This is a genomic window from Pseudomonas sp. GW821-FHT09D08 (assembly GCF_059416305.1).
On the sequence record NZ_JBWKOX010000005.1, the window covers coordinates 1 to 55,936 of the forward strand.

The following is a 55,936-nucleotide window of genomic DNA, read 5'->3' on the forward strand; positions in this document are numbered from 1 at the left end:
GGCAATGCATGGGCAGCCCTGGGGAGATGGCCTTTTATTGCTGGTGGACAACGGGTGTGGATTATCTGCAGCAGTGCAGGAGTCGCCGACCTGTATGTGCTCAATGGCGTGGCGATCACGGATACCGAAGCGGCGTACGGGTTGACGAATAAAACAGTGGTGCGCAGTTGGCTGGAGTCCGTGCCCAATAACCAACAGATCCATGTGAGGAGCCAGGTGACGCTCAATGGCAGCTTGAGCCCTGGCGATGTGATTACTTTACTGACTACGACTTACACCTTGGTGCAGCGAACCAAGTTGTCGCTTACCTGGGACTTTAATGACAATACCTTTCAGGGGTGGGTGCCACAGGGAGATTATGCTAAAGGGCAGTTAGCCGTGGGTGGTGGAGTGGTGAGTACCTATACCGGTGCAGGTCATGATTTTTACGGACTGGTCATGACGCATGTTATTCCCGTCATTGCTGGTCGTACCTATGACGTGGGTTTTTCGGTAACAGCTATTAGTAATACAGGAACCTATGGAACATATTTGCAACTCGTAGTCAATGGATCTGCTATTGGTGATACGGTAAGCACAGAAAATCAAGTTGTCTGGCGAACAGGCAGCGGTGTTTACACAGCCGTCACAACAGGGAACGTGACGTTGGGTATTTTCAATTACGTTGGTTCTCCTAGAGGAAATGATTTTGCAATGGATAACATTTGGGTAAGAGAACGATAGGTAACTGAATCCTGAACTGAGGCTGCTTGATAACCAGACGTTTTGGATTTAGAAAGCATGGCCGTCTCATTTACTGAGTCGGCCATGCTTTATTACCGCTACCTTACTCAAATCCTCCAGCGCTTCGCACTCTTCGCCAACCGCCCCCGCATCGCATCCACATTCGCCGCCAGTTGCACCGTCAACAACCGATACCCATCCAATGCGCTGTACACCGGTGCATCCAGTGAAGGCTCGCCGCCGCTGACAGTGCTGGGCCGCTCCAGCCGCTCCGTAACCCCGGACTTCAATGCCCGCGCCATGCCCACCAACTGCACGCGAATCTGCCGATGCTCGGCTTTCAACATCACTTGCATGCGCGCCATCGCCTGTTCGTCCCGCGGGTCCGGGCGGGTGTTGCCGAGAATCTCCAGGGTGCTGATGCACATGCGCAGGTGACGTTGGATCGTGTCCAGCTCGGTCATGGAGATGCGCACTTCCTTGGACACCGACGGCATCAGCGAGCGCAATTGCAGCATCGCCGCATTCAGGCGGTTGAGCAGCTTCAGGTGTTCATCGTCGGTGACCGACTGGCCATTGATGATCCGGCTGTAGATCTGGGCGCAGTCACGCAGGGCGCTGGCCAGGTTGTAGCGCCAGGAATATACGGCATACAGCGGCAGTGCGAATGAAAACGCCAACGCCAAGGCAATGCCGATCAGGATATCCACGGTGCGCCACAGCCCGTCCGACAACGGGTTGTCCCCGTGCCCCGCGACGATAAACACCGTGATCGCGGACAACAGCGCCGTGTACCCGCCCTTGCCGATGGCGTGATAGGAAAAGAACCCGCACACCACCGACATCAGCAGGTAGGTGAGCAACGGCTGGCCGACATACGCCTCCTGCACCACCAGCAGCAGACCGACGCTGGCACCGATCAGCGTGCCATAGGCACGCTCAACGGCTTTCTTGCCGATATTGCCGTGGTGTTGCAAACCGCCGATCACCACCAGCATGGTCACCGATGCCCATTCACCATGGGGCAGGTTGATACCGGTGGTCAGCAGGATCGTCGCCAGCAAGCCGATGGACACGCGCACGGCGTGGATCAGCTTGGCGTGGCGATAGCGGCGGTAGGGGTCGAGCAATGGGCGCAGCAGGCGCCGGGCGAAGAGTGGCAGGTTCATCGGTAATTAAAGTGGCCTCGGTTTTGGATATGTACACAATCCAAATGTGGGAGGGGGGCGGTCCCCTCCCACCTTGAGATCGGCATTGTGCTTAGAAGATATAGTCGGTGGTCAGGAAGCTTGAGTCACGGTTGCGCAGGATGTCGCTGACCAGCGCCTTGTTGCTCTCCTGGAATTTGGTCGCCACCAGGGTGCGGATCGAAAATACGCGCAGCGCGTCATGTACCGACAGCGTGCCCTCGGCCGAGTTCTTGCGCCCGTTGAACGGGAAGGTGTCCGGCCCGCGCTGGCACTGGGCGTTGATATTGATGCGGCCGACCTGGTTGGCGAAGGTGTCCACCAGGCGTCCGACTGCCACGGCGTTGGTGCCGAAAATACTCAATTGCTGGCCGAAGTCCGAGTCGAGTACGTACTCGATCACCGTCTCCAGATCACGGTAGGGCACGATGGGCACCACCGGGCCGAATTGTTCCTCGTGGTACACGCGCATCTGCGAGGTCACCGGGTACAGCACCGCCGGGTAGAAGAACGAACCACGGCTGACACCGCCATTGGCATTCACCACCTGGGCGCCGTGTTGTTGCGCATCGGCCACCAGCTCGTTGAGGTAATCGACTTTGCCGACTTCCGGCAGCGGCGTCAGTGAAACCCCGTCTTCCCAGGGCATGCCGGGCTTGAGGGTTTCCAGTTTGCGGTTGAATTTCTCAATGAAACTGTCGACCACGTCTTCATGCACAAACAGGATTTTCAGCGCGGTGCAACGCTGGCCGTTGAAGGACAACGAGCCGGTGACCGCTTCGCTCACTGCATTGTCCAGGTCCACCTCGGGCAACACGATGCCGGGGTTTTTCGCATCCAGGCCCAGCGCCGCACGCAAGCGGTGCGGCTTGGGGTGCAGCTTTTTCAAGTCACTGGCGGCCTTGTTGGTGCCGATAAAGGCAAAGATGTCGATCTTGCCGCTGGCCATCAACGCACTGACGGTTTCGCGGCCGCTGCCGTAGATCACGTTGATCACCCCGGCCGGGAAACTGTCGCGGAACGCCTCCAGCAACGGACGGATCAGCAGCACACCGAGTTTGGCCGGCTTGAACACCACGGTATTGCCCATGATCAGCGCCGGGATCAGCGTGGTAAACGTCTCGTTGAGCGGGTAGTTGTAGGGGCCCATGCACAGCGCCACGCCCAGGGGCACGCGGCGGATCTGCCCGAGGGTGTCCTGTTCCAACTCGAAGCGGCTGCTGCGGCGGTCGAGTTCCTTGAGGGCATTGATGGTGTCGGTGATGTAGTCGCAGGTGCGGTCGAACTCTTTCTGCGAGTCCTTGAGGTTCTTGCCGATCTCCCACATCAGCAGGGTGACCACTGCGTCGCGCTGTTCGCGCATACGTCGCAAAAACGCCTCGACGTGCTGGATACGCTCCACCACGCGCATCGTCGGCCATTCACCCTGGCCGCGATCATAAGCGCGCACGGCGGCATCGAGGGCGGTAAGGGCGGTGTCGGCGTCCAGCAACGGCGTGCTGCCGATCACCACGCGGCGGTCGCTCAATTGCACCGGGCTCTGTACCTGGGCCAAGGGGCCGTTCCACACCTGCAACTGGCCATCCACCAGGTAGTCACGCTGTTCGATGGGCGCCGCCAGGCGGTATTGCTCGGGAATATCGACGACGCTGGTGGGAAACAGCTGGGCGAGCAGGTTGCTGGTGGTCATGGCACTACCCCTGAAATAGTTGCAAAACATGACTAGAGAGTCACCCAACACAGGGCTCCATGGCAAGGCTTGTGCGCGTTGCACTGCACACCGGGGCGTGTCGCCTGCTCTTCGAGATAGTAGACTGCGCGCCTTTCTTGAAGGAGTTCACATGAGTCAGTACCAGCCGGGCATTCTTGCCGCACCGGTGCCTTTGCAGGCACGCCATCTGTTTTTTGCCGTGGACACCCTGGCAGCCGTGCCCGCTGCGCTGGACGCGCTGGTGCAGTTGACCGATTCGGCGGCAGTGGTCGGATTTGGCGAGCCGCTGGTCAACGCGCTGGGTGCAACAGTTGATGGTTTGCGCAGCTTTCCTGCCGTGAGCGCGCCGGGCGCGCACAACCCGTCCACCCAGCAGGCACTGTGGGTGTGGCTGCATGGCGTCGATCGCGGTGAGTTGCTGCTGCGCAGTCGCGCTTTCGAGAAGGCCCTGGCCCCGGCGTTTCGCCTGGTGCAGTCGACCGAAGGCTTCCGCTACAAGACCGGCTTCGACCTCACCGACTACGAAGACGGCACTGAAAACCCCCACGACGACGCCGCGGTTGAAGCCGCCTTGACCGACAGCGGTGCCAGCTTCGCCGCGATCCAGCAATGGCAGCACGACCTCGATGGCTTCGCCGCGTTGCCCGCCCAGGAGCGCGACCACATCATCGGCCGCCGCCATGGCGACAACGAAGAGTTGGAAGACGCTCCCGAATCCGCTCACACCAAACGTACCGCCCAGGAAAGCTTCACCCCGGAAGCCTTCGTGGTGCGCCGCTCCATGCCCTGGGCCGAAAATGGCCAGGCCGGGTTGATGTTCCTCGCATTCGGCCATTCCTTCGATGCGTTCGAAGCGCAACTGCGCCGCATGAGCGGGTTGGAGGACGGGATTGTCGATGGCCTGTATCGCATCAGCACGCCGTTGACCGGTGGTTACTACTGGTGTCCGCCGACCCTCGGTGGGCGCCTGGACCTGAGTGCACTGGCAGGCTGATCGCCTTTACCTGTGGCGCGTGGCTGAACATGAAAATTCGGACAGCCACGCAATCCCCCACTGAAAAAATCCCCGGCTGCCCGTAATCTAGACACCTTTGCCACTGTGCGGATTGTTCATGTCTTCTGTTGCCGATGGGCTGCCCCTCAATAAACGCCTGCCGGCCGTGATCGCGATCTCCCTGGGGATCGGCATGGCGACCCTCGACACGGCCATCGTCAATACGGCCTTGCCGACCCTGGCCGAAGGGATTGGCACCGATTCCGCCTCGGTGATCTGGGTGGTCAATGCCTACCAGTTGGCGATTATCGCCACGGTGCTGCCGTTTGCGTCCCTCAGTGATGTGCTCGGTCACCGCCGTGTGTATCTCGGCGGGTTGCTGCTGTTTATCGTCTCGTCGCTGTTTTGTGGGCTGGCCGGCTCGCTGGTGACCCTGACCGCCGCCCGTGTGGTGCAGGGGCTGGGGGCGGCGGCGATCATGAGCGTCAACACGGCGTTGCTGCGGCATATCTACCCGTCAAAAATGCTCGGGCGTGGCCTGGGCTATAACTCGCTGGTGGTGGGGCTGGCGTTTACCCTGGGGCCCACGGCGGCGTCGGCGATTCTGTCGGTGGCGACCTGGCACTGGCTGTACCTGATCAATGTGCCGTTGGGGCTGTTGGCGCTAGGATTGGGCCTGCGTTCATTGCCGACCCTGCCGATGGCCGGGCATGCCTTCGACCGCCTCGCGGCCGCGCTGTGTGCCGGGTTGTTCGCCTTGCTGGTACTGGGGCTGGGCACGGCGGTGCACGGTGCGCAGGGGGCGTTGACCCTGGGCTTGATTGCGGTGGCGCTGCTGTGTGGCGCGTTGCTGCTGCGTCGGCAGGCCGGTCACCCGGCGCCGATGCTGGCGTTGGATCTGTTCAAGCGGCCGGTGTTTGCCTTGTCTTCCCTGACGGCGATCTGCGCCTTCAGCGCCCAAGGCCTGGCCTTTGTGTCGCTGCCCTTTCTGTTGCAGGCGGTGCTGGGGCATAGCCAGGTGGAAACCGGGTTCCTGATGACGCCGTGGCCGGCGGTCGTGGCGGTGATGGCCCTGGTCGCCGGGCGCCTGGCTGACCGTGTGTCCCTGGGCCTGCTGTGCGGTATCGGGCTGTTGATGTTGAGTGTGGGCATGGCCGCGTTGGCGACCTTGGGCCACGGCGCGTCGGCTTTCGATATTGGCTGGCGCATGGCGTTGTGCGGTGCCGGTTTCGGCTTCTTCCAGTCGCCCAACCTCAAGGCCTTGATGACCAGTGCGCCGTTGGCGCGCAGTGGTGGGGCCAGCGGCATCGTGGCGATTTCGCGGTTGCTGGGGCAGACGCTGGGGGCGTCGTTGGTGGCGCTGTGTTTCCACCTGTCCCTGGGCAATGGCCCGCTGTATGCGCTGTGGCTGGGTTGCGTGTTTGCGCTGGTGGGCGCCGTGGCCAGTGGCCTGCGTTTGCTGCCCTACGGGAAAAAGCCGTTGTAAAACCAGCGGCGGGAGGGCTACCGTGGCGACCTGAATATTTCGGGATGTTTCAGATTTATGTCCAGCCTGGCCCTCCGCACTGCCGATACCCATTCCCGCCGCGCTGCGTTGACCCTGGCCTTATGCCTGCCCAGTGATGTGTTGCTCTATCTGCTGCTGCCCATGGAGTCCCAGGCCTTTGGCATCACGCTCGCCCAGGCCGGTGTATTGCTGGCGGCCAACCGGCTGGTGCGGATTTTCGGTTACCGCCATGTGCTGAATTTCTACGCGCGCAACGGCGATCGCCTGACCTGCATGATCGCCGCCGGGGCCGCAACGCTGTGCGCCCTGGGTAATTCGGTGCTGTCGGGCTTTGCTGCGTTGTTGGGGCTGCGGCTGGTATGGGGCCTGTGTTTCGCTGCGTTGAACCTGTCGACCCAGGTATTGGCCACCTCCGAGCCGGAGGGCGCCGCGCGCCGGGCCGGGCGTTCGCGGGCCCTGATCGCCTGGGGGCCGATGCTGGCGTTGCCGTTCGGTGGCTGGTTGACGCTGTGGGTCGGGCCACGTCCGATCTTCGTGATCCTCGCCGGCTGTTGCCTGGTGGGGCTGTGGATGGCGCGCGGCCTGCCCAGTGCCGGGCATGATTTGCACAGCACCCCGGGGCGCCGTTTCAAGTGGCCCGACAGCGTGGCGTTGTGGTCGTTTATCGAAGGCGTGGCGCTGGACGGACTGTTTATTTTCGGCCTGTCGATCCAGGCGCAGAAGCTGCTCGGTGGTAATGCGGTGTTGATCGCCGGCGGCTTGATGGCCCTGCGTTATGTCTCGGAAATGCTCCTGAGCCCCCTGGGAGGCCACGCAGCCCAGCGCTTTGGCGCCACCTCGATGTTGTTGCTGTTTTCGTTCCTGAGTGCCTTGGCCCTGACGGCGTTCGGCAGCTATTGGGTGATTGTCGGCGCGGCGGCGGTGTTGGTGCTGCGCGCGTTGCAACTGCCCCTGGTGACCACCCTGGTCGCCGAGCGCAACCCCGGTTCGCTGCGGGTGTCGGCCCTGGCGTCGAATGCGGTATGGCGTGACATCGGTGCGGGCCTCGGGCCACTGCTGGCAGGCCTGCTGTTGCCGGTGGCCTCGGCCCCCCTGGTGTTTGGCGTGGCGGGTGCGGCGATTGCGGTGAGTGCGTTGTTCTGCTGGCGCACCCGTGTGGCAGCAGACTGACTTACGTGCGTTTCAATCCTTCCAGCCAAGCGGGATCAAAGCGGGTTTGTTCGGTGTCGATCCCCAGTGCCTGCATCGTGTTCTTATGCGCGTCCATTTCACCGACCAACTGCGCCTGTGCACTGGAGTTGGCGTCCAGGGCGTGCATCTGCGTCAGCCCCAGGTGATAGAAGCGCAGGATCTTCATGGCCGTCGGATCATTCGCCTGCACACGCTCGGTGACGGTGTGCATCACGTTGGTCACGCGCATTAGCGTGCGCTTGAGCTGCCAGCCATACACGGCCGGTGCCAGCCACGGCTGGGTGCGGAACGGGCCGCGCAGCAGGGCGACCGTTATCAACACCCCGGCGAATACGCCACCGACATTAAAGCGGAAGTTGTCACCGCCGGGTTCGCCGAACAGCATCACCGCCAGGCTCGACAGCAGCATGGCCAGGGCCATGAACAGCACGGCCACGATCAGCGTGCTGCGGCGCGTCTGTTGGCGGTAGATGACAGGGTCGCAGGGTTTGAGCTCGAACATCCGGTCCAGGTCTCCAGGGCGGGTAGGGGAAGGCATCTTCTCATGGTCAGCGGTCAGTGGTGGGGCAATCAAGTTGAACCATGATCTGGGGCAGTTTCTCTAAACCGGTGTAGTCCCTTTGAGGTCAACCACCATGCCCGAATACAAGCAGCCACCGCCCGGTACCCCCGACCCCGATCGCACGCCCGGTGAAGAGGAGCGCGACAACGATGCCTTGCGCCCCAATGACCCGAAAGAGCGTGACGCCCAGGATGATGTGGAGCGCGTCGAAGAAGACCTGGAAAACCTCCACGACAACGCTCGCCCGCTCTAACAGGAGATCATGATGAACAAGCGCTCGGATGGACCGTCCTCCAACGAACACGCCAGCGGCAAGGATGAGCTGGGATTTGACCCGGACTCGCCCGATGTGGCTGATCCGCAGGTTGATCCCATCGGTCCGGCCATCGCCCCGCTGGATAAAAAGGCCAAGGACGACGGGAAAAAAAAGCCGCCCTACGATCCGTTGGGCGACTTGAAGAAATGAACTGAGCCCCGCCACTGAGCGGGGCTTTTTATTTATCTGGGCGGCATCCAGGTGACGTCGGTAATGCCGTACTTCTCGGCCCATGGGCGCGTGGTTTTTTTCACTTGCTCATGGCCGACCCGGCCGATACGACTGACATGCGCAATGTCAGCGTCAACGGCTGCCCAGTGCCAGGCCTCGGCGTTGTTCATCACTTCGGCACGCACCACAAAGGACTTCGGTTGACCGTGCAGTTGATAGTGGATGGTGTAGATTTTTGCGGTACTCATGTTGCCTCCCTGTCTTGTTATAGATGGAGAGGGAACGGTTTAAAAAGGTTCATTCAAAATGACAATCTGCATGCTTGCGCGGCATAGTGACGCATTGCTCCCACGCCCAAGGATCGCGCCATGACCCTCCTGAACCACAGCCGCCTGTACCTGCAACGCCTGGGTTACGATGCGCCGCCACCGCCCACCCTGCAGACCCTGCGGGATTTGCAACTGCGTCATGTGTGCACCTTCGCCTTCGAAAGCCTATCGACCCTGCTGCGCCTGCCGGTGCCGATCGACTTGCCCAGCGTCGAGCAGAAAGTCCTGTTCGATGGGCGGGGTGGGTATTGCTATGAGTTGAACCAGATGTTCCTGGCGCTGTTGCAGGAACTGGGCTTCGAGGCCCGCGGTATTACCGGGCGGGTGGTGATGGGCGGGCCCCCGGATGCACGTACGGCGCGTACCCATCGCCTGAGCCTGGTGACCCTGGACGGCGTGCGCTACATCACCGACGTCGGCTTTGGTGGCATGGTGCCCAGCAGTCCGTTGCAGTTGGACACGCAGGCCGTGCAGGCCACGGCCCATGAGCCGTATCGCCTGACTCTCAATGAACAGGAGGGCAGCTACACCTTGTGGGCCGAGGTCGCGGGGGAGTGGCGTGGCTTGTATGTCTTCGACCTGCAAGTGCAGGCCGACATCGACTACGAAATCGGTAACTGGTACGTCTCGACCCATCCGGGATCGCCGTTCCTGGGTCAATTGAAAGTCGCACGCCTGGCAGCGGGCGAACGCCACACCTTGAACAACGCCCATTATGCGATCCACTACCTGGATCGGCCGAGTGACAAGCGTGTGATCCAGAGTACCGACGAACTGCTTGACGTACTGGGCACTACCTTTGGGATTCGTGTGCCGGTCCACCCTCAGCTTGATTCAACCCTTGATGGCTTGGTAATGGCTGTACGCCAGGAGTATTGATCCAGAGCGATCGCTGAACCGTTTTACCTCCAGATGGGGGCAAATTTTTCGAACCTTTGGTGCCAATCTGGGTTCGAAGCGTTTCCTGGATAATTTGCCCACCAGACAAGGAGATGTAAACGATGTCCAAACTATTCGGAAGCTTCCTCAAAAATTCCTCACTGCTGGCGCTGGTCGCCGCGCCAGCCGTGGTGTTCGCCGCACCGTCCACTGACCCGATTTCTACCTTTGGGATCCTGGGCAGCTACAACGACTTCAAGCTCGAAGGCGGTAGTGAAAGTGATAAGGACCACATGCCCGAAGCCGGTCTTTTCTACAACTTCGGCAATAAGCTCACCGCCGAGTCGGGCTTTATCTACCAGGCAGGTGTGGAAGCCAAGTACGGTAAAAAGAGTGATAACAAACTCAAGGAAGGCCAGGCCGACTTGGATCTCGGCTGGCGTGCCGCGCTGGATGCGCGCAACTTCGTCGATGTGATCGTAGGTGGCGGTTACAGCTGGACTCGCTATGAGCTGGACTCGAACGACTACGACATGGAACTCACCAACAAGTCGCCGTTCGCCAAGGCAGCCCTGGGCTACAACCATCAGTTCGATGACATGACGCTGCGTTTCGAAGCCGGTGCGCGTCGCACCATTGACGCTCGTACGAAGCTCAAGGTGGACGGCGTGGGCAGCGACACCGTAGACCTCAAGGACCGCACCAACCCTTACGCCGAAGTCAGCCTGCTGATGAACCAGAAGGGCGACCTGCCGGTGATGGCGGGCCTTTACTACACCCGCACCGAATACAAGCTCGACGGTGATTCCGAAGTGGCCGATAACACTCGTCTCAAGCGGGATGAGTACGGGGTCAAGGTCGGTATCGCGTTCTGACGCGGTTGCAATGTAAAACGCCCCGAACATTCGGGGCGTTTTTTTTGGGCTGTTGCAGGTCAGCCCAGAACGCAAAAACGGCGCCCGAAGGCGCCGTTTCTGTTGGTTCACATACCGCTAAGGGATCAAACCCCCAGCACCGCGTGCTGCACCAGGGTGAGCAACGGTTGTGGGTACACGCCGAGGAAGAAGGCGAGCAGGGCGATAGCCAGCAGCATCACGCCACCGGCTTTCTGTTCCCAGTGCAGCTCGGCATCCACACGGCGCAGGTTTGGCTCGATCAGGTACAGGGTGACCATCACGCGCAGGTAGTAGAACACGCCGATGGCACTGCCCAGTACCAGGGACGCAACCAGCCACCACTCGTGGGCTTCGACACCGGTCGCGACGATGTAGAACTTGCCGATAAAGCCCGCGGTCAGCGGGATACCGGCCAGGGACAGCATCATCACGGTGAGTACGGCGGTCAGGTACGGACGGCGCCAGAACAGGCCGCGGTATTCGTACAGGGCGTCGGCGTCACGGCCCTTGTAAGGCGAGGACATCAGGGTGATCACGCCGAACGCGCCGAGGCTGGTGATCACGTAGGTGACCAGGTACACGCCGATGGCTTCCACGGCCAGGCCTTTGCTCGCCACCAGGGCGATCAGCAGGTAGCCGAAGTGAGCGATGGACGAGTAACCCAGCAGACGCTTGAGGTTGTTCTGGGTCAGCGCCAGCAGGTTGCCGAACAGGATCGACGCGATGGCGATCACGGTCAGTACGTGGCTCAGCACGCCGGTGTTGGCGGCAGGCGAGATCTGGAACAGACGCACCATCACCGCAAACACAGCGACCTTGGACGCGGTCGCCAGGAACGCCGCCACCGGCGCCGGGGCGCCTTCGTACACGTCCGGGGTCCACAGGTGGAACGGCACCAGCGACAGCTTGAACGCCAGGCCGATCAGCATCATCGCCAGGCCCAGTTGGGCGATCGGCGCGGGGCTGTTGGTGGCGGCCAGGGCGTGACCGATACCGGTGAAGCTCAGGCTGCCGGCTTCGGCGTAGAGCAGGGCCATGCCGAACAACAGGAACGCGGAACCGGCGGCCGACAGCACCATGTACTTGATGCCGGCTTCCAGGGAGCGCTTGTTGAAGAAGGCGTAGGCCACCAGGCCGTAGGTCGGGATCGACAGCAGTTCCAGGCCGATGAACAAGCCGGCCAGGTGCTGCGCGCTGACCAGCACGATACCGCCGGCCGCAGCCAGCAGGATCAGCAGGTACAGCTCTTCGCGGTTGCCCGGGTAGCCGGTGCCGCCTTCGCCGAGGTAGGCGTGGGCGAGGGTGACGCAGGCGAGGGTGGCGACGAGGATCAGCGCGATATACAGCAGCGCGAAGTCATCGACCATCATCAGCGGGGTCACCGCCAGTGGCGCGACCTTGAGTGCCGGGATAATCGACAGCAAGGCCAGGTTCAGACCGGCGCAGGACAGCAGGAACGTTTGTGAATGATTGCGGCGCCAGGCGATCGCCAGCATCACCACCACGATGGTGAGGCTGGTGATCAGCAGCGGCGCAAGCGCGATAAAGTGTTGGATCGTGAATTCCATAGCGCTCTTACCGGGCCGAAGCGAGTTGAGAGAAGGCGGTGCCGAACCACTGCTGCACGCCATGCATCGTCGCGGCAGAAGTGTCCAGGAACGGTTGCGGGTACACGCCGATGTAGATCAGCAATACCGCAAGGCCGAGCACCATGATCAGTTCGCGAGCATCCATCCCCTTGAGGACGGTGTCGGACTTGGCCGGGCCGAAGTAGGCGCGGTGGATCATGATCAGCGAGTAGACCGAACCGAATACCAGGCCGGAGGTAGCAATGGCGCTGATCCACGGCGTTTGCACGAAGGCCCCCATCAGGATCAGGAACTCGCCGATGAAGTTACCGGTACCCGGCAAGCCCAGGGACGCGGCAGCGAAGAACAGGCTGATCGCCGGCAGGTACGCAATGCGCGACCACACGCCGCCCATCTCGCGCATGTCACGGGTGTGCAGACGCTCGTACAGCTGGCCACTCAGGATAAAGAGTGCGGCGGCCGAGACACCGTGGGCCAACATCTGGATCACTGCACCTTGCAACGCCAGCTGGCTGCCGGAGTAGATGCCGATCAGTACGAAGCCCATGTGGGAAACGGACGAGAAGGCAATCAGACGCTTGATGTCGGTTTGCGCGAACGCCAGGAACGCACCGTAGAAGATCCCGATCAGACCGAGGGTCATGGCAATCGGCGCGAACTCGGCCGAGGCGTTCGGGAACAGCGGCAGGGCGAAACGCAGCAGGCCGTAGGCCGCCGTCTTCAGCAGGATACCGGCCAGGTCCACGGAACCGGCGGTCGGCGCCTGGGCGTGAGCGTCAGGCAGCCAGGAATGGAACGGCACCACCGGCAGCTTCACCGCGAAGGCGATGAAGAAGCCCAGCATCAGGATGTACTCGGTGGTCAGGGACATCTTGGTTTTCAACAGGTCGGCGTAGTTGAAGGTAATCACGCCAGTCGAGTTGAAGTTGACCAGTACCAGGCCCAGGATCGCCACCAACATGATCAGGCCGGAAGCCTGGGTGAAGATGAAGAACTTGGTCGCCGCGTAGATCCGGGTTTTCTTGCCGTCCGAAGAACTGTGACCCCAGAGCGCGATGAGGAAGTACATCGGCACCAGCATCATTTCCCAGAAGAAGAAGAACATGAACAGGTCGAGGGCGAGGAACACGCCGACGACACCGCCCAGGATCCACATCAGGTTCAGGTGGAAGAAGCCCACGTGACGCTGGATCTCTTTCCAGGAGCAGAGTACCGAGAGGATACCCAGCAGGCCGGTCAGCAGGATCATCAACAGCGACAGGCCGTCGAGGGCCAGGTGCACGTTGATGCCGAAGCGCTGGATCCACACGTGCTTGAATTCAAGCGCGAACGTCGGATCGACACCCGGTGCCGGAGCGAATGAATAGTCGCCATGGGCCCACAGCCAGAGGCCGAGTGCGAGTTCCAGGGACATGGTCAGCAACGCAATCCAGCGGGGGAGGGTGGCGCCGAAGCGTTCACCCATCCAGCAGAGCAGGCCGCCGATAAAGGGGATCAGGATTAGCCAGGGCAGAATCATGACGGGCTCGTTTCCTTTCGCAAGTTCGCAAAGTTCATATCAGACCGCTACCACAACGATGGCGCCGATCACCAGCACGGCACCGGCCGCCATGGAAGCCGCATACCAACGCAACTGGCCGGTCTCGGTACGGCTCAGGGCGGTGTGACCGCCTTTGGCCGCGCGCGGGATCAAACCGATGGTCTGGTCGAGCGGGTCTTTACGCAGTACATGACTGATGGCCAGGTAGGGCTTGACGAACAGTTTGTCGTAGAGCCAGTCGAAGCCCCAGGCGGCGAACCACCAGGCCGAGAGGAAACGGCCGATGCCACTGTTGGCCACGGCGGTCACGAAGCGACGCTTGCCGAGGAACAGCAGGGCCGCCAGCAGGATACCGGCAATGGCAATGGCACCCGAGGCGATTTCCAGGCTGTGCTTGGCGGCGCCGCCGGCATGACCGGCGCTTTCCGGCAGCACACCGGCCAGTGGCGGGGTGATCAGCGCGCCGATGAAGGTCGACAGGATGATCAGCACCGACAGTGGCAGCCAGTGGGAGATGCCATGGCCTGCGTGGGCTTCGGTCTTGGCTTCACCGTGGAAGGTGATGAAGATCAGGCGGAAGGTGTACAGCGAGGTCATGAACGCACCCACCAGGCCTGCGTACAGCAGGTTCTGGTTACCGCTGGCAAAGGCTTCCCAGAGGATTTCGTCCTTGGAGTAGAAACCGGCGGTCACCAGCGGCAGGGCGGCCAGGGCGGCACCACCGACGATGAAGCTGGCGTAGGCCAGTGGCAGTTTCTTCCACAGGCCGCCCATCTTGAAGATGTTCTGCTCGTGGTGGCAGGCCACGATCACCGCACCGGAGGCCAGGAACAGCAGGGCCTTGAAGAAGGCGTGGGTCATCAGGTGGAAGATCGCCGCGTCCCAGGCGCCGACGCCCAGGGCCAGGAACATGTAGCCGATCTGGCTCATGGTCGAGTAGGCGAGGATCCGCTTGATGTCGGTCTGCACCAGCGCGGCGAAGCCGGCCAGTACCAGGGTCACGCCGCCGACGATGCCCACCAGGTGCAGGATGTCCGGCGCCAGGGTGAACAGGCCGTGGGTACGGGCGATCAGGTAGACACCGGCGGTCACCATGGTTGCGGCGTGGATCAGTGCCGACACCGGGGTAGGACCGGCCATCGCATCCGCCAGCCAGGTCTGCAGCGGCAGTTGCGCGGATTTACCCACGGCGCCGCCCAGCAGCATCAGGGTCGCCAGGGTGATCCAGAAGTCGCCGACCTGGAATTTCTGCGGTGCCAGCACCAGCAGTTCCTGGATGTTCAGCGTGCCCACCTGTTGGAACAGGATGAACAGGCCGATGGCCATGAACACGTCGCCGATGCGGGTGACGATAAATGCCTTGAGTGCCGCGTTACCGTTGTTGCGGTTGCTGTAGTAGAAACCGATCAACAGGTACGAGCACAGGCCCACGCCTTCCCAACCGAAGTACAGGAACAACAGGTTATCGCCGAGCACCAGGAACAGCATGCTGGCGATAAACAGGTTGGTGTACGAGAAGAAGCGCGAGTAGCCCGCTTCACCGCGCATGTACCAGGACGCGAACAGGTGGATCAGGAAGCCCACGCCCACCACCACGCCGAGCATGGTGATCGACAGGCCATCGACGTAGAGGGCGAAGTTGGGCTTGAAGCCCTCCACCGACATCCACTGCCACAGCACCAGGGTGTAGTGGCCGCCTTCCGGCGGTGCCACGTTGAATTGCCAGATGACGTAGGCGGCAACGATAGCCGACAGGCCAATGGAGCCCACACCGATCAGGGCCGAAAGGTTTTCCGACCAGCGTCCGCGAGAGAACGACAGCAGCAGGAAACCGATCAGGGGAAATACGAAAGTCAGAAAGATCATGTTCATCCGCGCATCTCACTGGCAGCGTCGATATCAAGCGTGTGGAAGCGACGATACAGTTGCAGCAGGATCGCCAGGCCGATACTGGCCTCGGCGGCTGCCAGGCTGATCACCAGGATGAACATGACTTGTCCATCCGGCTGGCCCCAACGTGCACCTGCAACGATGAACGCCAGTGCCGCAGCGTTCATCATGATTTCCAGGCTCATCAACACGAACAGAATGTTACGGCGAACCATCAGGCCGACCAGGCCAAGGCAGAACAGGATGCCGGCGACCGCCAGACCATGCTCCAAAGGGATAGCAGGCATCGTCATTGCTCCTTGGCTTCGTTGCGGCCCAAGTGGAAGGCAGTGATGGCTGCGGCGAGCAGCAGCATCGACGCCAGTTCGACCACCAGCAGGTACGGGCCGAACAGGCTGATGCCCACGGCTTTCGCGTCCACGGTGGTATGGCCGATGGCCTGGCCGCTCTGGTGAGCGAACAGCACATACAGCAGTTCACCCAGCAGCAGCGCTGCGAGGACAACCGGGCCGAGCCAGATGCCGGGCTTGAGCCAGACGCGTTCCTGGGCGACCGAGGCCGGCCCGAGATTGAGCATCATCACCACAAACACGAACAGCACCATGATGGCACCGGCGTAGGCGATCACTTCCAGCACACCGGCGAACGGTGCCCCGAGGCTGAAGAAGGTCATGGCCACGGCGATCAGCGAAATGATCAGGTAGAGCAGGGCGTGCACGGGGTTGGTGTTGGTGATCACGCGAAGCGTGGACACAACCGCGATACCCGATGCGAAATAGAAAGCGAATTCCATCTTTCTTCCTTAAGGCAGCAAGCTCTTCACGTTGATCGGCTCGGCTTCGTTTTGTGCGGCGCCTTTCGGCTTACCGGCAACGGCCATACCTGCAACACGATAGAAGTTGTAATCAGGGTTTTTACCGGGACCAGAGATCAGCAGATCTTCTTTCTCGTACACCAGGTCCTGACGTTTGAACTCGGCCATCTCGAAATCCGGTGTGAGCTGGATCGCGGTGGTCGGGCAAGCTTCCTCGCAGAGGCCGCAGAAAATGCAGCGCGAGAAGTTGATGCGGAAGAAGTCCGGGTACCAGCGACCGTCTTCGGTTTCAGCTTTCTGCAGGGAGATACAACCCACCGGGCACGCCACGGCGCACAGGTTGCAGGCCACGCAACGCTCTTCGCCATCGGGGTCGCGGGTCAGCACGATGCGGCCGCGATAGCGCGGCGGCAGGTACACCGCTTCTTCCGGGTATTGCAGGGTGTCGCGTTTGCGAAAGCCATGGCCGAAAACCATCACCAGGCTTCGCAACTGGGTACCGGTACCCTTAACGATGTCGCCAATATATTTGAACATGGGTCAAATCCTCACTGAACCGCGCCCGCTGGCGTGTTCAACAACACAACGGCAGCAGTCACCAGCAAATTGATCAGGGTCAGCGGCAGGCAGAAGCGCCAGCTGAAATCCATCACCTGGTCGTATCGTGGACGCGGAATGGAAGCGCGCAGCAGGATAAACAGCATGATGAAGAACGCGGTCTTCAGGAAGAACCAGAAGAACGCCAGCTGCGGCAGGATGCCGAACGGACCGTGCCAGCCGCCGAAGAACAGCGTGACCAGCAGGGCCGAGATCAAGATGATGCCGATGTATTCACCGACGAAGAACATGCCCCATTTCATGCCGGCGTATTCAATGTGGTAGCCGTCGGCCAGTTCCTGTTCCGCTTCCGGTTGGTCGAACGGGTGACGGTGAGTCACGGCGACGCCGGCGATGAAGAAGGTACAGAAGCCGAAGAACTGCGGAATGATGAACCACAGGTTCTGCGCCTGGTACTCGACGATGTCGCGCATGTTGAACGAGCCGACCTGCACCACGATGCCCATCAGCGCGAGGCCCATGAACACTTCGTAGGACACGGTCTGGGCCGAGGCCCGCAAGCTGCCCAGCAGGGCGAACTTGTTGTTGCTCGACCAGCCGGCGAACAGCACCGCGTAGACCGACAGGCCGGCCATGGCGAAGAAGAACAGCAGGCCGATGTTCAGGTCCGCCACGCCCCAGGTCGGGGTGATCGGGATGATCGCGAAGGCGATCAGCAAGGCGCTCATGGCCACGACCGGCGCCAGGGTGAAGATCACCTTGTCGGCAAACGGCGGGGTCCAGTCTTCCTTGAAGAACATCTTCAGCATGTCGGCGGCGATCTGGAACATACCGAACGGGCCAACGCGGTTCGGACCGTAACGGTCCTGCCACCAGCCCAGCAGGCGACGTTCGACGAAGCTGAGCAGGGCGCCCGCGACGACCACGGCCAACAGGATCACGATGGCCTTGACGACCGAGATGATCACGTCGATCACTTCAGGGGTGAACCAGGTCATTGCGCTGCCTCCTGCAGACCGTCAACGGTTTTGCCGAAGATCGCAGGCGGGATGCCGGCGACGCCTTTAGGCAGGGCAACCAGGCCGGCACCCAGCTCTTCGTTGATGCGCAGCGGCAGACGCAGGGTCTGGCCGGCCACGGTCACGCTGAGCAGGGCGCCGTCGTTGACGCCCAGGCGGTCGGCTTCGGACTTGGCCACGGACACATAGGCCACGGGAATGCGCTCTTGTACCGGCGCGGCCTTGGAAGAGGTTTCTTCGCTGCCGAACAGGTGGAAGAACGGCACAACCTGCCAGGTGCCCTGGGCCGGGTTGAACGGACGCGGCACCGCAGCGAACCAGTTCAGCGCGTCGCCCTGGGGTTCGATCAGGCGGGTGCCCGGGTCGCCGGCGCGGATGTGACCACCGACTTCGTCCTGGAACTTGTTCCAGGCCTGTGGCGAGTTCCAGCCCGGCGACCAGGCAAACGGCACCTGCTGACGTGGCTCGACCGAACCCGAGTAACCTTCCATGGAGAAGGCGAACGCGGTGTCGTTGTCTTGCGGGGTACGCGGTTCGTGCACGCTGATGTCGGCGCGCATGGCGGTACGACCGGAATAACGCAGCGGCTCACGGGCGAGCTTCATGCCCTTGATGCGGAACGCGGCGGACGGTGCGGCGTCGACGATACGCGCCAGCTGCGGCGCGCTCGCGGCGGCTGCGGCGGTGACGTGGTCGAGCTGGGTCCAGTCGATCGGCTGGTTCAGCAGGGTCGCGCGCAGGGCATGCAGCCAGCGCCAGCCTTCGTGAACCAGGATGCTGGCGTCCATGTACTTCGGATCGAACACCTGGAAGAAGCGCTGGGCACGACCTTCCTGGCTGACCAGGGTGCCGTCGCCTTCGGCGAAGGTGGCGGCCGGCAGGACCAGGTCGGCGCGATCGCTGGTGGCGGTCTTCTGGTGGTCGGCGACGATCAGGACCTTGGCGGCGTTCAGCGCAGCGTCAACCTTGGCGGCGTCGGTGCGGGTGTACAGGTCGTTTTCCAGCACCACGATCGCATCGGCAGTGCCGTCGATCACGGTTTGCAGGGCGGCATCCAAGGACTCGCCGCCGAGCATGGCCAGGCCGAGGCTGTTGGCTTCCGGCACCACCAGGCTGATGGAGCCGTTCTTGTCGCGCAGCTTCAAGGCTTTGGCGATGTTGGCGGCGGCTTCGATCAAGGCCTTGGAACCCAGCGAGGTACCGGCAATGATCAATGGACGCTTGGCTGCCAGCAGGGCGTCGGCAATACGCTGGGCCAGTTCGGCGGCTTCAGTGTCGAGGCCTTCGACTGCCGGCGCGCTGGCGTCGAGGGCGTGGGCCACGGCGAAACCGATGCGGGCCAGGTCGTCCGGTGCGGCGTGGACGCATTCTTCGGCGATGTCGTCGAGCTTGGTTTCCGCCAGGCTGGCGATAAACAGCGGGTTCAGCGCGTGCTGGCCGATGTTTTTCACCGCAGCGTCGAGCCAAGGCTGGACGCGCATGACGTCGGCCATGTCTTCCGCCTTGCCTTTGACCGATTGACGCAGGGACAGCGCGATGCGCGCGGCGGTCTGGGTCAGGTCTTCACCGAGCACGAAGATGGCGTCGTGGTCTTCGATGTCGCGCATGTTCGGCACCGGCAGCGGGCTGTCGTTCAGCACCTGCAGGACCAGGCGGATGCGCTCAAGCTCACCGGCTTCGATACCGGAGTAGAAGTGCTCGGCACCCACCAGCTCGCGCAACGCGTAGTTGCTTTCGAGGCTGGCGCGGGGCGAGCCGATACCGACGATGTTACGGCCGCGCAGCAGGTCGGCGGCTTTGTCCAGCGCCGCGTCCAGGCTCAGCTTGGCGCCATCGGCCAGCAGTGGCTGGCGTGGACGGTCTTCGCGGTTGACGTAGCCATAGCCGAAACGACCACGGTCGCACAGGAAGTACTGGTTGACCGAACCGTTGAAGCGGTTTTCGATGCGACGCAGTTCGCCGTAGCGCTCGCCCGGGGAGATGTTGCAACCGCTCGAGCAGCCATGGCAGATGCTTGGCGAGAACTGCATGTCCCACTTGCGGTTGTAGCGCTCGGAGTGGGTCTTGTCGGTGAACACACCGGTCGGGCAGACCTCGGTGAGGTTGCCGGAGAACTCGCTTTCGAGCACGCCGTCTTCAACGCGACCGAAGTACACGTTGTCGTGGGCGCCGAATACGCCGAGGTCGGTGCCGCCGGCGTAGTCCTTATAGAAGCGTACGCAGCGGTAGCAGGCGATGCAGCGGTTCATTTCGTGGGAAATGAACGGGCCCAGCTGCTGGTTCTGGTGGGTACGCTTGGTGAAGCGATAGCGGCGCTCGTTGTGGCCGGTCATCACCGTCATGTCTTGCAGGTGGCAGTGACCGCCTTCCTCACAGACCGGGCAGTCGTGGGGGTGGTTGGTCATCAGCCATTCGACAACGCTGGCGCGGAACGCCTTGGACTCTTCATCGTCGATGGAGATCCAGGTGTTGTCGGTGGCTGGGGTCATGCAGGACATGACGATACGACCACGGGTGTCGTTTTCGTCGGTGTACTGCTTGACCGCACACTGGCGACAGGCACCGACGCTACCAAGCGCGGGGTGCCAGCAGAAATACGGGATATCGAGGCCGAGCGACAGACACGCCTGTAACAGGTTGTCCGCCCCATCGACTTCGAGCGCTTTGCCGTCTACGTGGATAGTGGCCATGGTTCAAAGTTCTTCGTTGGCCCGTTGTCAGCGGGCGTGGCTAATGGAATCTTGTTATTCATGTGCATCTACACAGCCTTCACGGCGTCAGCACATGAGCAGGCGAAGGGCACGGACCCTTCGCCTGTTTAAGCGTTACGCGCCGACTACGATCGGCCTTGCCAGAGGCGGGACGGCGGCGCTGGTGGGCGCGATGCCGGCTTCGAACTCCGAGCGGAAGTATTTGATTGCGCTGCCCAATGGCTCCACGGCACCCGGTGCGTGAGCACAGAAGGTCTTGCCTGGGCCGAGGAAGCCGACCAGGCCCAGCAGGGTTTCGATATCACCCTCGCGGCCTTCGCCATTTTCCAGGGCCATCAGCAGCTTCACGCTCCACGGCAGGCCGTCGCGGCATGGGGTGCAGAAGCCGCAGGATTCACGGGCAAAGAACTGCTCCATGTTGCGCAGCAGCGAGACCATGTTCACGGTGTTGTCCACCGCCATCGCCAGGCCGGTACCCATCCGGGTGCCCACCTTGCCGATGCCGCCGGCATACATCTGTGCGTCGAGGTGCTCGGGGAGCAGGAAGCCGGTGCCGGCGCCGCCTGGCTGCCAGGCCTTGAGGGTGTAGCCGTCGCGCATGCCGCCGGCGTAGTCCTCGAACAGCTCGCGGGCGGTCACGCCGAACGGCAGCTCCCACAGGCCAGGGTTCTTGACCTTGCCGGAGAAGCCCATGAGCTTGGTGCCCATGTCTTCGCTGCCTTCGCGGGCCAACGATTTGTACCAGTCCACGCCGTCGGCGATGATCGCCGGCACGTTGCACAGGGTCTCGACGTTGTTCACGCAGGTCGGCTTGCCCCACACGCCCACGGCGGCAGGGAAGGGCGGCTTGGAGCGCGGGTTGGCGCGGCGGCCTTCGAGGGAGTTGATCAGTGCGGTTTCTTCACCGCAGATGTAACGCCCGGCGCCGGTGTGCACGAACAGTTCGAAGTCAAAGCCCGAACCGAGGATGTTCTTGCCCAGCAGGCCTGCGGCCTTGGCTTCTGCCACGGCACGGTTGAGGTGCTTGGCGGCGGTGGTGTATTCGCCGCGCAGGAAGATGTAGCCACGGTAGGTTTTCAGCGCGCGGGCGCTGATCAGCATGCCTTCGATCAGCAGATGGGGCAGTTGCTCCATCAGCATGCGGTCTTTCCAGGTGTTGGGTTCCATTTCATCCGCGTTGCACAGCAGGTAGCGGATGTTGATGGATTCGTCTTTGGGCATCAGGCCCCACTTCACGCCCGTGGGGAAGCCTGCACCGCCGCGACCCTTGAGGCCGGCGTCCTTCACGGTCTGGACGATGTCGTCCTGGGCCATGTCGGCGAAGGCCTTGCGCGCAGCGGCGTAGCCGTTCTTGGCCTGGTACTCGTCGAGCCATACCGGCTCGCCGTCGTCACGCAGGCGCCAGGTCAGCGGGTGGGTCTCGGCCGAACGCTTGATCAGGTTGGCCGGGCCGAAGGAAGTCAGGGTCATGGGTAGCCCTCGAGCAATTGGGTCACGCCAGCAGGCTGCACGTCACCGAATGTGTCGTCGTCGATCATCAACGCCGGCGCCTTGTCGCAGTTGCCCAGGCAGCACACCGGCAGCAGCGTGAAGCGGCCGTCCGGGGTGGTCTGGCCGAGGCCGATGCCCAGCTTGGCCTGGATCTCGCTGACCACCGACTCGTGGCCACCGATGTAGCAGACCATGCTGTCGCACACGCGAATGATGTGGCGGCCGACCGGCTGGCGGAAGATCTGGCTGTAGAACGTCGCCACGCCTTCAACGTCGCTGGCGGGGATGCCGAGGATCTCGCCGATGGCGTAGAGGGCGCCGTCCGGCACCCAGCCACGTTCCTTCTGGACGATCTTCAAGGCTTCGATCGACGCCGCGCGCGGGTCTTCGTAGTGATGCAGCTCGTGCTCGATGGCCGAGCGCTCGGTTTCACTCAAGGTGAAACGGTCTGTCTGGATAAGCGTGCTGTTCATGCTTAGCGGTCCACGTCGGCCATAACGAAATCGATACTACCCAGGTACGCAATCAAGTCCGCGACCATCTCGCCTTTGATCACCGAAGGGATCTGCTGCAAGTGGGCGAAGCTTGGGGTACGAATCCGGGTGCGGTAGCTCATGGTGCCGCCATCGCTCGTCAGGTAATAACTGTTGATACCCTTGGTCGCTTCGATCATCTGGAAGGATTCGTTGGCCGGCATTACCGGGCCCCACGAAACCTGCAGGAAGTGCGTGATCAGGGTTTCGATGTGCTGCAGCGTGCGCTCTTTCGGCGGCGGCGTGGTCAGCGGGTGATCCGCCTTGTACGGGCCGGCCGGCATGTTGCGCATGCACTGCTCGATGATCTTCAGGCTCTGGCGCATTTCTTCGACGCGCACGATGCAACGGTCGTAGGCATCGCCATTGGCCGCCAGGGGGACTTCGAACTCGAAGTTCTCGTAGCCGGAATAAGGGCGCGCTTTACGCAGGTCGAAGTCGCAACCGGTGGAACGCAGGCCGGCACCGGTGACGCCCCATTCCAGGGCTTCCTTGGTGTTGTACTGGGCGACGCCGATGGTACGGCCCTTGAGGATGCTGTTATCCAACGCAGCCTTCTGGTATTCGTCCAGGCGCTTGGGCATCCAGTCGATGAATTCCTTGACCAGGCGTTCCCAGCCATTCGGCAGGTCGTGGGCGACGCCGCCGATGCGGTACCAGGCCGGGTGCAGGCGGAAACCGGTGATGGCTTCGATGACCTTGTAGGCGCGCTGACGGTCGGTGAAGGTGAAGAACACCGGGGTCATGGCGCCGACGTCCTGGATATAGGTACCCAGGAACAGCAGGTGGCTGGTGATCCGGAAGAACTCGGCCATCATGATGCGGATGGTGTCGACGCGGTCCGGGACCTTGATGCCGGCCAGCTTCTCGACCGAGAGCACGTACGGCAGGTTGTTCATCACGCCGCCGAGGTAGTCGATACGGTCGGTGTACGGGATGAAGCTGTGCCACGACTGACGCTCGGCCATCTTCTCGGCACCACGGTGGTGGTAGCCGATGTCCGGTACGCAGTCGACGATTTCTTCGCCGTCCAGTTGCAGGATGATGCGGAAGGCACCGTGGGCCGAAGGGTGGTTCGGGCCCAGGTTGAGGAACATGTAGTCCTCGTTGGTGCCGGATCGCTTCATGCCCCAGTCTTCCGGACGGAAGCGCGCGGCCTCTTCTTCAAGCTGCTGCTTGGCGAGGTTGAGGCTGAACGGGTCGAATTCGGTGGCGCGGGCAGGGAAGTCCTTGCGCAGCGGGTGACCTTCCCACGTTGGCGGCATCATGATGCGCGTCAGGTGCGGGTGGCCCGGGAAGTCGATACCGAACATGTCCCAGACTTCGCGCTCGTACCAGCTGGCGTTTGGCCAGATACCGGTCACGGTCGGCACGCTCAGGTCGCTCTCGGACAGTGCGACCTTGATCATCACGTCGCTGTTACGTTCCAGCGACATCAGGTGATAGAACACGGTGAAATCGGCGCCGCTCGGCAGACCCTGGCGCTTGGTGCGCAGGCGCTCGTCCACGCCATGCAGGTCATAGAGCATGACGTACGGCTTGGGCAGGTTGCGCAGGAAGGTCAGGACTTCGACGAGCCTGGCGCGCGCCACCCACAGCACCGGCATACCGGTGCGTGTGGCCTGGGCGGTGAAGGCGTCAGGGCCAAAACGGTTGTTGAGTTCGACGACCACATCCTGGTCGTCTGCCTTATAAGGCGGGATGTACAGAGCACTGCCTGTAGTCATGGTTTTTTATCGCTTTCGGTCAACGTAAAGAATGAAGCCAGGTTTTCGTTCTATAAAAGAAGCGGGGCTGGATCAGACTTCGTCGGGGCTGCGCAGGTTGGTGACTGCGATTCGCTGTTCGCGGCGCTGTTCCTTTTGCGACGGCATCTCGGCGCGGTACACGCCTTGATCGCCGACGACCCAGGAAAGCGGGCGACGCTCCTTGCCAATCGATTCCTGCAACAGCATCAAGCCTTGCAGGAATGCTTCGGGGCGGGGCGGGCAGCCAGGCACGTAGACGTCCACGGGCAGGAACTTGTCCACCCCCTGAACCACGGAGTAGATGTCGTACATGCCACCGGAGTTGGCGCACGAACCCATGGAGATAACCCACTTTGGCTCGAGCATTTGCTCGTAGAGACGCTGAATGATCGGCGCCATCTTGATAAAGCAGGTACCGGCGATAACCATGAAATCCGCCTGGCGCGGTGATGCCCGGATAACTTCGGCGCCAAAGCGCGCGATGTCGTGGGGCGCCGTGAAGGCGGTGGTCATTTCCACGTAGCAGCACGAAAGGCCGAAGTTGTACGGCCACAGGGAGTTCTTACGTCCCCAGTTGACCGCGCCACTCAGCACGTCTTCGAGCTTGCCCATGTAGATGTTCTTGTGGACTTGGTCTTCTAACGGATCGGAAACGGTTTCCCGTTCGCCGATGGGGTACTGCTCGTTAGGAGCATCCGGGTCGATCCTGGTGAGATTGTATTGCATCGCCAAAGCCTCATTGTTTCAGCTTCGCTTGCCGCTTACGACGAGCTTCCGGAGCCCAGTCAAGGGCGCCCACTCGAAATAGGTAGACAAGGCCTGCCAACAGAATTGCTATGAAAACGAGGGCTTCGACGAATCCGGTCCAGCCGCTTTCGCGGACGGACACAGACCAGGCAAAGAGAAAGAGGGCTTCGATGTCGAAGATCACGAAGAGCATCGCGACCAGATAGAATTTGGCTGAGAGCCGCAAGCGGGCGCCACCTGTAGGCAGCATGCCGGATTCGAACGGTTCATTCTTGCTGCGGCCCCAGGCTTTTGACCCGAGGAGGCTGGACACACCGAGCATGAAGGCGCAAAGGCCGACAACACCGAGGAGGAAAATGGCAAAGCCCCAGTTGTGGGCCATGAGTCCTGTCGCTTCGGTCATGCTGGAAATCCTTAACAGAGAGCAAAGGTCTCTGAGCTCGAAAAAGTAACGATGCAGTGACGATATGTCGCACTGCAATCAATCGCGGTGATTTTATGGCTAAACACCGGGCAAGTAAAATTCCTAGGGCGAAATTATTCGATGGAATAAGCACATAGTGCACCTTCTTGGGGCTGTAGCCCTTGCGGGGCGGGCATTAGCGGGCATTTGATCAAATGTGTTTTGTTTAACCTGTAACGAAGTTTTTAGGTTCTAAATGATAATGAATATTGTTTGCGTGGGGTTTAAGCGATTGTTTCTCATACAGCGGAGTAAGTTGCCGTTACTTGCCTGATTAGCGCGAGTTGTTGGAGCGGATCTTTTAACTGATTTATCTGCTGCGAATACCGCTCTGGATCAAGGTTTTGTACAAAATCTTCAGGTTGCGAGCGTTCCTCACAGCTATCGGGGGCAAGCCCCTCCCACATTTTCCCGATTGAATCAGTGGGATGTGTACCGGCAAAAAAAACGCCCCGAACCAGTCGGGGCGTCAGATCGTGCGGCACGGCGGTTAGCTCTTTAACGGGTCCGCCGTGGCCGTGTACTCACATCGATCAGTGGAACTGCTCTTCTTCGGTCGAACCGGTCAGCGCGGTCACGGACGAGGTGCCGCCCTGGATCACGGTGGTCATGTCGTCGAAGTAGCCGGTGCCCACTTCCTGCTGGTGGGCCACAAAGGTGTAGCCCTTGGCGGCGTCAGCGAATTCCTGTTCCTGCAGCTTCACGTAGGCGGTCATGTCGTTGCGGGCGTAGTCGTGCGCCAGGTTGAACATGCTGTGCCACATGTTGTGAATACCGGCCAGGGTGATGAACTGGTGCTTGTAGCCCATGGCGGAGAGTTCGCGCTGGAACTTGGCTATGGTCGCGTCGTCCAGGTTCTTTTTCCAGTTGAAGGAAGGCGAGCAGTTGTAGGACAGCAGCTGGTCCGGGTATTCCTTCTTGATTGCTTCGGCAAAGCGACGCGCTTCGTCCAGGTCCGGCTTGGCGGTTTCGCACCAGATCAGGTCGGCGTACGGCGCGTAGGCCAGGCCGCGGGCGATGGCCTGGTCGAGACCGGCGCGCACTTTGTAGAAACCTTCCTGGGTACGTTCGCCGGTTACGAACGGCTGGTCGTACGGGTCGCAGTCCGAGGTCAGCAGGTCTGCAGCGTTGGCGTCGGTACGGGCCAGGATGATGGTCGGCGTGCCGGCAACGTCAGCCGCCAGGCGGGCAGCGGTCAGCTTCTGTACGGCTTCCTGGGTCGGTACCAGTACCTTGCCGCCCATGTGGCCGCATTTCTTCACCGAAGCCAGTTGGTCTTCGAAGTGCACGCCGGCCGCGCCAGCCTCGATCATGCTCTTCATCAGCTCGTAGGCGTTCAGTACGCCGCCGAAACCGGCTTCGGCGTCGGCCACGATGGGCGCGAAGTAGTCGATGTAGCCTTCATCACCCGGGCCTTTACCGGCTTTCCACTGGATCTGGTCGGCACGACGGAACGAGTTGTTGATGCGCTTGACCACGGTCGGCACGGAGTCCACCGGGTACAGCGATTGGTCGGGGTACATGGATTCAGCGGAGTTGTTGTCCGCTGCCACTTGCCAGCCGGACAGGTAGATAGCCTGGATACCGGCTTTCACCTGTTGGACTGCCTGGCCGCCAGTGAGGGCGCCCATGCAGTTGACGAAATCTTTCTCGGGGCGGAAGGACGGCTTGGCACCTTGGGTGACCAGCTTCCACAGCTTCTCGGCGCCGAGTTTTGCAAAGGTGTGCTCAGGTTGAACCGAGCCACGCAGGCGGACGACGTCAGCAGCGGAATAAGCGCGGGTTACGCCTTTCCAGCGTGGGTTTTCAGCCCAGTCTTTCTCGAGGGCTGCAATTTGCTGTTCGCGTGTCAGTGCCATGGGGGAAAACCTCGTCGCATAGGTCTAGGTGGAAAATTCCATTTGCCAGCCACGTAGTGAATGCGTGGTTATGGCTGCTCGCTGACCAGAAGCTCAGGTGTTCAAGTCAAGTTCGGCGGGGCAGGCGACGGGATGAACGATGGCTCAAGGGGGAGTTGAGCAGGTAAGGGCGAACTGCGAACGGTCTTCGGGCATCGTGGGCCTTTGTACGATCCATCAGTGTGTAGCCGGGTTACCTGGTTAGCTTCCGTCCCTCGGGACAACTTCGTTCCAGTCGCAACCTCGTCAAACACACCTTGTGGGCGGTACAGACACGAATCGGCTCGGGTGGGTAGCTTGGAGCGGCGATCCGAAGGCCCTTGCCAGGGCCCCTGATTAGCGGGAGCGAGGCCATCATGCCCATGCTTTTTTGGATCGTCAAATGTTTTGTAGTGCTTTTTTTGTGGCACTACATCTTTAGTCTAATACGACTCATCAGTCAGTTTTTGGTGCTTCAGTTCAGGGTGTCGACCTTGACCCGCAACGTCAGGTCATCGCGGCCCTGGGTAGAGTAGCTGCGGGTTGTGGAGGATTTGTCGGCCTGGGTCTCGCGGTTGATGCCGGCCAGGGGGATCCATTCGCCAAGGCGCCCGCTGACGGTTGTGTCGGTGCTTTGCACATTCACTACATCGGGACGTTCCTGGCTCATGCGGTCACGGTTGGTACTGATCGCCAGGTGCACGGTCTCGCCGGTGACGCTGGCGGTGACGTAGAAGCCCTGGGTGACGTTGCGGTACTGGGTCTGGTTCTGCGGACGGCCGTAGGCGTCAGGTTGGGTCGTGGTCAGTGGCACGCTCTGGCCGACCTGGATCAGCGCGGGCACGCCTTCGCTGGCCTGGATCTGCTGGATGCCGCCGTCGCGGCTGGCGGTGCCGTAGCTGATGATGCGGGTCTGGCTGTCGCCGCTGTTCTGCTGGTTGTTTTCGTTGGTGTCGACGGTGATCAGCAGGCGCTTGGCTGGTGTATCCAGCTGGGCGAGCAGCGCGCGCAGGTCCTGGATCTTGCCGGGGGCAGCGTTAACGATAAGCTGGTTGCCGTAGGCGCTGACGGTGCCGTCCTTGCCAATGAAGTTCTGTGCAACCGGGAGCAGGTCGGTGCTGGTGCGATTGCTCAGGTTGACGACTTCGGTGTCGGCCATTGCCGAGCAGCTGGCGGTGAGGAGGAGGGCGGTGAGCAGGGTGCGTAGGGACATGTCCGTTATCTCTGCGAGTCAGTTAGGCTTGATAGTGCCAGTTTGTCGGCCTGGGGTGTAGTGAGCGGGCTTGCCTGTGGTGAGCTGGCTTGCCCCGCGCCGGGCTGCGTAGCAGCCCCTATAAAAAACGCCGCGTTCTTACGGAAAGAATGCGGCGTTTGGTTTGGGGCTGCTGCGCAGCCCAGCGCGGGGCAAGCCCGCTCACCACAGGCAAGCTGGCTCACCACGGGCAAGCCCTTACAGCAGGGATCAGGCCCCGCGCACCATATCGACATGGGGAATCCCGACTTCCAGGAATTCTTCGCTGACGATCTTGAAGCCCAGTCGCTCATAGAACGGCGCCGCATACACCTGCGCACTCAGGAACTGCTTGGTCTGGCCACGTTGCTCGGCCACGCCGATCACCGCTTCCATCAGCTTGTCGCCGACCTTCAGCCCGCGCCAGTCCTTGAGCACCGACACCCGGCCGATCTCGCCGCTGGGCAGCAGGCGCGCGGTGCCGATCGGAAAGTCGCCTTCGAATGCAAGGAAATGCACTGCGTCTGCGTCATCCGCATCCCACTCAAGCTCAGGTGGAACCGATTGTTCAGCGATAAATACCGCTTCACGAATGCGCCGAATCTCGGCGATATCCTTATGCCAGTCCGCGACACCTACGTGAATCCTATTCATCGGCAAACCCCAGGCTTCCTTGCTTGACCAGCTCGCACAGCAGGTCACGGGCGTCTTCGTCCAGCAGCCATTCGCCGAGGTTTTCGGCGTGCAGGGCATCGGCGGCGCAGACCAGTTTCAGCAGTTCGCGCAGTTTGCCCGGCAGGTAACGGCTCTGGCCGCTGGCGAACAGCAGGACGTCATCGTCGACTTCCGACCAGGCCATGCGCGCGCTTGGGTTGCGCACCAGGATCGCGCCGTCCTGCAGGCTGTTGATGAAGTCGTCTTCGCCCAGCTCTTCGCCTGCTACCAGTTCCGGGTAGCGCGGCTCGGTCATGAATTGGCCGAACCAGGTCAGCAGCATGCGCTCGTCGCTCATGTGCTCGGCCAGCAGGCTCTTGAGGCGGTCGAGGGCGTCGCTCTGGATCTGGTGCGGGTCGCTGACCGGCTGCGCGTCGGCGTCGGTGTAGCGCTCTTCGTCGGTCAGGTACTGGGCGAGGAAGTCGGTGAAGTGGGTCAGTACTTCTGCGGCGCTTGGGGCGCGAAAGCCCACCGAGTACGTCATGCAGTCATCTTCGGCGATGCCGAAATGCGCCAGGCGTGGCGGCAGGTAGAGCATGTCGCCCGGTTCCAGCACCCATTCGGCGCTTTCTTCGAATTCGGCGAGGATGCGCAGGTCGGCGTGTTGCAGCAGCGGGCTTTCGGAGCTGCACATCTGGCCGATCTTCCAGTTGCGCTTGCCCTGGGCCTGCAGCAGGAACACGTCGTAGTTGTCGAAGTGCGGGCCTACGCTGCCGCCGGGTGCGGCAAAGCTGATCATCACATCGTCGATGCGCCAGCTTGGCAGGAAGCGGAACTGCTCCAGCAACTCGGCCACTTCCGGCACGAACTGGTCGACCGCCTGTACCAGCAGGGTCCACTCACGCTCAGGCAGGGTGCTGAAGGCGTCTTCGGCGAACGGGCCGCGGCGCAGTTCCCACGGGCGTTCGCCGTGTTCGATCACCAGGCGCGATTCGACTTCTTCTTCCAGGGCCAGGCCGGCGAGTTCGTCGGCGTCGATCGGGCTTTCGAAGTCAGGGATCGCCTGGCGGATCAGCAGCGGTTTTTTCTGCCAGTAGTCGCGCAGGAATTCCCGTGCCGTAATGCCGCCCAGAAGTTGAAGAGGGATATCAGGATTCATGTGTAACCTATTGAAAAAAAGCACTTTTCAGACTGAAATAAAAACGCCCGGCGCGGCCGGGCGTCTCAAGGGGGCTTGCGCGAATCAGATGCGCTTGGCTTGCTCTACAGCGTTGCCGATGTAGTTGGCCGGGGTGAGCAGTTTCAGCTCGGCCTTGGCCGCGGCTGGCATGTCCAGGCCGTCGATGAAAGTTTGCAGTGCTTCAGGGCTGATGCCCTTGCCACGGGTCAACTCTTTCAGCTTCTCGTAAGGGTTTTCGATGTTGTAGCGGCGCATCACGGTCTGGATCGGCTCGGCCAGCACTTCCCAGCACGCGTCCAGGTCAGCGGCGATTTTCTGCGCGTTGAGCTCCAGTTTGCTGATGCCTTTGAGGCTGGCTTCGTACGCGATCACGCTGTGGGCAAAGCCCACGCCGAGGTTGCGCAGTACGGTGGAGTCGGTCAGGTCGCGCTGCCAGCGGGAGATCGGCAATTTGCTGGCCAGGTGCTGGAACAGGGCGTTGGCGATGCCGAGGTTGCCTTCGGAGTTTTCGAAGTCGATCGGGTTGACCTTGTGCGGCATGGTCGACGAACCGATTTCACCGGCAATGGTGCGCTGCTTGAAGTAGCCCAGGGAGATGTAGCCCCAGATATCGCGATCGAAGTCGATCAGGATGGTGTTGAAGCGCGCAATGGCGTCGAACAGCTCGGCAATATAGTCGTGGGGTTCGATCTGCGTGGTGTACGGGTTGAAGCCCAGGCCCAGCTCGTCTTCGATGAAGGCGCGGGCGTTGGCTTCCCAGTCGATCTCAGGGTAGGCCGACAGGTGGGCGTTGTAGTTGCCGACAGCGCCGTTGATCTTGCCCAGCAGTGGGACTGCTGCGACTTGAGCGATCTGACGCTCCAGGCGGTACACCACGTTGGCGAGTTCCTTGCCCAGGGTAGTCGGCGACGCCGGCTGGCCGTGGGTGCGCGACAGCATCGGCACGTCGGCGAAACGGATGGCCAGCTCGCGGATGGCTTCGGCGGTCTGGCGCATCAGCGGCAGCATCACGTCATCACGGCCTTCGCGCAACATCAGGGCGTGGGACAGGTTGTTGATGTCCTCGCTGGTGCAGGCAAAGTGGATGAATTCGCTGACCTGGGCCAGTTCCGGCAGCTTGGCCGCCTGCTCCTTGAGCAGGTATTCGATGGCCTTGACGTCGTGGTTGGTGGTGCGCTCGATCTCTTTCACACGCTCGGCGTGCTCCAGGGAGAAATTGTCCGCCAGGGCGTCGAGTACAGCGTTGGCTTCGGCGGAGAACGCCGGCACTTCGCTGATGGCGGGGTGAGCGGCCAAGCGCTGGAGCCAGCGCACTTCAACCAGTACACGAGCACGGATCAGGCCGTATTCGCTGAAAATAGGGCGCAGGGCCTGGGTTTTGCCGGCGTAGCGGCCGTCAACAGGGGAAACCGCAGTGAGCGAAGAGAGCTGCATGGGGTGTTCTCGGACAGTCGGGCAACGAAATGGGGCGCGTATCATACATGAAAAAATCCGCCGGTCCGTTGCCAACTGACCGGCGTATTACGCGTAACGGCTTGAAAATAGCCTGTCGGTGCGACTTATTCGTTGCGCATCAACGGGTAAAGCTCTTTGAGCAATTTGCGTCGGCTGATCACCAGCTGCCAGCGATGACCGCCCAATTGCCGCCACAACCGCGCCGAACGAATACCGGCCAGCAGCAGTGCGCGGATTTTCGAGGCGTTGTTCGGTTGCTGCAGGTTGCGCATGTCGCCGTGCACCTGGATGCGTTGGCGCAAGGTGCTCAAGGTGTCCTGGTACAGCGCACCGCAGGCGGCGATCACATTTTCGTGGGCCGGGCCGAAGTGTTCTACCTGGGACTGGATCTGCGGCAGGCGTTTGCCGATGGTTTCCAGCATGTCTTCGCGCTTGGCCAACTGGCGCTCGAGGCCGAGCATCGACAGGGCGTAGCGCAGCGGCTCACGCTGCAACGTACTCGGGTCGCGCTCCAGGGCGCCGATCAGTGCGCGATAACCTTCACGCAGTGCGAGGTCGTCGCCGCCGTAGACTTCCAGGGTGTCCTTGGGGTCGCGGATCAGCAGGCTGCCGAGCATGCAGGTCAGGCCGGCTTCGGTAACCTGGCCGGTCTTGGCGATCTTGTCCACCAGCACGGCGGAGAGAAATACCCCGCCGAGTGCTGTCAATTGCTCCTGGGTCGGGCTCATGCCGGGTTGCTCCAGGCTTCGGCGACTTCAATCACGCCGCCGCCCAGGCAAATTTCGCCGTCATAGAACACCACGGACTGGCCAGGGGTGACCGCACGTTGCGGGTCATCAAAGGTGGCGCGGTAGCCCGTCGCGGTTTTTTCCAGGGTGCAGGGCTGGTCGCCCTGGCGATAGCGCACCTTGGCAGTCAAGCGGCGCGGGGTGCTCAGGTCGATCGGGTTGACCCAATAGATCTCCGAGGCCAGCAGTGCGCCCGAGAACAGCAGCGGGTGTTCATTGCCCTGGCCGACGATTAGCACGTTGTGCTCCAGGTCCTTGACCAGCACGTACCACGGCTCTTCGCCGGCATCCTTCAAGCCGCCGATGCCCAGGCCCTGGCGCTGGCCGATGGTGTGGTACATCAAGCCATGGTGACGGCCGATCACTTCGCCGTCGGTGGTCTTGATCTCGCCCGGCTGCGCCGGCAGGTACTGCTTGAGGAAGTCGCTGAAGCGGCGCTCGCCGATAAAGCAGATCCCGGTGGAGTCCTTCTTCTTGGCGGTCGCCAGGCCGTGTTGCTCGGCGATCCTGCGGACTTCGGGTTTTTCCAGCTCGCCCACCGGGAACAGGGTCTTGGCGATCTGTTCACCGCCGACGGCGTGCAGGAAGTAGCTCTGGTCCTTGTTCGGGTCCAGGCCCTTGAGCAGTTCGGTGCGGCCATCGATGTCGCGGCGACGCACGTAGTGGCCAGTGGCAATCAGGTCGGCGCCAAGGATCATGGCGTAGTCGAGGAACGCCTTGAACTTGATTTCGCGGTTGCACAGGATGTCCGGGTTCGGCGTGCGACCGGCCTTGTATTCGGCCAGGAAGTGCTCGAACACGTTGTCCCAGTACTCGGCGGCGAAGTTGGCGGTGTGCAGCTTGATACCGATCTTGTCGCACACGGCCTGGGCGTCCGCCAGGTCGTCCATGGCGGTGCAATATTCCGTTCCATCGTCTTCTTCCCAGTTCTTCATGAACAGGCCTTCCACCTTATAACCCTGCTCCATGAGCAGAACGGCGGAAACGGAAGAATCCACGCCGCCGGACATGCCGACGATGACGCGCTTCTTTTGTGTGTCAGAAGGGGCTGGATCACGCATAGGGTTTCAACGGGTGTCTTGAAAAAGGACGCGATTCTAACAGGCCTGGGCCCGCAAGGCTAAAGAGAAGGGCGGATCAATGCCAGGCTGTGACGCTGGCCGGCCAGATAATCATCGATACAGCGGATGATCAGCTCGCTGCGCCAGGCGTCGCGCACGGCCATCAGCTCGTCACGGCTCAGCCAGCGGGCGCGCAGGATGCCTTTGTCCAGTTGATAGTCCGGATGGTGTTTCAGTGCCTTGGCAATAAAGCAGACGCGTTGATAGGTAACCCCGTTGCTGGGTGCGGTGTACAGGTAGATGCCGACGATGCCGGTGGCTTCCACGTCCCAGCCGGTTTCCTCGAGGGTTTCGCGCACGGCGGCCTCGGTCAGGGTCTCGTCTGGGTCGAGGTGGCCGGCGGGCTGGTTGAGCACGGCGCGGCCGCCCTTGAGCTCTTCGACCATCAGGAATTTGCCGTTGTCTTCGACGATGGTGGCGACGGTGATGTGGGGTTGCCAGGTCATGGGGGGGCTCGATTCAAGATATGACGCGGTGTTTGGGCGGAATTGCGGCCAGTGTGGGAGGGGCAAGCACTCTCCCACATTGAATCCGGTTTCTTCTGTTGAGCGGTAGAAACAGAAACCCCGGCGCAGGGCCGGGGCTTCTTTGCATCCTTACAACCTTACTTCAACTTGGCAATTGCCGCGTTGAGGGTGTTGCTTGGGCGCATGGCCTTGCTGGTCAGCTCCGGGTTCGGCGCGTAGTAGCCGCCGATGTCCACTGGCTTGCCCTGTACGGCATTGAGCTCGGTAACGATGGTTGCTTCGTTCGCGGCCAGGGTCTTGGCCAGTTCGCTGAATTGGCCTTGCAGTGCCGTGTCTTCGGTCTGGGCGGCCAGGGCCTGGGCCCAGTACAGCGCCAGGTAGAAGTGGCTGCCGCGGTTGTCGATGTTGCCGACTTTGCGCGATGGCGACTTGTTGTTGTCGAGGAACTGGCCGGTGGCCTGGTCCAGGGTCTTGGACAGCACCAGGGCTTTAGGGTTGTTGTACGTCACACCCAAATGCTCGAGGGAAGCGGCCAGGGCCAGGAACTCGCCAAGGGAATCCCAGCGCAGGAAGTTCTCTTCCAGCAGCTGTTGCACGTGCTTCGGTGCCGAGCCGCCGGCGCCGGTTTCGAACAGGCCGCCGCCATTCATCAGTGGCACGATGGACAGCATCTTGGCGCTGGTGCCCAGCTCCATGATCGGGAACAGGTCGGTCAGGTAGTCACGCAGCACGTTGCCGGTCACCGAGATGGTGTCCAGGCCCTTGCGGGTACGTTCCAGGGTGAACTTCATCGCGTCGACCGGCGACATGATGCGGATGTCCAGGCCTTCGGTGTTGTGGTCTTTCAGGTAGGCCTGGACTTTCTCGACCACGACGCCGTCGTGTGCACGCTTGGGGTCCAGCCAGAAGATGGCCGGGGTGTTGCTGGCGCGGGCGCGGTTGACGGCCAGCTTGACCCAGTCCTGGATCGGTGCGTCTTGGGTCTGGCACATGCGGAAGATGTCGCCGGCCTCGACTTTCTGTTCCATCAGCAGGTTGCCCTTGCTGTCGGTGACGCGGACGACGCCGTCAGCCTTGATCTGGAAGGTCTTGTCGTGGGAGCCGTACTCTTCTGCTTTCTTGGCCATCAGGCCAACGTTTGGCACGCTGCCCATGGTGGTTGGGTCGAAAGCGCCATGTGCCTTGCAGTCTTCGATGACGGCTTGGTAGATGGTTGCGTAGCAGCGATCCGGGATCACGGCCTTGGTGTCGTGCAGTTGGCCGTCGGTGCCCCACATCTTGCCGGAGTCACGGATCATGGCCGGCATCGAGGCGTCGACGATGACGTCGCTCGGCACGTGCAGGTTGGTAATGCCTTTGTCGGAGTTGACCATCGCCAGGGAAGGACGAGCGGCGTAGACCGCCTGGATGTCAGCTTCGATCTGGGCTTGTTGCTCGGCCGGCAGGGCCTTGATGCGGGCGTACAGGTCGCCGATGCCGTTGTTCAGGTTGAAGCCGATCTGTGCCAGCACGTCTGCGTGCTTGGCCAGGGCGTCTTTATAGAACTCGGCAACGATCTGGCCGAACATGATCGGGTCGGAGACCTTCATCATGGTGGCTTTCAGGTGGACCGACAGCAGCACGCCTTGTTTCTTGGCATCTTCGATTTCAGCGGCGATGAAGCTGCGCAGGGCGTTCTTGCTCAGTACCGCGCTGTCGATGATTTCGCCGGCCTTGACGGTGGTCTTTTCTTTCAGGACGGTGGTGGTGCCGTCCTGGGCGACCAGCTCGATCTTGACCGCGTCAGCGGCTTCGATCTGCACGGCTTTTTCGCTGCCGTAGAAGTCGCCGTTGCTCATGTGGGCAACGTGGGACTTGGAGTCCGCAGCCCAGGCGCCCATCTTGTGCGGGTGCTTGCGAGCGTAGTTCTTGACCGACAGCGGCGCGCGGCGGTCGGAGTTGCCTTCGCGCAGTACCGGGTTCACGGCGCTGCCCTTGACCTTGTCGTAACGGGCACGGGTTTCTTTTTCCGCGTCGGTGGTTACGGTTTCCGGGTAGTCCGGCAGGGCATAGCCCTGGGCCTGCAGTTCCTTGATCGCGGCTTGCAGTTGCGGGGTCGAGGCACTGATGTTAGGCAGCTTGATGATGTTGGCTTCAGGGGTAACGGCCAGGTCGCCCAGTTCGGCGAGGTGGTCCGGTACGGCCTTGGTGCCCAGTTGCTCGGGGAAGCTTGCGAGGATGCGCCCTGCGAGGGAGATGTCGCGGGTTTCCACGGCAATATCAGCGGAAGCGGTGAAGGCCTCTACGATAGGCAGCAGTGAATAGGTGGCGAGGGCTGGGGCTTCGTCGGTGAAGGTGTAGATGATCTTCGAGCGGGTGGGCATATTCGGATTAACTCTCTTCTTTGCTGAAAGCGTGCGCAGAAACTCGAGATGCGCCGGGTGGAGCGCGTTCGTTCAAAGTCATCCATGAGCGAAAGGTCGAGGTTTCTTCGCGGTGATGTTGGGTTGCATCAGTCGAGCGTCAAGCGGGTGGACTATTGTATTAGTCCTGCTTTGTAGCGGAGGGCCCTGTTCCAGAGCGGTCTGCCATCGTGACTCTTTGGTCAGCGGCGGCATTATACATAGGTCGCTATGCTTACGCCGAGCCTTCATACAAAAGGTGTGTCGTCCATTGGTCTAAAGGTCGCAGGTACCGGGTTACGCCTAAAGTCGCACGAAGTGCTCAAGATTGGCGCTTTTCCCTTTGCTTTCAGGCTTGTAGGCGACAATTTATGCTGTTTTCGATGCAAATGAGCATGGCGCGAGGTTTCAGTCGCCATTTATCTGGAGTAGGCTCGAACGCAGCCAGATGTTCAATCCATAGATGGAGTTCAGCATGGGATACAAGAAGATTCAGGTTCCGGCAGTCGGCGACAAAATCACCGTCAATGCAGACCATTCTCTCAATGTTCCTGACCAACCGATCATCCCGTATATCGAAGGTGACGGTATTGGCGTCGATATCAGCCCGGTGATGATCAAGGTGGTCGACGCAGCTGTTGAAAAGGCCTACGGCGGCAAGCGCAAGATCTCGTGGATGGAGGTGTACGCTGGCGAGAAAGCGACCCAGGTCTACGACCAGGACACCTGGCTGCCCCAGGAAACCCTGGATGCGGTCAAGGACTACGTGGTGTCCATCAAGGGCCCGCTGACCACTCCGGTAGGCGGCGGCATTCGTTCGCTGAACGTGGCCCTGCGTCAGCAACTCGACCTCTACGTCTGCCTGCGCCCGGTGCGCTGGTTCGAAGGTGTGCCCAGCCCGGTCAAGAAACCTGGCGACGTGGACATGACCATCTTCCGCGAAAACTCCGAAGACATTTACGCCGGGATCGAGTGGAAGGCCGGCTCGCCGGAAGCGACCAAGGTCATCAAGTTCCTCAAGGAGGAAATGGGCGTCACCAAGATTCGTTTCGACCAGGATTGCGGCATTGGGATCAAGCCGGTATCGCTGGAAGGCACCAAGCGCCTGGCGCGCAAGGCCCTGCAATATGTAGTGGATAACGATCGCGACTCGCTGACCATCGTGCACAAGGGCAACATCATGAAGTTCACCGAAGGCGCCTTCAAGGAATGGGCCTACGAAGTGGCGGCTGAAGAGTTCGGTGCGACCCTGCTGGATGGCGGCCCGTGGATGCAGTTCAAGAACCCGAAGACCGGCAAGAATGTAGTGGTCAAGGATGCCATCGCCGATGCCATGCTCCAGCAGATCCTGTTGCGTCCGGCCGAGTATGACGTGATCGCGACCCTCAACCTGAACGGCGACTACCTGTCCGACGCCCTGGCGGCAGAGGTGGGCGGTATCGGGATTGCGCCGGGTGCCAACCTGTCCGACACCGTGGCCATGTTCGAGGCGACCCACGGTACTGCGCCCAAGTATGCGGGCAAGGACCAGGTCAACCCGGGCTCGTTGATCCTGTCGGCGGAAATGATGCTGCGTCATATGGGCTGGACCGAAGCGGCCGACCTGATCATCAAGGGCACCAACGGCGCTATTTCGGCCAAGACCGTGACCTATGACTTCGAGCGCCTGATGGATGGCGCGAAGCTGGTGTCGTCGTCGGGCTTTGGGGATGCGTTGATTTCGCATATGTAAAAGCCTGGTAAAAAAACCGGCCAACCCAAGTCGATCGGGTGGCCGGTTTTTTATCGCATGTCACTCGCTTCGCGGGGTGTCAGGCCGTTTGTTTCTTTTCTTTATGAGCGGTTGATGGCGTGTTTTTTTCATGCGTTTCGGCTTTCGCTGCCTCTTTCACTGCATCGATATTCACGGCGTGCAGCCCTTTCGGTCCTTGAATGATTTCAAAGCTCACAGCTTGGCCAGCCTTCAGCGTTTTGTACCCATCCATGATAATCGCTGAGTAGTGCGCAAAAAGGTCCTCGGTTTTACCTTCTTCATTAACAAAGCCATATCCCTTGGCATTGTTGAACCACTTGACCTTGCCACTGATCTTGACGCCAGACATACCCATATCCCTCTGCACCAGACTCCATCACTGGAGTATCATCCAGTTTATCCGTCCTAACCCGAATAAATAAGGTTGACTGCGCGGACCTTTTTTACCCACTGTGGGTTCTATTGGTTGTAACACCGATTTGCCGATAGTCAAGGCGACTGAACGGTCAGAGTTGAAATTCTGACAGGTCGCCCCCACCACTGTATTTGAACCACTGACGAACCTTTCTTTCCATGCATGCAATCAGCCAGATTCGACTAACATTCAATCAGGATCGACCGGATCACGAACACGATGACGACGGTTCTGCAGGCATTGCTGTTCAGGAGGCCAAGCCTGCTTTACAGGCGCCGCCGATGTACAAGGTGGTTTTGTTCAACGATGACTACACACCGATGGATTTCGTGGTCGAAGTGCTCGAGGTGTTTTTTAACCTGAACCGCGAGTTGGCGACCAAGGTAATGCTGGCCGTTCACACAGAAGGACGGGCAGTATGTGGAGTGTTTACCCGTGACATCGCCGAGACAAAGGCCATGCAGGTCAACCAGTACGCCAGGGAAAGCCAGCATCCGCTACTCTGTGAAATCGAGAAGGACGGTTAACGCCGACCACTTGGGTATGAGGTGAAGCTATGTTAAACCGCGAGCTCGAAGTCACCCTCAATCTTGCCTTCAAGGAGGCTCGTTCGAAGCGTCATGAATTCATGACCGTCGAACACCTGCTGCTGGCACTTTTGGATAATGAAGCTGCCGCCACGGTTCTGCGTGCGTGCGGCGCCAATCTCGACAAGCTCAAGCATGACCTGCAGGAGTTTATCGACTCCACCACGCCACTGATCCCCGTGCATGACGAGGACCGTGAGACCCAGCCAACCCTGGGCTTCCAGCGGGTATTGCAGCGTGCTGTTTTCCACGTACAGAGCTCCGGTAAGCGTGAAGTCACAGGCGCCAATGTGCTTGTGGCGATCTTCAGCGAACAGGAAAGCCAGGCAGTGTTCCTGCTCAAGCAGCAGAGCGTTGCCCGTATCGATGTCGTCAACTACATCGCCCACGGTATCTCCAAGGTGCCTGGGCACGGCGATCATTCCGAGGGTGAGCAGGATATGCAGGACGACGAGGGCGGTGAGTCTTCTTCTTCAAGCAACCCGCTGGATGCCTATGCCAGTAACCTCAACGAGCTGGCGCGCCAGGGGCGGATCGATCCGCTGGTGGGGCGTGAGCTTGAGGTTGAGCGCGTAGCGCAGATCCTGGCGCGCCGTCGCAAGAACAACCCGTTGCTGGTGGGTGAGGCGGGCGTGGGCAAGACCGCGATTGCCGAAGGCCTGGCCAAGCGCATCGTCGACAACCAGGTGCCGGACCTACTGGCCAACAGTGTCGTCTACTCCCTTGACCTGGGTGCGTTGCTCGCCGGGACCAAGTACCGTGGCGATTTCGAGAAGCGCTTCAAGGCGCTGCTCGGCGAGCTGAAAAAACGCCCGCAGGCGATCCTGTTCATAGACGAGATCCACACCATCATTGGTGCCGGTGCGGCATCCGGTGGGGTGATGGACGCTTCCAACCTGCTCAAGCCGTTGTTGTCGTCGGGTGATATCCGCTGCATCGGTTCGACCACCTTCCAGGAATTCCGCGGCATCTTCGAGAAAGACCGTGCCCTGGCGCGTCGCTTCCAGAAAGTCGACGTGTCCGAGCCGTCGGTCGAAGACACCATCGGCATCCTGCGCGGGCTCAAGGGGCGTTTTGAAGCGCACCACGGCATCGAGTACACCGATGAGGCGCTGCGTGCGGCGGCCGAGTTGGCGTCGCGCTACATCAATGACCGGCACATGCCGGACAAGGCCATCGATGTGATCGACGAGGCCGGGGCCTACCAGCGCCTGCAGCCGGTCGAGAAGCGTGTGAAGCGCATCGACGTGCCTCAGGTCGAGGACATTGTCGCGAAGATCGCGCGAATTCCGCCAAAACACGTCAACAGTTCCGACAAGGAGCTGCTGCGTAACCTGGAGCGCGACCTCAAGCTCACCGTGTTCGGCCAGGACGCAGCGATCGACGCGCTGTCCACTGCGATCAAGCTGTCGCGTGCGGGCCTCAAGTCGCCGGACAAGCCTGTCGGTTCGTTCCTGTTTGCCGGTCCTACCGGTGTCGGCAAGACCGAGGCGGCACGGCAATTGGCCAAGGCCATGGGGATCGAGCTGGTGCGCTTCGACATGTCCGAATACATGGAGCGTCACACCGTGTCGCGCCTGATCGGTGCGCCTCCGGGCTATGTCGGTTTCGACCAGGGCGGCCTGTTGACCGAGGCGATTACCAAGCAGCCCCATTGCGTACTGCTGCTCGATGAAATCGAGAAGGCCCACCCGGAAGTCTTCAACCTGCTGCTGCAGGTGATGGACCACGGGACCCTGACCGACAACAACGGGCGCAAGGCGGACTTCCGCAATGTCATCCTGATCATGACCACCAACGCCGGTGCCGAGACGGCCGCGCGGGCTTCGATCGGCTTTACCCACCAGGATCACTCGTCCGATGCGATGGAAGTGATCAAGAAGAGCTTCACGCCGGAGTTCCGCAACCGCCTGGACACCATTATCCAGTTTGGTCGCCTCAGCCATGAGGTCATCAAGAGTGTGGTGGACAAGTTCCTTACCGAGCTTCAGGCGCAGTTGGAAGACAAGCGCGTGCAACTGGATGTCACGGAAGCGGCACGCAGCTGGATCGCCGAAGGTGGCTACGACGCGGCAATGGGCGCTCGCCCGATGGCGCGCCTGATCCAGGACAAGATCAAGCGGCCGTTGGCCGAAGAGATCCTGTTTGGCGAGCTTTCCGACCATGGTGGCGTGGTGCATATCGACCTGAAGGATGGCGAGCTGACCTTCGAGTTCGAAACCACGGCTGAAATGGCCTGATCGTTCTGCAATAACGCAAAAGGCGCCGAAAGGCGCCTTTTTGCTGTCTTGAAATGCAATTCTCAGAATGGGGCTTGCCCCCCTCCCACAGGATTCCTCGGTGTTTGAGAAATCCCATGCACACAAAAACGCCCGGCATAACCGGGCGTCTTGTATTGACTTGCTTAGCGAGCGCGGTAAGTGATACGCCCTTTGCTCAAGTCATAGGGCGTCAGCTCGACGCGCACTTTGTCACCGGTAAGAATACGAATGTAGTTCTTGCGCATCTTGCCGGAGATATGCGCGGTTACGACGTGCCCATTTTCCAACTCCACACGAAACATGGTGTTGGGCAGGGTGTCGACGACAGTGCCTTCCATTTCGAAGCTGTCTTCTTTCGACATGCAGTAAAGCCCTCGGTATCCAGTGAATGGCCCGGTGCAACTGCGCCAGGCAAAAGCGGCGTGCATTGTGCCCGAAAAAGGGTGTTTAAGCCAAGGGGTTCTAGTTAAGCGTGACCCATCTTTGATTAATCAGCAGTTCTATGGGGCGATATTGGGTCTTGTAGTTCATCTTTTTGCAGTTCTTGATCCAGTATCCGAGGTACACCGCCTCGAGTTCCAGGCGCAGTGCTTCACCGATTTGCCAGAGGATCGCGAAACGCCCGAGGCTGCGCCGCTCTTCGGCCGGCTCGTAGAAGGTGTAGACCGCTGACAGGCCGTTAGGCAGCAAATCGGTCACGGCGACGGCCACCAGCCGGCCGTCCGCGCGAAATTCGTAAAAGCGCGAGAACGGCAGGTCACGCACCAGGAAGGTGGAAAACTGGTCGCGGCTGGGTGGGAACATATCGCCGTCGGCGTGGCGCTGCTCGATATAGCGCTGGTACAGGTCGAAATACTCTTCGGTGAATCGCGGCTTGGCAGCTGCCACCGTCAGGTCGGCATTGCGCTTGAGGATGCGCTTCTGATTGCGGTCCGGCAGAAACTGCGCCACAGGGATGCGTGCCGGCACGCAGGCATTGCAGTTCTGGCAGTGGGGCCGGTACAGATGATCGCCGCTGCGCCGAAACCCCATTTCCGAGAGATCGGCATACACGTGCACATCCATCGGCTGGCTGGGGTCGAGGAACAGCGTGGTGGCCTGCTCGTCGGGCAGATAGCTGCAAGAGTGGGGTTGAGTGGCATAAAACTTCAAACGCGCCAACTCGGTCATGATCAACCCTCGGATAAGCTTTGAAATAAGTGTAAGCCAGGAGCGCGCAAGTCGCCTAAGAAACCCACGGTCCTGCGTTGGGTTGGTCCAGATGGTCACGCAGGAAACCTGCAAAGTCGCTGCGGGATATGGCGCGGGCACCCAGGCTGTGCAGGTGGTCGTTGGGCATCTGGCAGTCGATCAGTACAAAGCCCCAGGCCTGCAATTGCCGGGTCAATGTGGCAAAGCCGAATTTCGAGGCGTTGTCGGCGCGGCTGAACATCGACTCGCCGAAGAACAGCCGGCCCATCGCCAGGCCATACAGGCCGCCGACCAGCTCGCCGTTGTCCCATACCTCTACCGAATGGGCGTAACCGCGCTGGTGGAGCGTCAGGTAGGCGCTCTGTATGCCTTCGGTGATCCAGGTGCCATCGGCATACGCGCGCGGCGCGGCGCACGCCTGGATGACGGCGGCAAAGTCCTGGTCGAAGGTCACGGTATAGCGCTGCTGGCGCAATAGTTTGCCCAGGCTGCGGGAGACATGCAGTTCGTCGGGGAATATCACGGTGCGCGGGTCCGGCGACCACCAGAGGATCGGCTGGCCCTCCGAGAACCAGGGAAAGCAACCGTGGCGGTAGGCTTGCACCAGTCGCTCGGCCGATAGGTCGCCGCCGGCGGCGAGCAGGCCATTGGGTTCGCGCATGGCCTTGGCCAGCGGGGGGAATGTCAGTGAGTCGCGTTGTAACCAGGTCAGCATGGCATCCAGGCTTGCGGAAGGGGAGGGGAGTGGCAGGCGGATCGCCTGCCCCAAGGGGTGTGATTATTGTCGACGCAGCGCTGTGGGGCCAGCCCGAATCGGCTGTTGGCGTGCATAAGCGTGAGCGGGTGTTTCTGCAACTCTCTGCGTGAGGCGTGGTCGTAATCGGGTCTGGCCCATGCAGGCCATTTGCCAAGCTTGCCTGGATTGGTAAAAACAGCTCATAAGCCTTTGTCAGCAAAGACAATGCATGCTCAAATTGAACATGTTGTGACACACAATTGGCTATGCTGCCTGAAGAAAGCCAAGTGGCGTGGCAACCGCAACACAAACCCGTACAATGCGGCCATTGTGGCGTTATCGCCATTTCATCCAGCAATCGCCCAGTGTTAAAAGTAGATTCCACGACGTTCGTTCATTTTTCAGCTGCTCGGATTGGGCAGTATTTGCAGTTATTCAACAGATGGACGCGCTAACAGGCGCAGGAAAAGACCCGTTTTGAAGAAATCCGCCGCAACACCTAAAGCAGCCGTCGTGCCGGCCTGGCGCCAGCACCTGCACTATCGACTCAAGGAAGGCGCGCTGATCGCTATCGGCGCGCTGTGCCTGTTCCTGATGATGGCCTTGCTCACCTATGGCAAGGACGATCCGGGCTGGAGCCATAACAGCAAGATCGAAGACGTGCAGAACTTCGGTGGGCCTGCCGGTTCCTACAGCGCCGATATCCTGTTCATGGTGCTGGGTTACTTCGCTTACATTTTCCCCTTGCTGCTGGCAATCAAGACCTGGCAGATCTTCCGCCAGCGTCATGAGCCGTGGCAGTGGAGCGGCTGGCTGTTTTCGTGGCGCCTGATCGGCCTGGTATTCCTGGTGCTGTCCGGTGCCGCCCTGGCGCATATTCATTTCCACGCACCCACCGGCCTGCCGGCGGGCGCGGGTGGGGCGCTGGGCGAGAGCCTCGGCGACCTGGCGCGCAAGACCCTGAATATCCAGGGCAGCACCCTGATGTTTATCGCGCTGTTCCTGTTCGGTCTCACGGTGTTCACCGACCTGTCGTGGTTCAAGGTGATGGACGTGACGGGCAAGATCACCCTCGACCTGCTGGAGCTGTTCCAGGGCGCTGCCAACCGCTGGTGGGCCGCCCGGGTCGAACGCAAGCGCATGGTGGCCCAGTTGCGCGAGGTGGATACCCGCGTCAACGAAGTGGTGGCCCCAAGCACACCGGACCGCCGTGAGCAGGCCAAGGTCAAGGAACGCCTGATCGAACGCGAGCAGGCCCTGAGCAAGCACATGTCGGACCGCGAGAAGCAGGTACCGCCGGTGATCGCCCCGGCGCCGCCCAAGCCGGCCGAGCCCAGCCACCGCGTGCAGAAAGAGAAACAGGCGCCGTTGTTTGTCGACAGCGCCGTGGAAGGCACCTTGCCGCCGATCTCGATCCTCGACCCGGCCGAAAAGAAACAGCTCAACTATTCTCCTGAGTCCCTGGCGGCCGTCGGCCATCTGCTGGAAATCAAGCTCAAGGAGTTCGGCGTCGAGGTGTCGGTGGACTCGATCCACCCCGGCCCGGTGATTACCCGTTACGAAATCCAGCCGGCTGCCGGCGTCAAGGTCAGTCGCATTTCCAACCTGGCCAAAGACCTGGCGCGCTCCCTGGCCGTGACCAGCGTGCGCGTGGTGGAAGTGATCCCCGGCAAGACCACCGTGGGTATCGAGATTCCCAACGAAGATCGCCAGATCGTGCGCTTCTCCGAAGTGCTGTCGACGCCCGAATACGACAACTTCAAGTCGCCGGTCACCCTGGCCCTGGGCCACGACATTGGCGGCAAGCCGGTGATCACCGACCTCGCCAAAATGCCTCACCTGCTGGTGGCCGGTACCACCGGTTCGGGTAAATCGGTGGGCGTGAACGCGATGATCCTGTCGATCCTGTTCAAGTCCGGCCCGGAAGACGCCAAGCTGATCATGATCGACCCGAAGATGCTCGAGCTGTCGATCTACGAAGGCATTCCGCACCTGCTCTGCCCGGTGGTCACCGACATGAAGGACGCCGCCAACGCCCTGCGCTGGAGCGTGGCCGAGATGGAGCGGCGCTACAAACTGATGGCGAAGATGGGCGTACGTAACCTGTCGGGCTTCAACGCCAAGGTCAAGGAAGCCCAGGACGCCGGCACGCCGCTGACCGACCCGCTGTACAAGCGCGAAAGTATCCACGACGAGGCTCCGCTGCTGGGCAAGCTGCCGACCATCGTGGTGGTGGTCGACGAGTTCGCCGACATGATGATGATCGTCGGCAAGAAGGTCGAAGAACTGATCGCCCGTATAGCCCAGAAGGCGCGGGCGGCCGGTATTCACTTGATCCTTGCCACCCAGCGTCCGTCGGTGGACGTGATCACCGGCCTGATCAAGGCCAACATCCCGACCCGCATGGCGTTCCAGGTGTCGAGCAAGATCGACTCACGGACCATCATCGACCAGGGCGGTGCCGAGCAACTGCTGGGCCACGGTGACATGCTCTATATGCCGCCGGGTACCAGCCTGCCGATACGGGTCCACGGCGCCTTCGTCTCCGACGATGAAGTGCACCGCGTGGTGGAAGCCTGGAAGCTGCGTGGCGCCCCCGAATACAACGACGACATCCTTGCCGGTGTCGAAGAGGCCGGCAGCGGCTTCGACGGCGGCAGCAGCGGTGGCGACGACGATGCCGAAACCGACGCGCTGTATGACGAAGCCGTGGCCTTCGTGCTGGAAAGCCGCCGCGCCTCGATTTCTGCGGTGCAGCGCAAGCTGAAGATCGGCTATAACCGCGCTGCGCGCATGATCGAAGCCATGGAAAACGCTGGCGTCGTCACTGCAATGAACACCAACGGCTCGCGCGAAGTCATCGCCCCCGGGCAGATGCGCGACTGATTCCGTGCCGCGTGGCAGCACGCGGCGCGCCCTTACGACTCAATGAGGACTCCCATGCGTCTTATCCGCATGCTGTTGTTGCCGGCACTGGCCCTGACCGCCGTTTCGGCCCACGCTGACCCGGCCTCCGTCGCCAGCCTGAAAAACCTGTTGGACAAATCCCAGACCCTGACCGCGCGCTTCTCCCAGCTCACCCTGGATGCCGGCGGCACCCAGTTGCAGGAAACCGCCGGCGAGATGGCCGTGCAGCGCCCTGGGCTGTTCTACTGGCACACCGAAGGCAAGGCCGAGCAGACCATCGTCTCGGACGGCCAGAAAGTCACCCTGTGGGACCCGGACTTGGAGCAGGCCACCATCAAGAAGCTCGACCCGCGCCTGAACCAGACGCCGGCGCTGCTGCTGTCGGGCGATGTGTCGAAAATCAACGACAGCTTCGACATCACCTCCAAGCAGACCAGCAACGTGATCGAGTTCACCCTCAAGCCGAAATCCAAGGACACGTTGTTTGACACGCTGTCCCTGTCGTTCGGCAACGGCGTGATCAATAACATGCGCCTGGTCGACAGCGTCGGCCAGCGCACCGACATCCTGTTCTCCGGGGTCAAGGCCAACCAGCCGGTACCGGCGTCCAAGTTCAAGTTCGACATCCCCAAGGGTGCCGACGTGATCCAGGAATAAACTGCCCAGAGGTTTCAAACGCTGCCCATGGATCTGTTTCGAAGTGACCCGATTGCCCAGCCTTTGGCCGCGCGCCTGCGCTCGACCAACCTGGATGAGTACGTCGGTCAGGAACACCTGCTCGCTCGCGGCAAGCCGTTGCGCGAAGCACTGGAGCAGGGTGCGCTGCACTCGATGATTTTCTGGGGGCCGCCGGGGGTGGGTAAGACCACCCTGGCGCGGCTGCTGGCAAAAGTCTCGGATGCGCACTTCGAAACGGTCTCGGCCGTGCTGGCCGGGGTCAAGGAGATCCGCCAGGCCGTCGAGGTGGCCAAGCAGCAGGCCGGGCAGTACGGCAAGCGCACCATCCTGTTTGTCGACGAAGTGCATCGCTTCAACAAGTCTCAGCAGGATGCGTTTTTGCCCTACGTCGAGGATGGCACGCTGATTTTTATCGGTGCCACCACCGAAAACCCTTCGTTTGAATTGAACAATGCGTTGCTCTCGCGTGCGCGGGTCTATGTGCTTAAAAGCCTGGACGAAGCCGCGATGCAAAAGCTGTTGCACCGCGCCCTGAGCGAAGACAAGGGCCTGGGCAAGCGCCAACTGAGCCTCAGCGATGAAGGCTTCAAGATCCTGCTAAGCGCCGCCGATGGTGATGGCCGGCGCTTTCTCAACCTGCTGGAGAACGCCTCCGACCTGGCCGAAGACGGCAGCGAGATTGGCGTCGACCTGCTGCAAAGCCTGCTCGGCGATACGCGTCGGCGTTTCGACAAGGGCGGCGAAGCCTTCTACGACCAGATTTCGGCGCTGCACAAGTCCGTGCGTGGCTCCAATCCGGACGGCGCGCTGTATTGGTTTGCGCGCATGATCGACGGCGGCTGCGACCCGCTGTACCTGGCGCGCCGCGTGGTGCGCATGGCCAGTGAAGACATCGGCAACGCCGACCCGCGCGCCCTGAGCCTGTGCCTGGCCGCCTGGGAAGTGCAGGAGCGCCTCGGCAGCCCGGAAGGCGAGCTGGCGGTGGCCCAGGCCATCACGTACCTGGCCTGCGCGCCGAAAAGCAACGCGGTGTACATGGGCTTCAAGTCCGCCCTGCGTGCCGCCGCCGAACACGGCTCCCTCGAAGTGCCGCTGCACCTGCGCAATGCGCCGACCAAGTTGATGAAACAACTGGGCTACGGTGATGAGTACCGCTATGCCCATGATGAGCCGGACGCCTATGCCGCCGGCGAAGACTATTTCCCCGATGAACTTGAGCCGCAGCCGTTCTACCAGCCGGTGCCCCGTGGCCTGGAGCTGAAGATCGGTGAAAAGCTCAATCACCTCGCCCAACTCGACCGCCTCAGCCCCAAACAGCGGAGAAAGTAGTGTTCAAGACGATTCTTGCCGTGTCCGCAGCCGGCATCGCTGGTACATTATTGCGTTTCGCCACTGGTACGTGGGTGAGCGCCCATTGGCCGAAGCATTTTTATGCGGCGACCCTGGCGGTCAACCTGGTGGGTTGCCTGATCATCGGGTTGTTGTACGGCTGGTTCCTGTTGCGCCCGGAAGTACCGATTGAAATTCGCGCCGGCTTGATTGTCGGCTTTGTAGGCGGTCTGACGACCTTTTCATCCTTTTCACTGGATACGCTGCGCCTGCTGGAAAGCGGGCAGGCCCTGGTCGCCTTCGGGTACCTGGGCATCAGCGTGTTCGGCGGGCTGCTCGCCACCTGGGCCGGCCTGTCCTTGACCAAACTTTGATAAACGAGAGACCGACATGCTCGATTCCAAACTGTTACGTAGCAACCTTCAGGACGTAGCGGACCGCCTGGCATCCCGTGGCTTTGCCTTGGATGTTGCGCGCATCGAAGCGCTGGAAGAACAGCGCAAGACCGTCCAGACCCGCACCGAAGCACTGCAGGCTGAGCGGAATGCGCGTTCCAAATCCATCGGTCAGGCCAAGCAACGTGGCGAAGACATCGCGCCGTTGATGGCGGACGTCGAGCGCATGGGCACCGAGCTGTCCGACGGCAAGGTCGAGCTGGAAGGCATTCAGTCCGAGCTGGACTCGATCCTGCTGGGCATTCCCAACCTGCCGCACGAGTCCGTGCCGATTGGCGACGACGAAGACGGCAACGTCGAAGTGCGTCGCTGGGGCACGCCAACGGCCTTTGATTTCGAGATCAAGGACCACGTCGCCCTGGGCGAATTGACCGGTGGCCTGGATTTCGAAACCGCCGCCAAAATGTCCGGTGCGCGCTTTGCCCTGCTGCGCGGCCCGATCGCACGCATGCACCGTGCCCTGGCGCAGTTCATGATCAATCTGCACACCGGCGAGCACGGTTACGAAGAGGCTTACACCCCGTACCTGGTGCAGGCGCCGGCGCTGATGGGCACCAGCCAGCTGCCGAAGTTCGAGGAAGACCTGTTCAAGATCAGCCGCGATGGCGAAGCCGATCTGTACCTGATCCCGACCGCCGAAGTGTCGCTGACCAATATCGTTGCGGGCGAGATCCTCGATGCCAAGCAACTGCCGCTCAAGTTCGTCGCCCACAGCCCGTGCTTCCGCAGTGAAGCCGGTGCGTCGGGGCGTGACACCCGCGGCATGATCCGCCAGCACCAGTTCGACAAGGTCGAGATGGTGCAAGTGGTCGAGCCGTCGACCTCCATGGAAGCCCTGGAAGGCCTGACCGCCAACGCCGAACGCGTCCTGCAGCTGCTGGAGCTGCCGTACCGCGTGCTGGCGCTGTGCACCGGCGACATGGGCTTCAGCGCCGTGAAGACCTACGACCTCGAAGTGTGGGTACCCAGCCAGGACAAATACCGCGAGATTTCATCGTGCTCCAACTGCGGTGATTTCCAGGCCCGGCGCATGCAGGCGCGTTTCCGTAACCCGGAAACCGGCAAGCCGGAGTTGGTGCACACCCTCAACGGTTCGGGCCTGGCTGTAGGTCGTACCCTGGTGGCCGTACTGGAAAACTACCAGCAGGCTGATGGCTCGATCCGCGTACCTGAAGTGCTCAAGCCATACATGGCGGGCGTCGAGGTTATCCGCTAAATGGAATTCCTGCCGCTGTTTCATAACCTGCGCGGCAGTCGTGTGCTGGTCGTCGGTGGGGGGGAGATTGCCTTGCGCAAATCCCGCCTGCTGGCTGACGCCGGCGCCGTGCTGCGGGTGGTTGCTCCCCAGATCGAAGACCAGTTGCGCGAGTTGGTGCAGGGCAGTGGCGGGGAAATGATTCTGCGCGGTTATCAGGAGGCCGACCTGGAAGGCTGCACCCTGATTATCGCGGCGACCGACGACGAGCCACTGAACGCGCAAGTGTCCAGTGACGCCAAGCGTCGTTGCGTACCGGTCAATGTGGTGGACGCGCCGGCCTTGTGCAGCGTGATCTTCCCGGCGATTGTCGACCGTTCGCCCTTGGTGATCGCGGTGTCCAGCGGCGGCGATGCGCCGGTGCTGGCGCGCTTGATCCGCGCCAAGCTGGAAACCTGGATTCCGTCCACCTACGGCCAGTTGGCCGGGCTGGCGGCGCGCTTTCGTGCCCAGGTCAAAGGTTTGTACCCGGATGTGCAGCAGCGTCGGGCGTTCTGGGAAGAAGTGTTCCAAGGGCCGATTGCCGACCGTCAGTTGGCCGGGCAGGGCGATGAGGCTGAGCGTCTGTTGATCGAAAAGGTCAACGGCGCACCGCCTTATGCGCCGGGAGAGGTGTATTTGGTAGGGGCAGGCCCGGGCGACCCGGACCTGCTGACCTTCCGTGCCCTGCGCCTGATGCAACAGGCCGACGTGGTGCTGTACGACCGTTTGGTGGCACCGGCCATTCTGGAGCTGTGCCGTCGTGATGCCGAGCGCATCTACGTCGGCAAGCGCCGCGCCGACCACGCCGTGCCGCAAGACCAGATCAACCAGCAACTGGTGGACCTGGCCAGGCAAGGCAAGCGCGTGCTGCGCCTCAAGGGGGGCGATCCGTTCATCTTTGGTCGTGGCGGTGAAGAAATCGAGGAACTGGCGGCTCATGGCATCCCGTTCCAGGTGGTGCCGGGGATTACCGCCGCCAGTGGTTGCGCGGCGTACGCCGGGATTCCGCTGACCCATCGCGACTATGCGCAGTCGGTACGCTTTATCACAGGGCACTTGAAGAATGGGACGTCGGACCTGCCTTGGAGTGACCTGGTGGGGCCGTCACAGACCTTGGTGTTCTACATGGGCTTGATTGGCTTGCCGATCATCTGTGAGCAACTGATCAAGCATGGGCGTGCCGCGGATACCCCGGCGGCGTTGATCCAGCAGGGCACCACGTCCAACCAGCGCGTGTTTACCGGCACCCTGGCGGACTTGCCGCGCATGGTGGCGGAGCATGAAGTGCATGCGCCGACGCTGGTGATCGTCGGTGAGGTGGTGGTGCTGCGCGAGAAGCTGAAGTGGTTTGAAGGCGCCCAGTCACAAGTCTAGTACCTGCACACACATCAACTGTAGGAGTGAGCTTGCTCGCGAAAATCGTCAACGATAACGCGCCCATCCTGAATGCACGCGGTGTTTTTGAGTTCTTCGCGAGCAAGCTCGCTCCTACGGGTCTTGTATCAGCTCCAAACGCCCTTGCTGGTTAGCCGCGCTCGATCATGCCCGGCATCAAACGCCTGCAACGGCCCCTTCGGCACAATCGCCGTCGGGTTGATCGTGCGGTGGCTCCCATAGTAATGCCCCTTGATGTGTGCGAAATCCACCGTCTCGGCCACGCCCGGCCACTGATACATCTCCCTCAGCCAGTTTGACAGGTTCGGATAATCGGCAATCCGCCGCAGATTGCATTTGAAGTGGCTGTAATACACCGCGTCAAAACGAATCAGCGTGGTGAACAAGCGCACATCCGCCTCGGTCAGGTACTTGCCAGCGAGGTAGCGATGGTCGCCCAAGTGCTGCTCCAGGTGATCCAGTTCGGCAAATACATCGTCAAACGCGCTTTCATACGCGCGTTGTGAGGTGGCAAAGCCTGCGCGATACACGCCATTATTCACGGCCGGGTAGATCTGCTCGTTGAGCCCATCGATGGTCGCCCGCAGCGGCTCGGGGTAGAAGTCCAGGGTGTTGCCGGTCAGGCCGTTGAACGCGCTGTTGAACATGCGGATGATCTCCGCCGATTCATTGCTGACGATGCGGTTGAGCTGCTTGTCCCACAGCACCGGCACGGTGACGCGGCCGGTGTAGTCGGCGGTGTCGGCGGTATAGCGCTGGTGCATGAATTCGAAACCATCGAGCTTATCGCCGGTGGAGCCGTGGGCCTTGTCGAAGGTCCAGCCGTTTTCCAGCATCAGCCAGCTGACCACGGACACGTCGATCACGCTTTCCAGGCCCTTGAGCTTGCGCAGGATCAGGGTGCGGTGGGCCCAGGGGCAGGCCAGGGACACATAGAGGTGATAACGACCGGCCTCGGCCTTGAAGCCGCCTTCGCCGCTGGGCCCAGGCTGGCCATCGGCGGTCACCCAGTGGCGGCGCTGGGCCTGTTCGCGCTGGAAAGCGCCATCTGCGCTACTTTCGTACCACTGGTCTTTCCAGTGTCCTTCGATCAGCAAACCCATGACTGGCTCCTTGGCTAATAAGCGTTGGAGCCCAGTCTAAAGGGATGAGTTCGAACTAAAAGCGCAAAGACCGGGCGTGAATGATCGATTAAATCGATTTGTCCCGTGCATCCCAGTATTGCCGGGCCAATGCGAACGCCTGTTCCCGTGGGTGGCCGAGGCCGCGCAAGGCCAGGGCCATGGTGGCGACCAGCGCCAGTTGCGGGTAGCTGTCTTCTACGTCGCCGCGCCACACGGCCTTCAAGTGTTCAGGCTCCAGGGTTGCCGGCTTGACGTGGCGCTGGTCGGAGAGGGCAGGCCATTCTTCATCCCAGCTTTCGCCACCGGTGGTGCCATAGAGGTGGCTGATCGTGTCGGGGTTGATCTCGACTTCGCCGCCGTCGCCCTTGACCACGATCACATGATCGCCAAGCAGGCCGCTGGCATCGCGGTGCACGCCCTGGTAACCGGGGTGGAAAATGCTTTGCAGCCCGCAGCGCGCATTCAGCGGGTTGAGCAGGCGCGCCAGGGAGTGGATCGGCGAGCGCAGGCCCAGGGTGTTGCGCAGGTCGATCATGCGTTGCAGTTGCGGCGCCCAGTCGCCCAGCGGGATAAACGCCAGGTTGCCTTGTTCGAGCGCGGTCCCGACCTGTTGCCAATTGCGGCACAACGGGATGTGCAGGGTTTCGAGCAATTGTTCGGTGTACAGCCGGCCCGCCGTGTGTGCGCCGCCGCCGTGCATGAGGATGCGCACGCCATGTTGCGCCAGGCACTTGGCCGCCAGCAGGAACCACGGCAGGTGGCGCTTCTTGCCGGCGTAGGTCGGCCAGTCGACGTCCACATTCAGTGCGGGGGCGTCCAGGCGTTCACGCACGGCTTGGGTAAAACCGGCGAGTTCTTCCGGGCTTTCTTCCTTGTGGCGCAGCAGCATCAGGAAGGCGCCGAGCTGGGTGTCTTCGACTTTTTCGTCGAGCAGCATGCCCATGGCGTCGCGGGCCTCTTCGCGGGTGAGGTTGCGCGCGCCGCGCTTGCCTTTGCCCAGGATGCGCACGAACTGCGCAAACGGATGCTCGGCGGGGGTTTCAAGGGTCAGTGGGGCAAAGTCGGTCATAAGCAATTCGTCGGCCGGGGCAGGCCCGCCAGCTTGGCGGCGAGTTTGGCGGGAGTGCCGTTGAACAGTGTGTTGAGGTGCAGGCTGTTGCCCTTTTGCGGGCCCAGCTTCAAGGCGGTGTACTTGATCAGCGGGCGCGTGGCGGGGGACAGCTGGAATTCGGCATAGAACTGGCGCAGCAGCTCGAGGACCTGCCAATGGTCCGGGGTCAGCTCCAGGGCCTCGGCGGCAGCCAGGGCCTCGGCCACCTCAGGGGACCATTCGTTCAGGTCGACGAGGTAGCCGTCCTTGTCCAGCTCGAGGGTACGCGCGCCTACGGTCAGGGTGTTCATAGCCAGGTGTTGACCTTGCTGTAGTCGAGCGACAGCTGCACGAAACCCGGGTAGTCCACGCTGTCGGCCCAGTCCGGCAGCGGCAGATTGCGCGCCTGCATGTCTTCCGCCAGCACGAACACCTTCACGCCCTTGGTGCGCAGGGCCGGGTCGTGCAGCCCGTAGGCGCCATCGCCGCAGAGCAGGATCGCATCCTCGGCGCCACAGATACGCAGGCAACTGGCGAGGCGGCTATCGGTAAAAGGAGAGTGAGATACCACATGTAAAGTCGACATCAGAGGGTTATCACCTGGTCGTAACGGTCAATCAGCCTGGAGATCGCTTCGCTGTCCAGCGACTGGGCATTGGCCGGCTGCGTCAGCCCGCGCTCACCCAGGCTATGGCGGCAGGCGAATACCTCATCAATGCCGAACAGGCCCAAGGCCTGCAGGTTGGCGCTGAGGTCTTTTTGCTGCACGGCCTTGGCGTCCTGGTGCGGCGCCAGTTGGAACACGCCGTCATCCATGAACAGCACGCCGATCGGCAGATCAAACGCGCCCCCGGCCAGCACGATATCCAGCGCTTCGCGCGCGCTCGGCCCGGACCAGGGCGCCTGGCGGCTGATCACTAGCAAGGATTTGGACATGTCACGGCCCTCCAAAACAGATCAGGCGGTCGGCGGCCTGGGCGGCGTCGTGCAATTGACCCAGGCCCGACAACGCCCAGGGCGCATCCAGGTTGGTCGCGCTGCGTTGATAGCGCGTGGCTTCCTCGGCATTCAGCACGCCACGACGCAAGGCGGCAGCGATGCACACCACGCCATCGAGTTGATGCGCATTGACCAACTCGTGCCATTGGCGGGCAATGTCCTGCTCATCCTGGGGTGCAACGATGTTATTGGAGGCGCCGTAGACGCCGTCCTGATAGAAAAACAGCCGCACAATCTCATGCCCGCCGGCCAACGCTGCCTGTGCAAACAGCAGGGCGCGGCGCGAGGAGGGCGCGTGGGCGGCGGAAAACACTGCAATCGCAAACTTCATGGAACACTCTGCAAGCAAACGTGGGGCAATGATAAAGCCGCTGCCACGAAAAAGCCCGCCATGATCAAAACGGTCACCCTCGATGATCGTTCTGACGATTGCCGGTAGGCGCCAGGCTGCCTAGTCTGTGGGAATTCGAAACCCAAATGGAGTCTCCATGTCAGGTCCCTTGGCGTCCCTCAAAGTACTGGATTTTTCCACCTTGCTGCCCGGCCCGTTTGCTTCCTTGATGCTGGCGGACATGGGCGCCGAGGTACTGCGCATCGAATCTCCCACGCGCACGGACCTGCTGCGGGTGCTGCCGCCCCATGACCGGGGGACTTCGGCCAGCCATGCCTACCTCAATCGCAACAAACGCAGCCTGGCGCTGGATTTGAAACAGCCCGAAGGGCTGGAGATCGTGCGCGAACTGGTCAAGGACTACGACATTGTCCTCGAACAATTCCGCCCCGGCGTGATGGAGCGCCTGGGCCTGGGCTATGAGGCGCTGAAGGCGATCAACCCGCGGCTGATTTATGTGTCGATCACCGGTTACGGCCAGACCGGGCCCTATAAGGACCGCGCCGGGCATGACATCAACTACCTGGCGCTGGCCGGGGTCGCCAGCTACACCGGGCGCCGGGACAGCGGTCCACTGCCCTTGGGCGTGCAGTTGGCGGACGTGGGCGGCGGTTCGCTGCATGCGGTAGTGGGGCTGCTGGCGGCCGTTATCGCCCGGCAGCAGA

The 55,936-nt window shown here is 61.3% G+C and carries 53 protein-coding genes and 1 pseudogene (1 of these 54 cut by a window edge); 18 read left to right on the forward strand and 36 right to left on the reverse strand.

What is annotated here, in order from left to right; genetic code table 11:
• Window positions 1–723 (forward strand): annotated as a pseudogene (locus AC07OP_RS11435) (hypothetical protein); the annotation flags it as partial.
• 107 nt (window positions 724–830) lie between these two features.
• Here the strand turns inward: AC07OP_RS11435 and AC07OP_RS11440 are convergent.
• Window positions 831–1,892 (reverse strand): FUSC family protein, encoded by a 1,062-nt coding sequence (locus tag AC07OP_RS11440; RefSeq protein WP_115488802.1) that lies wholly within the window; start codon window positions 1,890–1,892, stop codon window positions 831–833.
• Window positions 1,893–1,983: 91 nt separating this feature from the next.
• Window positions 1,984–3,600 (reverse strand): NADP-dependent glyceraldehyde-3-phosphate dehydrogenase, encoded by a 1,617-nt coding sequence (locus AC07OP_RS11445; RefSeq protein ID WP_495102817.1) that lies wholly within the window; start codon window positions 3,598–3,600, stop codon window positions 1,984–1,986.
• Between the two features lie 151 nt (window positions 3,601–3,751).
• On the opposite strand from AC07OP_RS11445, the gene AC07OP_RS11450 reads away from it, so the two are divergent.
• The 3 genes from AC07OP_RS11450 (at window position 3,752) to AC07OP_RS11460 (ending at window position 7,292) form a co-directional block, all read left to right on the forward strand.
• A complete protein-coding gene (locus AC07OP_RS11450; RefSeq protein ID WP_065940079.1) occupies window positions 3,752–4,615 on the forward strand; it encodes a Dyp-type peroxidase in 864 nt (287 codons plus the stop codon).
• 118 nt (window positions 4,616–4,733) lie between these two features.
• A complete protein-coding gene (locus AC07OP_RS11455; RefSeq protein ID WP_141155383.1) occupies window positions 4,734–6,101 on the forward strand; it encodes an MFS transporter in 1,368 nt (455 codons plus the stop codon).
• A gap of 57 nt (window positions 6,102–6,158) precedes the next feature.
• Window positions 6,159–7,292: an MFS transporter gene (locus AC07OP_RS11460; RefSeq protein ID WP_065940077.1), complete on the forward strand. Its 1,134-nt coding sequence runs from the start codon at window positions 6,159–6,161 to the stop codon at window positions 7,290–7,292.
• 1 nt (window position 7,293) lies between these two features.
• Here AC07OP_RS11460 and AC07OP_RS11465 read toward each other — a convergent pair whose 3' ends face one another.
• A complete protein-coding gene (locus AC07OP_RS11465) occupies window positions 7,294–7,815 on the reverse strand; it encodes a DUF3087 domain-containing protein (RefSeq protein WP_495102818.1) in 522 nt (173 codons plus the stop codon).
• Between the two features lie 133 nt (window positions 7,816–7,948).
• Here AC07OP_RS11465 and AC07OP_RS11470 point away from each other — a divergent pair, with 133 nt between their 5' ends.
• Window positions 7,949–8,128, forward strand: coding sequence for a hypothetical protein (locus AC07OP_RS11470; protein WP_495102819.1), 180 nt, complete (start codon window positions 7,949–7,951; stop codon window positions 8,126–8,128).
• 12 nt (window positions 8,129–8,140) lie between these two features.
• Entirely contained in the window at window positions 8,141–8,341 is a 201-nt protein-coding gene (locus AC07OP_RS11475; protein WP_495102820.1) for a DUF6021 family protein, read from the forward strand.
• 32 nt (window positions 8,342–8,373) lie between these two features.
• Here AC07OP_RS11475 and AC07OP_RS11480 read toward each other — a convergent pair whose 3' ends face one another.
• On the reverse strand, window positions 8,374–8,610 hold the full coding sequence (locus AC07OP_RS11480; RefSeq protein ID WP_027606320.1) for a DUF6555 family protein: 237 nt from the start codon (window positions 8,608–8,610) through the stop codon (window positions 8,374–8,376).
• 120 nt (window positions 8,611–8,730) lie between these two features.
• Between AC07OP_RS11480 and AC07OP_RS11485 the strand changes: the two genes are divergently transcribed.
• Window positions 8,731–9,570: an arylamine N-acetyltransferase family protein gene (locus AC07OP_RS11485; protein WP_495102821.1), complete on the forward strand. Its 840-nt coding sequence runs from the start codon at window positions 8,731–8,733 to the stop codon at window positions 9,568–9,570.
• 122 nt (window positions 9,571–9,692) lie between these two features.
• On the forward strand, window positions 9,693–10,445 hold the full coding sequence (locus AC07OP_RS11490; protein WP_495102822.1) for an outer membrane beta-barrel protein: 753 nt from the start codon (window positions 9,693–9,695) through the stop codon (window positions 10,443–10,445).
• Between the two features lie 125 nt (window positions 10,446–10,570).
• On the opposite strand, the gene nuoN is transcribed toward AC07OP_RS11490, so the two are convergent.
• From nuoN to AC07OP_RS11600, 22 genes are all read right to left on the reverse strand, one after another.
• Window positions 10,571–12,034 carry an NADH-quinone oxidoreductase subunit NuoN gene (gene nuoN, locus AC07OP_RS11495; protein WP_115488810.1) on the reverse strand — a complete coding sequence of 488 codons (1,464 nt, stop codon included), beginning with the start codon at window positions 12,032–12,034 and terminating at the stop codon, window positions 10,571–10,573.
• Window positions 12,035–12,041: 7 nt separating this feature from the next.
• Window positions 12,042–13,574, reverse strand: a complete 1,533-nt coding sequence (nuoM, locus tag AC07OP_RS11500; RefSeq protein WP_017527174.1) for an NADH-quinone oxidoreductase subunit M — start codon at window positions 13,572–13,574, stop codon at window positions 12,042–12,044.
• 39 nt (window positions 13,575–13,613) lie between these two features.
• Complete coding sequence (gene nuoL / locus AC07OP_RS11505; RefSeq protein ID WP_065927062.1) at window positions 13,614–15,467, reverse strand: NADH-quinone oxidoreductase subunit L; 1,854 nt, start codon at window positions 15,465–15,467, stop codon at window positions 13,614–13,616.
• Window positions 15,464–15,772: an NADH-quinone oxidoreductase subunit NuoK gene (gene nuoK, locus AC07OP_RS11510; protein ID WP_003174727.1), complete on the reverse strand. Its 309-nt coding sequence runs from the start codon at window positions 15,770–15,772 to the stop codon at window positions 15,464–15,466. Before nuoK ends, nuoL begins: the two co-directional genes overlap by 4 nt.
• Before the next feature lie 2 nt (window positions 15,773–15,774).
• Entirely contained in the window at window positions 15,775–16,278 is a 504-nt protein-coding gene (nuoJ, locus tag AC07OP_RS11515) for an NADH-quinone oxidoreductase subunit J (RefSeq protein ID WP_003174726.1), read from the reverse strand.
• Window positions 16,279–16,287: 9 nt separating this feature from the next.
• Window positions 16,288–16,836, reverse strand: coding sequence for an NADH-quinone oxidoreductase subunit NuoI (nuoI, locus tag AC07OP_RS11520; protein WP_003174725.1), 549 nt, complete (start codon window positions 16,834–16,836; stop codon window positions 16,288–16,290).
• Window positions 16,837–16,847: 11 nt separating this feature from the next.
• Window positions 16,848–17,855 carry an NADH-quinone oxidoreductase subunit NuoH gene (gene nuoH, locus AC07OP_RS11525; protein WP_017137518.1) on the reverse strand — a complete coding sequence of 336 codons (1,008 nt, stop codon included), beginning with the start codon at window positions 17,853–17,855 and terminating at the stop codon, window positions 16,848–16,850.
• The gene (nuoG, locus tag AC07OP_RS11530) at window positions 17,852–20,566 is read right to left on the reverse strand and encodes an NADH-quinone oxidoreductase subunit NuoG (protein WP_495102823.1); all 2,715 of its coding nucleotides are present in this window, start codon (window positions 20,564–20,566) and stop codon (window positions 17,852–17,854) included. Before nuoG ends, nuoH begins: the two co-directional genes overlap by 4 nt.
• A 135-nt stretch (window positions 20,567–20,701) precedes the next feature.
• The gene (gene nuoF, locus AC07OP_RS11535; RefSeq protein ID WP_027606325.1) at window positions 20,702–22,057 is read right to left on the reverse strand and encodes an NADH-quinone oxidoreductase subunit NuoF; all 1,356 of its coding nucleotides are present in this window, start codon (window positions 22,055–22,057) and stop codon (window positions 20,702–20,704) included.
• On the reverse strand, window positions 22,054–22,551 hold the full coding sequence (gene nuoE, locus AC07OP_RS11540) for an NADH-quinone oxidoreductase subunit NuoE (protein ID WP_010566874.1): 498 nt from the start codon (window positions 22,549–22,551) through the stop codon (window positions 22,054–22,056). Before nuoE ends, nuoF begins: the two co-directional genes overlap by 4 nt.
• A 2-nt stretch (window positions 22,552–22,553) precedes the next feature.
• Window positions 22,554–24,338 carry an NADH-quinone oxidoreductase subunit C/D gene (gene nuoC / locus AC07OP_RS11545; RefSeq protein WP_027606326.1) on the reverse strand — a complete coding sequence of 595 codons (1,785 nt, stop codon included), beginning with the start codon at window positions 24,336–24,338 and terminating at the stop codon, window positions 22,554–22,556.
• A gap of 72 nt (window positions 24,339–24,410) precedes the next feature.
• Entirely contained in the window at window positions 24,411–25,085 is a 675-nt protein-coding gene (locus AC07OP_RS11550; protein WP_003174719.1) for a NuoB/complex I 20 kDa subunit family protein, read from the reverse strand.
• 10 nt (window positions 25,086–25,095) lie between these two features.
• Complete coding sequence (locus AC07OP_RS11555) at window positions 25,096–25,509, reverse strand: NADH-quinone oxidoreductase subunit A (RefSeq protein WP_003219575.1); 414 nt, start codon at window positions 25,507–25,509, stop codon at window positions 25,096–25,098.
• Between the two features lie 593 nt (window positions 25,510–26,102).
• A complete protein-coding gene (gene aceA / locus AC07OP_RS11560; RefSeq protein WP_003219577.1) occupies window positions 26,103–27,428 on the reverse strand; it encodes an isocitrate lyase in 1,326 nt (441 codons plus the stop codon).
• Between the two features lie 493 nt (window positions 27,429–27,921).
• Window positions 27,922–28,659, reverse strand: coding sequence for a secretin N-terminal domain-containing protein (locus AC07OP_RS11565; protein WP_027606327.1), 738 nt, complete (start codon window positions 28,657–28,659; stop codon window positions 27,922–27,924).
• 249 nt (window positions 28,660–28,908) lie between these two features.
• Window positions 28,909–29,331, reverse strand: coding sequence for a GNAT family N-acetyltransferase (locus AC07OP_RS11570; protein ID WP_065927066.1), 423 nt, complete (start codon window positions 29,329–29,331; stop codon window positions 28,909–28,911).
• Entirely contained in the window at window positions 29,324–30,490 is a 1,167-nt protein-coding gene (locus AC07OP_RS11575) for a ribosomal protein uL16 3-hydroxylase (RefSeq protein ID WP_027606329.1), read from the reverse strand. Before AC07OP_RS11575 ends, AC07OP_RS11570 begins: the two co-directional genes overlap by 8 nt.
• 84 nt (window positions 30,491–30,574) lie before the next feature.
• Window positions 30,575–31,945, reverse strand: a complete 1,371-nt coding sequence (gene purB / locus AC07OP_RS11580; protein WP_027606330.1) for an adenylosuccinate lyase — start codon at window positions 31,943–31,945, stop codon at window positions 30,575–30,577.
• A gap of 125 nt (window positions 31,946–32,070) precedes the next feature.
• Window positions 32,071–32,694 carry a high frequency lysogenization protein HflD gene (hflD, locus tag AC07OP_RS11585; protein ID WP_027606331.1) on the reverse strand — a complete coding sequence of 208 codons (624 nt, stop codon included), beginning with the start codon at window positions 32,692–32,694 and terminating at the stop codon, window positions 32,071–32,073.
• Window positions 32,691–33,815: a tRNA 2-thiouridine(34) synthase MnmA gene (mnmA, locus tag AC07OP_RS11590; RefSeq protein WP_495102824.1), complete on the reverse strand. Its 1,125-nt coding sequence runs from the start codon at window positions 33,813–33,815 to the stop codon at window positions 32,691–32,693. The genes hflD and mnmA overlap by 4 nt, the downstream gene beginning before the upstream one ends.
• Before the next feature lie 59 nt (window positions 33,816–33,874).
• Window positions 33,875–34,321, reverse strand: a complete 447-nt coding sequence (locus tag AC07OP_RS11595) for an NUDIX hydrolase (protein WP_495102825.1) — start codon at window positions 34,319–34,321, stop codon at window positions 33,875–33,877.
• A 158-nt stretch (window positions 34,322–34,479) separates the two neighbouring features.
• Window positions 34,480–36,705, reverse strand: a complete 2,226-nt coding sequence (locus tag AC07OP_RS11600) for an NADP-dependent isocitrate dehydrogenase (protein WP_495102826.1) — start codon at window positions 36,703–36,705, stop codon at window positions 34,480–34,482.
• A 493-nt stretch (window positions 36,706–37,198) separates the two neighbouring features.
• Here AC07OP_RS11600 and icd point away from each other — a divergent pair, with 493 nt between their 5' ends.
• Window positions 37,199–38,455, forward strand: a complete 1,257-nt coding sequence (gene icd, locus AC07OP_RS11605) for an NADP-dependent isocitrate dehydrogenase (protein WP_027606337.1) — start codon at window positions 37,199–37,201, stop codon at window positions 38,453–38,455.
• A gap of 79 nt (window positions 38,456–38,534) precedes the next feature.
• Here icd and cspD read toward each other — a convergent pair whose 3' ends face one another.
• Window positions 38,535–38,825, reverse strand: coding sequence for a cold shock domain-containing protein CspD (gene cspD, locus AC07OP_RS11610; protein WP_495102827.1), 291 nt, complete (start codon window positions 38,823–38,825; stop codon window positions 38,535–38,537).
• Window positions 38,826–39,049: 224 nt separating this feature from the next.
• On the opposite strand from cspD, the gene clpS reads away from it, so the two are divergent.
• Window positions 39,050–39,418 carry an ATP-dependent Clp protease adapter ClpS gene (gene clpS / locus AC07OP_RS11615; RefSeq protein ID WP_010567912.1) on the forward strand — a complete coding sequence of 123 codons (369 nt, stop codon included), beginning with the start codon at window positions 39,050–39,052 and terminating at the stop codon, window positions 39,416–39,418.
• 29 nt (window positions 39,419–39,447) lie between these two features.
• Window positions 39,448–41,718 carry an ATP-dependent Clp protease ATP-binding subunit ClpA gene (clpA, locus tag AC07OP_RS11620; RefSeq protein WP_027606339.1) on the forward strand — a complete coding sequence of 757 codons (2,271 nt, stop codon included), beginning with the start codon at window positions 39,448–39,450 and terminating at the stop codon, window positions 41,716–41,718.
• 164 nt (window positions 41,719–41,882) lie between these two features.
• Here clpA and infA read toward each other — a convergent pair whose 3' ends face one another.
• The 3 genes from infA to aat form a co-directional block, all read right to left on the reverse strand.
• Window positions 41,883–42,101 carry a translation initiation factor IF-1 gene (infA, locus tag AC07OP_RS11625; protein WP_002553999.1) on the reverse strand — a complete coding sequence of 73 codons (219 nt, stop codon included), beginning with the start codon at window positions 42,099–42,101 and terminating at the stop codon, window positions 41,883–41,885.
• Between the two features lie 100 nt (window positions 42,102–42,201).
• Window positions 42,202–42,909, reverse strand: a complete 708-nt coding sequence (locus AC07OP_RS11630) for an arginyltransferase (RefSeq protein WP_027606340.1) — start codon at window positions 42,907–42,909, stop codon at window positions 42,202–42,204.
• Window positions 42,910–42,964: 55 nt separating this feature from the next.
• Window positions 42,965–43,645: a leucyl/phenylalanyl-tRNA--protein transferase gene (gene aat, locus AC07OP_RS11635; RefSeq protein WP_115488818.1), complete on the reverse strand. Its 681-nt coding sequence runs from the start codon at window positions 43,643–43,645 to the stop codon at window positions 42,965–42,967.
• A gap of 498 nt (window positions 43,646–44,143) precedes the next feature.
• Here aat and AC07OP_RS11640 point away from each other — a divergent pair, with 498 nt between their 5' ends.
• The 6 genes from AC07OP_RS11640 to cysG are packed head-to-tail and all read left to right on the forward strand — an operon-like array spanning window position 44,144 to window position 51,646.
• The gene (locus AC07OP_RS11640; RefSeq protein WP_027606342.1) at window positions 44,144–46,552 is read left to right on the forward strand and encodes a DNA translocase FtsK; all 2,409 of its coding nucleotides are present in this window, start codon (window positions 44,144–44,146) and stop codon (window positions 46,550–46,552) included.
• Window positions 46,553–46,606: 54 nt separating this feature from the next.
• Complete coding sequence (lolA, locus tag AC07OP_RS11645) at window positions 46,607–47,230, forward strand: outer membrane lipoprotein periplasmic chaperone LolA (protein WP_016975527.1); 624 nt, start codon at window positions 46,607–46,609, stop codon at window positions 47,228–47,230.
• 27 nt (window positions 47,231–47,257) lie between these two features.
• The gene (locus AC07OP_RS11650; RefSeq protein ID WP_027606344.1) at window positions 47,258–48,580 is read left to right on the forward strand and encodes a replication-associated recombination protein A; all 1,323 of its coding nucleotides are present in this window, start codon (window positions 47,258–47,260) and stop codon (window positions 48,578–48,580) included.
• The gene (gene crcB / locus AC07OP_RS11655; protein WP_065948349.1) at window positions 48,580–48,954 is read left to right on the forward strand and encodes a fluoride efflux transporter CrcB; all 375 of its coding nucleotides are present in this window, start codon (window positions 48,580–48,582) and stop codon (window positions 48,952–48,954) included. Before AC07OP_RS11650 ends, crcB begins: the two co-directional genes overlap by 1 nt.
• A gap of 16 nt (window positions 48,955–48,970) precedes the next feature.
• Entirely contained in the window at window positions 48,971–50,251 is a 1,281-nt protein-coding gene (gene serS, locus AC07OP_RS11660) for a serine--tRNA ligase (protein ID WP_495102828.1), read from the forward strand.
• Window positions 50,252–51,646, forward strand: coding sequence for a siroheme synthase CysG (gene cysG, locus AC07OP_RS11665; protein WP_074847172.1), 1,395 nt, complete (start codon window positions 50,252–50,254; stop codon window positions 51,644–51,646).
• Between the two features lie 128 nt (window positions 51,647–51,774).
• Here the strand turns inward: cysG and AC07OP_RS11670 are convergent, their stop codons facing one another.
• The 6 genes from AC07OP_RS11670 to tusD form a co-directional block, all read right to left on the reverse strand.
• Window positions 51,775–52,770: a glutathione S-transferase family protein gene (locus AC07OP_RS11670; protein ID WP_495102829.1), complete on the reverse strand. Its 996-nt coding sequence runs from the start codon at window positions 52,768–52,770 to the stop codon at window positions 51,775–51,777.
• Between the two features lie 88 nt (window positions 52,771–52,858).
• Window positions 52,859–53,860: a glycosyl transferase family protein gene (locus AC07OP_RS11675; RefSeq protein WP_495102830.1), complete on the reverse strand. Its 1,002-nt coding sequence runs from the start codon at window positions 53,858–53,860 to the stop codon at window positions 52,859–52,861.
• Window positions 53,857–54,192 (reverse strand): TusE/DsrC/DsvC family sulfur relay protein, encoded by a 336-nt coding sequence (locus AC07OP_RS11680; protein WP_065940061.1) that lies wholly within the window; start codon window positions 54,190–54,192, stop codon window positions 53,857–53,859. Before AC07OP_RS11680 ends, AC07OP_RS11675 begins: the two co-directional genes overlap by 4 nt.
• Window positions 54,189–54,467, reverse strand: coding sequence for a sulfurtransferase complex subunit TusB (tusB, locus tag AC07OP_RS11685; RefSeq protein WP_065940060.1), 279 nt, complete (start codon window positions 54,465–54,467; stop codon window positions 54,189–54,191). The genes AC07OP_RS11680 and tusB overlap by 4 nt, the downstream gene beginning before the upstream one ends.
• Complete coding sequence (tusC, locus tag AC07OP_RS11690) at window positions 54,467–54,817, reverse strand: sulfurtransferase complex subunit TusC (RefSeq protein ID WP_027606352.1); 351 nt, start codon at window positions 54,815–54,817, stop codon at window positions 54,467–54,469. Before tusC ends, tusB begins: the two co-directional genes overlap by 1 nt.
• A gap of 1 nt (window position 54,818) precedes the next feature.
• A complete protein-coding gene (tusD, locus tag AC07OP_RS11695; protein ID WP_495102831.1) occupies window positions 54,819–55,211 on the reverse strand; it encodes a sulfurtransferase complex subunit TusD in 393 nt (130 codons plus the stop codon).
• A 157-nt stretch (window positions 55,212–55,368) separates the two neighbouring features.
• On the opposite strand from tusD, the gene AC07OP_RS11700 reads away from it, so the two are divergent.
• Window positions 55,369–55,936, forward strand: partial view of a CaiB/BaiF CoA transferase family protein gene (locus AC07OP_RS11700; protein WP_495102832.1) — the 5' end (the start) only. The gene runs 608 nt beyond the window's last position; 568 of the gene's 1,176 nt are visible here — the first part of the coding sequence; the start codon lies at window positions 55,369–55,371; the stop codon falls past the right edge of the window.

Excerpts from the sequence above, each read along its gene's own strand:
- AC07OP_RS11440 (WP_115488802.1), bottom strand. The coding sequence starts at position 1,892 with ATGAACCTGCCACTCTTCGCCCGGCGCCTGCTGCGCCCATTGCTCGAC.
- AC07OP_RS11445 (WP_495102817.1), bottom strand. The coding sequence starts at position 3,600 with ATGACCACCAGCAACCTGCTCGCCCAGCTGTTTCCCACCAGCGTCGTC.
- AC07OP_RS11450 (WP_065940079.1), top strand. The coding sequence starts at position 3,752 with ATGAGTCAGTACCAGCCGGGCATTCTTGCCGCACCGGTGCCTTTGCAG.
- AC07OP_RS11455 (WP_141155383.1), top strand. The coding sequence starts at position 4,734 with ATGTCTTCTGTTGCCGATGGGCTGCCCCTCAATAAACGCCTGCCGGCC.
- AC07OP_RS11460 (WP_065940077.1), top strand. The coding sequence starts at position 6,159 with ATGTCCAGCCTGGCCCTCCGCACTGCCGATACCCATTCCCGCCGCGCT.
- AC07OP_RS11465 (WP_495102818.1), bottom strand. The coding sequence starts at position 7,815 with ATGTTCGAGCTCAAACCCTGCGACCCTGTCATCTACCGCCAACAGACG.
- AC07OP_RS11470 (WP_495102819.1), top strand. The coding sequence starts at position 7,949 with ATGCCCGAATACAAGCAGCCACCGCCCGGTACCCCCGACCCCGATCGC.
- AC07OP_RS11475 (WP_495102820.1), top strand. The coding sequence starts at position 8,141 with ATGAACAAGCGCTCGGATGGACCGTCCTCCAACGAACACGCCAGCGGC.
- AC07OP_RS11480 (WP_027606320.1), bottom strand. The coding sequence starts at position 8,610 with ATGAGTACCGCAAAAATCTACACCATCCACTATCAACTGCACGGTCAA.
- AC07OP_RS11485 (WP_495102821.1), top strand. The coding sequence starts at position 8,731 with ATGACCCTCCTGAACCACAGCCGCCTGTACCTGCAACGCCTGGGTTAC.
- AC07OP_RS11490 (WP_495102822.1), top strand. The coding sequence starts at position 9,693 with ATGTCCAAACTATTCGGAAGCTTCCTCAAAAATTCCTCACTGCTGGCG.
- nuoN (WP_115488810.1), bottom strand. The coding sequence starts at position 12,034 with ATGGAATTCACGATCCAACACTTTATCGCGCTTGCGCCGCTGCTGATC.
- nuoM (WP_017527174.1), bottom strand. The coding sequence starts at position 13,574 with ATGATTCTGCCCTGGCTAATCCTGATCCCCTTTATCGGCGGCCTGCTC.
- nuoL (WP_065927062.1), bottom strand. The coding sequence starts at position 15,467 with ATGAACATGATCTTTCTGACTTTCGTATTTCCCCTGATCGGTTTCCTG.
- nuoK (WP_003174727.1), bottom strand. The coding sequence starts at position 15,772 with ATGCCTGCTATCCCTTTGGAGCATGGTCTGGCGGTCGCCGGCATCCTG.
- nuoJ (WP_003174726.1), bottom strand. The coding sequence starts at position 16,278 with ATGGAATTCGCTTTCTATTTCGCATCGGGTATCGCGGTTGTGTCCACG.
- nuoI (WP_003174725.1), bottom strand. The coding sequence starts at position 16,836 with ATGTTCAAATATATTGGCGACATCGTTAAGGGTACCGGTACCCAGTTG.
- nuoH (WP_017137518.1), bottom strand. The coding sequence starts at position 17,855 with ATGACCTGGTTCACCCCTGAAGTGATCGACGTGATCATCTCGGTCGTC.
- nuoG (WP_495102823.1), bottom strand. The coding sequence starts at position 20,566 with ATGGCCACTATCCACGTAGACGGCAAAGCGCTCGAAGTCGATGGGGCG.
- nuoF (WP_027606325.1), bottom strand. The coding sequence starts at position 22,057 with ATGACCCTGACTTCCTTCGGCCCGGCCAACCTGATCAAGCGTTCGGCC.
- nuoE (WP_010566874.1), bottom strand. The coding sequence starts at position 22,551 with ATGAACAGCACGCTTATCCAGACAGACCGTTTCACCTTGAGTGAAACC.
- nuoC (WP_027606326.1), bottom strand. The coding sequence starts at position 24,338 with ATGACTACAGGCAGTGCTCTGTACATCCCGCCTTATAAGGCAGACGAC.
- AC07OP_RS11550 (WP_003174719.1), bottom strand. The coding sequence starts at position 25,085 with ATGCAATACAATCTCACCAGGATCGACCCGGATGCTCCTAACGAGCAG.
- AC07OP_RS11555 (WP_003219575.1), bottom strand. The coding sequence starts at position 25,509 with ATGACCGAAGCGACAGGACTCATGGCCCACAACTGGGGCTTTGCCATT.
- aceA (WP_003219577.1), bottom strand. The coding sequence starts at position 27,428 with ATGGCACTGACACGCGAACAGCAAATTGCAGCCCTCGAGAAAGACTGG.
- AC07OP_RS11565 (WP_027606327.1), bottom strand. The coding sequence starts at position 28,659 with ATGTCCCTACGCACCCTGCTCACCGCCCTCCTCCTCACCGCCAGCTGC.
- AC07OP_RS11570 (WP_065927066.1), bottom strand. The coding sequence starts at position 29,331 with ATGAATAGGATTCACGTAGGTGTCGCGGACTGGCATAAGGATATCGCC.
- AC07OP_RS11575 (WP_027606329.1), bottom strand. The coding sequence starts at position 30,490 with ATGAATCCTGATATCCCTCTTCAACTTCTGGGCGGCATTACGGCACGG.
- purB (WP_027606330.1), bottom strand. The coding sequence starts at position 31,945 with ATGCAGCTCTCTTCGCTCACTGCGGTTTCCCCTGTTGACGGCCGCTAC.
- hflD (WP_027606331.1), bottom strand. The coding sequence starts at position 32,694 with ATGAGCCCGACCCAGGAGCAATTGACAGCACTCGGCGGGGTATTTCTC.
- mnmA (WP_495102824.1), bottom strand. The coding sequence starts at position 33,815 with ATGCGTGATCCAGCCCCTTCTGACACACAAAAGAAGCGCGTCATCGTC.
- AC07OP_RS11595 (WP_495102825.1), bottom strand. The coding sequence starts at position 34,321 with ATGACCTGGCAACCCCACATCACCGTCGCCACCATCGTCGAAGACAAC.
- AC07OP_RS11600 (WP_495102826.1), bottom strand. The coding sequence starts at position 36,705 with ATGCCCACCCGCTCGAAGATCATCTACACCTTCACCGACGAAGCCCCA.
- icd (WP_027606337.1), top strand. The coding sequence starts at position 37,199 with ATGGGATACAAGAAGATTCAGGTTCCGGCAGTCGGCGACAAAATCACC.
- cspD (WP_495102827.1), bottom strand. The coding sequence starts at position 38,825 with ATGTCTGGCGTCAAGATCAGTGGCAAGGTCAAGTGGTTCAACAATGCC.
- clpS (WP_010567912.1), top strand. The coding sequence starts at position 39,050 with ATGCATGCAATCAGCCAGATTCGACTAACATTCAATCAGGATCGACCG.
- clpA (WP_027606339.1), top strand. The coding sequence starts at position 39,448 with ATGTTAAACCGCGAGCTCGAAGTCACCCTCAATCTTGCCTTCAAGGAG.
- infA (WP_002553999.1), bottom strand. The coding sequence starts at position 42,101 with ATGTCGAAAGAAGACAGCTTCGAAATGGAAGGCACTGTCGTCGACACC.
- AC07OP_RS11630 (WP_027606340.1), bottom strand. The coding sequence starts at position 42,909 with ATGACCGAGTTGGCGCGTTTGAAGTTTTATGCCACTCAACCCCACTCT.
- aat (WP_115488818.1), bottom strand. The coding sequence starts at position 43,645 with ATGCTGACCTGGTTACAACGCGACTCACTGACATTCCCCCCGCTGGCC.
- lolA (WP_016975527.1), top strand. The coding sequence starts at position 46,607 with ATGCGTCTTATCCGCATGCTGTTGTTGCCGGCACTGGCCCTGACCGCC.
- AC07OP_RS11650 (WP_027606344.1), top strand. The coding sequence starts at position 47,258 with ATGGATCTGTTTCGAAGTGACCCGATTGCCCAGCCTTTGGCCGCGCGC.
- serS (WP_495102828.1), top strand. The coding sequence starts at position 48,971 with ATGCTCGATTCCAAACTGTTACGTAGCAACCTTCAGGACGTAGCGGAC.
- cysG (WP_074847172.1), top strand. The coding sequence starts at position 50,252 with ATGGAATTCCTGCCGCTGTTTCATAACCTGCGCGGCAGTCGTGTGCTG.
- AC07OP_RS11670 (WP_495102829.1), bottom strand. The coding sequence starts at position 52,770 with ATGGGTTTGCTGATCGAAGGACACTGGAAAGACCAGTGGTACGAAAGT.
- AC07OP_RS11675 (WP_495102830.1), bottom strand. The coding sequence starts at position 53,860 with ATGACCGACTTTGCCCCACTGACCCTTGAAACCCCCGCCGAGCATCCG.
- AC07OP_RS11680 (WP_065940061.1), bottom strand. The coding sequence starts at position 54,192 with ATGAACACCCTGACCGTAGGCGCGCGTACCCTCGAGCTGGACAAGGAC.
- tusB (WP_065940060.1), bottom strand. The coding sequence starts at position 54,467 with ATGTCGACTTTACATGTGGTATCTCACTCTCCTTTTACCGATAGCCGC.
- tusC (WP_027606352.1), bottom strand. The coding sequence starts at position 54,817 with ATGTCCAAATCCTTGCTAGTGATCAGCCGCCAGGCGCCCTGGTCCGGG.
- tusD (WP_495102831.1), bottom strand. The coding sequence starts at position 55,211 with ATGAAGTTTGCGATTGCAGTGTTTTCCGCCGCCCACGCGCCCTCCTCG.